The 56,489-nt window shown below is 63.5% G+C and carries 54 protein-coding genes and 1 tRNA gene (2 of these 55 only partly in view); 27 read left to right on the top strand and 28 right to left on the bottom strand.

Annotated elements, in window-relative coordinates:
* From FNZ07_RS19105 to FNZ07_RS19095, 3 genes are all read right to left on the bottom strand, one after another.
* Positions 1–985, bottom strand: the 5' portion of a protein-coding gene (locus tag FNZ07_RS19105; protein ID WP_091018576.1) for an ATP-binding cassette domain-containing protein. 950 nt of this gene lie to the left of the window's left edge; the window shows 985 of its 1,935 coding nt (coding positions 1–985); its start codon is at positions 983–985; its stop codon lies off the left edge, out of view.
* A gap of 219 nt (positions 986–1,204) precedes the next feature.
* Positions 1,205–1,606 (bottom strand): DUF4399 domain-containing protein, encoded by a 402-nt coding sequence (locus FNZ07_RS19100; RefSeq protein WP_091018578.1) that lies wholly within the window; start codon positions 1,604–1,606, stop codon positions 1,205–1,207.
* Between the two features lie 200 nt (positions 1,607–1,806).
* Positions 1,807–1,881, bottom strand: a tRNA-Arg gene (locus FNZ07_RS19095).
* Positions 1,882–2,104: 223 nt separating this feature from the next.
* Between FNZ07_RS19095 and FNZ07_RS19090 the strand changes: the two genes are divergently transcribed.
* Complete coding sequence (locus tag FNZ07_RS19090; protein WP_091018580.1) at positions 2,105–2,851, top strand: class I SAM-dependent methyltransferase; 747 nt, start codon at positions 2,105–2,107, stop codon at positions 2,849–2,851.
* A 32-nt stretch (positions 2,852–2,883) separates the two neighbouring features.
* Here the strand turns inward: FNZ07_RS19090 and FNZ07_RS19085 are convergent, their stop codons facing one another.
* From FNZ07_RS19085 to FNZ07_RS19075, 3 genes are all read right to left on the bottom strand, one after another.
* Positions 2,884–3,066: a rubredoxin gene (locus FNZ07_RS19085; protein ID WP_091018582.1), complete on the bottom strand. Its 183-nt coding sequence runs from the start codon at positions 3,064–3,066 to the stop codon at positions 2,884–2,886.
* A gap of 135 nt (positions 3,067–3,201) precedes the next feature.
* The gene (locus tag FNZ07_RS19080; protein ID WP_218161342.1) at positions 3,202–3,513 is read right to left on the bottom strand and encodes a transposase; all 312 of its coding nucleotides are present in this window, start codon (positions 3,511–3,513) and stop codon (positions 3,202–3,204) included.
* A 345-nt stretch (positions 3,514–3,858) separates the two neighbouring features.
* A complete protein-coding gene (locus tag FNZ07_RS19075; RefSeq protein WP_091018584.1) occupies positions 3,859–4,170 on the bottom strand; it encodes a DUF4148 domain-containing protein in 312 nt (103 codons plus the stop codon).
* Positions 4,171–4,429: 259 nt separating this feature from the next.
* Here FNZ07_RS19075 and FNZ07_RS33685 point away from each other — a divergent pair, with 259 nt between their 5' ends.
* The 6 genes from FNZ07_RS33685 to FNZ07_RS19045 all read left to right on the top strand — a co-directional run bounded on the left by FNZ07_RS33685 (position 4,430) and on the right by FNZ07_RS19045 (position 9,170).
* Complete coding sequence (locus FNZ07_RS33685; RefSeq protein ID WP_170275793.1) at positions 4,430–4,567, top strand: hypothetical protein; 138 nt, start codon at positions 4,430–4,432, stop codon at positions 4,565–4,567.
* Between the two features lie 101 nt (positions 4,568–4,668).
* Entirely contained in the window at positions 4,669–4,953 is a 285-nt protein-coding gene (locus FNZ07_RS19070) for a hypothetical protein (RefSeq protein ID WP_091018586.1), read from the top strand.
* 317 nt (positions 4,954–5,270) lie between these two features.
* Complete coding sequence (gene dcm / locus FNZ07_RS19065) at positions 5,271–6,548, top strand: DNA (cytosine-5-)-methyltransferase (RefSeq protein ID WP_091018588.1); 1,278 nt, start codon at positions 5,271–5,273, stop codon at positions 6,546–6,548.
* Positions 6,548–7,033: a very short patch repair endonuclease gene (locus FNZ07_RS19060; RefSeq protein WP_091018591.1), complete on the top strand. Its 486-nt coding sequence runs from the start codon at positions 6,548–6,550 to the stop codon at positions 7,031–7,033. The genes dcm and FNZ07_RS19060 overlap by 1 nt, the downstream gene beginning before the upstream one ends.
* A 146-nt stretch (positions 7,034–7,179) precedes the next feature.
* Entirely contained in the window at positions 7,180–7,683 is a 504-nt protein-coding gene (locus FNZ07_RS19050; RefSeq protein ID WP_091018594.1) for a YbhB/YbcL family Raf kinase inhibitor-like protein, read from the top strand.
* 116 nt (positions 7,684–7,799) lie between these two features.
* Complete coding sequence (locus FNZ07_RS19045; protein WP_091018596.1) at positions 7,800–9,170, top strand: MFS transporter; 1,371 nt, start codon at positions 7,800–7,802, stop codon at positions 9,168–9,170.
* An 85-nt stretch (positions 9,171–9,255) separates the two neighbouring features.
* Here FNZ07_RS19045 and otsA read toward each other — a convergent pair whose 3' ends face one another.
* The 6 genes from otsA to FNZ07_RS19015 all read right to left on the bottom strand — a co-directional run bounded on the left by otsA (position 9,256) and on the right by FNZ07_RS19015 (position 13,841).
* Positions 9,256–10,680: an alpha,alpha-trehalose-phosphate synthase (UDP-forming) gene (otsA, locus tag FNZ07_RS19040; RefSeq protein ID WP_091018599.1), complete on the bottom strand. Its 1,425-nt coding sequence runs from the start codon at positions 10,678–10,680 to the stop codon at positions 9,256–9,258.
* Positions 10,681–10,907: 227 nt separating this feature from the next.
* Positions 10,908–11,120 carry a hypothetical protein gene (locus tag FNZ07_RS19035; protein ID WP_091018601.1) on the bottom strand — a complete coding sequence of 71 codons (213 nt, stop codon included), beginning with the start codon at positions 11,118–11,120 and terminating at the stop codon, positions 10,908–10,910.
* A gap of 159 nt (positions 11,121–11,279) precedes the next feature.
* Positions 11,280–11,516 (bottom strand): hypothetical protein, encoded by a 237-nt coding sequence (locus FNZ07_RS19030; RefSeq protein ID WP_407670707.1) that lies wholly within the window; start codon positions 11,514–11,516, stop codon positions 11,280–11,282.
* Positions 11,517–11,571: 55 nt separating this feature from the next.
* Positions 11,572–12,978, bottom strand: coding sequence for a sigma-54-dependent transcriptional regulator (locus FNZ07_RS19025; protein WP_091018605.1), 1,407 nt, complete (start codon positions 12,976–12,978; stop codon positions 11,572–11,574).
* Positions 12,979–13,248: 270 nt separating this feature from the next.
* Positions 13,249–13,488: a hypothetical protein gene (locus FNZ07_RS19020; RefSeq protein WP_091018608.1), complete on the bottom strand. Its 240-nt coding sequence runs from the start codon at positions 13,486–13,488 to the stop codon at positions 13,249–13,251.
* Between the two features lie 35 nt (positions 13,489–13,523).
* Positions 13,524–13,841, bottom strand: coding sequence for a DUF883 family protein (locus FNZ07_RS19015; protein ID WP_091018610.1), 318 nt, complete (start codon positions 13,839–13,841; stop codon positions 13,524–13,526).
* Between the two features lie 245 nt (positions 13,842–14,086).
* Between FNZ07_RS19015 and FNZ07_RS19010 the strand changes: the two genes are divergently transcribed.
* The 3 genes from FNZ07_RS19010 to FNZ07_RS19000 all read left to right on the top strand — a co-directional run bounded on the left by FNZ07_RS19010 (position 14,087) and on the right by FNZ07_RS19000 (position 16,425).
* Positions 14,087–15,145, top strand: a complete 1,059-nt coding sequence (locus FNZ07_RS19010; protein ID WP_091018613.1) for a sigma-54 interaction domain-containing protein — start codon at positions 14,087–14,089, stop codon at positions 15,143–15,145.
* 180 nt (positions 15,146–15,325) lie between these two features.
* Positions 15,326–15,895, top strand: a complete 570-nt coding sequence (locus FNZ07_RS19005; RefSeq protein WP_407670708.1) for a hypothetical protein — start codon at positions 15,326–15,328, stop codon at positions 15,893–15,895.
* Positions 15,892–16,425 (top strand): hypothetical protein, encoded by a 534-nt coding sequence (locus tag FNZ07_RS19000; protein WP_091018617.1) that lies wholly within the window; start codon positions 15,892–15,894, stop codon positions 16,423–16,425. The genes FNZ07_RS19005 and FNZ07_RS19000 overlap by 4 nt, the downstream gene beginning before the upstream one ends.
* A gap of 70 nt (positions 16,426–16,495) precedes the next feature.
* On the opposite strand, the gene FNZ07_RS18995 is transcribed toward FNZ07_RS19000, so the two are convergent.
* Positions 16,496–17,839: an ABC transporter ATP-binding protein gene (locus FNZ07_RS18995; protein ID WP_091018619.1), complete on the bottom strand. Its 1,344-nt coding sequence runs from the start codon at positions 17,837–17,839 to the stop codon at positions 16,496–16,498.
* Positions 17,840–17,862: 23 nt separating this feature from the next.
* Positions 17,863–19,614 (bottom strand): ABC transporter permease, encoded by a 1,752-nt coding sequence (locus FNZ07_RS18990; protein WP_091018621.1) that lies wholly within the window; start codon positions 19,612–19,614, stop codon positions 17,863–17,865.
* A 553-nt stretch (positions 19,615–20,167) separates the two neighbouring features.
* On the opposite strand from FNZ07_RS18990, the gene FNZ07_RS18985 reads away from it, so the two are divergent.
* Positions 20,168–21,844, top strand: a complete 1,677-nt coding sequence (locus tag FNZ07_RS18985; RefSeq protein ID WP_091018623.1) for a GGDEF domain-containing protein — start codon at positions 20,168–20,170, stop codon at positions 21,842–21,844.
* 145 nt (positions 21,845–21,989) lie between these two features.
* Complete coding sequence (locus tag FNZ07_RS18980; RefSeq protein WP_091018721.1) at positions 21,990–22,256, top strand: double-stranded DNA-specific endonuclease; 267 nt, start codon at positions 21,990–21,992, stop codon at positions 22,254–22,256.
* A gap of 28 nt (positions 22,257–22,284) precedes the next feature.
* Here FNZ07_RS18980 and FNZ07_RS18975 read toward each other — a convergent pair whose 3' ends face one another.
* Positions 22,285–23,601 carry an ATP-binding protein gene (locus FNZ07_RS18975; RefSeq protein WP_091018626.1) on the bottom strand — a complete coding sequence of 439 codons (1,317 nt, stop codon included), beginning with the start codon at positions 23,599–23,601 and terminating at the stop codon, positions 22,285–22,287.
* Positions 23,585–24,310 carry a response regulator gene (locus FNZ07_RS18970; protein WP_091018628.1) on the bottom strand — a complete coding sequence of 242 codons (726 nt, stop codon included), beginning with the start codon at positions 24,308–24,310 and terminating at the stop codon, positions 23,585–23,587. The genes FNZ07_RS18975 and FNZ07_RS18970 overlap by 17 nt, the downstream gene beginning before the upstream one ends.
* A 223-nt stretch (positions 24,311–24,533) precedes the next feature.
* Between FNZ07_RS18970 and FNZ07_RS18965 the strand changes: the two genes are divergently transcribed.
* Positions 24,534–25,076, top strand: a complete 543-nt coding sequence (locus FNZ07_RS18965; RefSeq protein ID WP_407670709.1) for a periplasmic heavy metal sensor — start codon at positions 24,534–24,536, stop codon at positions 25,074–25,076.
* Positions 25,077–25,209: 133 nt separating this feature from the next.
* Here FNZ07_RS18965 and FNZ07_RS18960 read toward each other — a convergent pair whose 3' ends face one another.
* Positions 25,210–25,908, bottom strand: a complete 699-nt coding sequence (locus FNZ07_RS18960) for a pirin family protein (protein WP_091018631.1) — start codon at positions 25,906–25,908, stop codon at positions 25,210–25,212.
* Positions 25,909–26,483: 575 nt separating this feature from the next.
* On the opposite strand from FNZ07_RS18960, the gene FNZ07_RS18955 reads away from it, so the two are divergent.
* The 4 genes from FNZ07_RS18955 (at position 26,484) to FNZ07_RS18940 (ending at position 30,382) form a co-directional block, all read left to right on the top strand.
* Entirely contained in the window at positions 26,484–27,173 is a 690-nt protein-coding gene (locus FNZ07_RS18955) for an ABC transporter permease (protein ID WP_091018634.1), read from the top strand.
* Entirely contained in the window at positions 27,170–27,883 is a 714-nt protein-coding gene (locus tag FNZ07_RS18950; protein WP_091018637.1) for an ABC transporter permease, read from the top strand. The genes FNZ07_RS18955 and FNZ07_RS18950 overlap by 4 nt, the downstream gene beginning before the upstream one ends.
* A gap of 4 nt (positions 27,884–27,887) precedes the next feature.
* Positions 27,888–28,667 carry an ABC transporter ATP-binding protein gene (locus tag FNZ07_RS18945; protein ID WP_091018639.1) on the top strand — a complete coding sequence of 260 codons (780 nt, stop codon included), beginning with the start codon at positions 27,888–27,890 and terminating at the stop codon, positions 28,665–28,667.
* Between the two features lie 581 nt (positions 28,668–29,248).
* Entirely contained in the window at positions 29,249–30,382 is a 1,134-nt protein-coding gene (locus FNZ07_RS18940) for a porin (protein WP_091018641.1), read from the top strand.
* Between the two features lie 172 nt (positions 30,383–30,554).
* Here FNZ07_RS18940 and glnK read toward each other — a convergent pair whose 3' ends face one another.
* Both glnK and FNZ07_RS18930 read right to left on the bottom strand, forming a co-directional pair.
* Positions 30,555–30,893, bottom strand: a complete 339-nt coding sequence (gene glnK / locus FNZ07_RS18935; RefSeq protein WP_074265470.1) for a P-II family nitrogen regulator — start codon at positions 30,891–30,893, stop codon at positions 30,555–30,557.
* Positions 30,894–31,003: 110 nt separating this feature from the next.
* On the bottom strand, positions 31,004–32,692 hold the full coding sequence (locus FNZ07_RS18930; protein WP_091018643.1) for an NAD+ synthase: 1,689 nt from the start codon (positions 32,690–32,692) through the stop codon (positions 31,004–31,006).
* 146 nt (positions 32,693–32,838) lie between these two features.
* Here FNZ07_RS18930 and FNZ07_RS18925 point away from each other — a divergent pair, with 146 nt between their 5' ends.
* From FNZ07_RS18925 to FNZ07_RS18905, 5 genes are all read left to right on the top strand, one after another.
* A complete protein-coding gene (locus FNZ07_RS18925; RefSeq protein ID WP_091018645.1) occupies positions 32,839–34,020 on the top strand; it encodes a GNAT family N-acetyltransferase in 1,182 nt (393 codons plus the stop codon).
* Between the two features lie 201 nt (positions 34,021–34,221).
* Positions 34,222–35,247, top strand: coding sequence for an aldo/keto reductase (locus FNZ07_RS18920; RefSeq protein WP_091018647.1), 1,026 nt, complete (start codon positions 34,222–34,224; stop codon positions 35,245–35,247).
* A gap of 120 nt (positions 35,248–35,367) precedes the next feature.
* Positions 35,368–35,685, top strand: coding sequence for a GIY-YIG nuclease family protein (locus FNZ07_RS18915; protein WP_091018650.1), 318 nt, complete (start codon positions 35,368–35,370; stop codon positions 35,683–35,685).
* 125 nt (positions 35,686–35,810) lie between these two features.
* Entirely contained in the window at positions 35,811–36,422 is a 612-nt protein-coding gene (locus FNZ07_RS18910; protein ID WP_091018653.1) for a ParB-like protein, read from the top strand.
* 283 nt (positions 36,423–36,705) lie between these two features.
* A complete protein-coding gene (locus FNZ07_RS18905; protein ID WP_091018656.1) occupies positions 36,706–38,604 on the top strand; it encodes a potassium transporter Kup in 1,899 nt (632 codons plus the stop codon).
* Positions 38,605–38,644: 40 nt separating this feature from the next.
* Here the strand turns inward: FNZ07_RS18905 and FNZ07_RS18900 are convergent, their stop codons facing one another.
* The 4 genes from FNZ07_RS18900 to ppa all read right to left on the bottom strand — a co-directional run bounded on the left by FNZ07_RS18900 (position 38,645) and on the right by ppa (position 41,790).
* A complete protein-coding gene (locus FNZ07_RS18900) occupies positions 38,645–40,150 on the bottom strand; it encodes a carbohydrate porin (RefSeq protein WP_091018658.1) in 1,506 nt (501 codons plus the stop codon).
* 107 nt (positions 40,151–40,257) lie between these two features.
* The gene (locus tag FNZ07_RS18895; protein WP_091018660.1) at positions 40,258–40,461 is read right to left on the bottom strand and encodes a hypothetical protein; all 204 of its coding nucleotides are present in this window, start codon (positions 40,459–40,461) and stop codon (positions 40,258–40,260) included.
* A 354-nt stretch (positions 40,462–40,815) separates the two neighbouring features.
* Complete coding sequence (locus FNZ07_RS18890; protein ID WP_091018662.1) at positions 40,816–41,076, bottom strand: hypothetical protein; 261 nt, start codon at positions 41,074–41,076, stop codon at positions 40,816–40,818.
* Between the two features lie 186 nt (positions 41,077–41,262).
* Positions 41,263–41,790 carry an inorganic diphosphatase gene (ppa, locus tag FNZ07_RS18885; RefSeq protein WP_091018664.1) on the bottom strand — a complete coding sequence of 176 codons (528 nt, stop codon included), beginning with the start codon at positions 41,788–41,790 and terminating at the stop codon, positions 41,263–41,265.
* 173 nt (positions 41,791–41,963) lie between these two features.
* Here ppa and FNZ07_RS18880 point away from each other — a divergent pair, with 173 nt between their 5' ends.
* The 3 genes from FNZ07_RS18880 to FNZ07_RS18870 all read left to right on the top strand — a co-directional run bounded on the left by FNZ07_RS18880 (position 41,964) and on the right by FNZ07_RS18870 (position 45,696).
* On the top strand, positions 41,964–43,403 hold the full coding sequence (locus FNZ07_RS18880; protein ID WP_091018666.1) for an aldehyde dehydrogenase family protein: 1,440 nt from the start codon (positions 41,964–41,966) through the stop codon (positions 43,401–43,403).
* Positions 43,404–43,459: 56 nt separating this feature from the next.
* A complete protein-coding gene (locus tag FNZ07_RS18875; protein ID WP_091018669.1) occupies positions 43,460–44,218 on the top strand; it encodes an SDR family oxidoreductase in 759 nt (252 codons plus the stop codon).
* Positions 44,219–44,376: 158 nt separating this feature from the next.
* Positions 44,377–45,696: an MFS transporter gene (locus FNZ07_RS18870; protein WP_091018671.1), complete on the top strand. Its 1,320-nt coding sequence runs from the start codon at positions 44,377–44,379 to the stop codon at positions 45,694–45,696.
* A gap of 78 nt (positions 45,697–45,774) precedes the next feature.
* Here FNZ07_RS18870 and FNZ07_RS18865 read toward each other — a convergent pair whose 3' ends face one another.
* From FNZ07_RS18865 to hemC, 3 genes are read right to left on the bottom strand one after another with little or no spacing between them, the layout of a single operon-like run.
* Positions 45,775–46,965: a heme biosynthesis protein HemY gene (locus tag FNZ07_RS18865; RefSeq protein WP_091018673.1), complete on the bottom strand. Its 1,191-nt coding sequence runs from the start codon at positions 46,963–46,965 to the stop codon at positions 45,775–45,777.
* Positions 46,966–46,967: 2 nt separating this feature from the next.
* The gene (gene hemDX / locus FNZ07_RS18860) at positions 46,968–49,055 is read right to left on the bottom strand and encodes a fused uroporphyrinogen-III synthase HemD/membrane protein HemX (RefSeq protein WP_091018674.1); all 2,088 of its coding nucleotides are present in this window, start codon (positions 49,053–49,055) and stop codon (positions 46,968–46,970) included.
* Positions 49,055–50,038: a hydroxymethylbilane synthase gene (gene hemC, locus FNZ07_RS18855; protein WP_091018676.1), complete on the bottom strand. Its 984-nt coding sequence runs from the start codon at positions 50,036–50,038 to the stop codon at positions 49,055–49,057. Before hemC ends, hemDX begins: the two co-directional genes overlap by 1 nt.
* A gap of 417 nt (positions 50,039–50,455) precedes the next feature.
* Between hemC and ppc the strand changes: the two genes are divergently transcribed.
* Complete coding sequence (gene ppc, locus FNZ07_RS18850) at positions 50,456–53,608, top strand: phosphoenolpyruvate carboxylase (protein ID WP_091018678.1); 3,153 nt, start codon at positions 50,456–50,458, stop codon at positions 53,606–53,608.
* 63 nt (positions 53,609–53,671) lie between these two features.
* On the opposite strand, the gene mctP is transcribed toward ppc, so the two are convergent.
* Positions 53,672–55,150 carry a monocarboxylate uptake permease MctP gene (mctP, locus tag FNZ07_RS18845; RefSeq protein WP_144269480.1) on the bottom strand — a complete coding sequence of 493 codons (1,479 nt, stop codon included), beginning with the start codon at positions 55,148–55,150 and terminating at the stop codon, positions 53,672–53,674.
* Positions 55,147–55,344, bottom strand: coding sequence for a DUF3311 domain-containing protein (locus tag FNZ07_RS18840; protein WP_091010861.1), 198 nt, complete (start codon positions 55,342–55,344; stop codon positions 55,147–55,149). Before FNZ07_RS18840 ends, mctP begins: the two co-directional genes overlap by 4 nt.
* 248 nt (positions 55,345–55,592) lie before the next feature.
* Between FNZ07_RS18840 and FNZ07_RS18835 the strand changes: the two genes are divergently transcribed.
* Positions 55,593–56,489: the 5' portion of a cache domain-containing protein gene (locus FNZ07_RS18835; protein WP_091010860.1), read on the top strand. 501 nt of this gene lie beyond the right edge of the window; only the first 897 of its 1,398 coding nucleotides appear in the window; its start codon is at positions 55,593–55,595; the stop codon falls past the right edge of the window.

The raw sequence follows: 56,489 nt of genomic DNA, 5'->3' as shown, positions 1-56,489 counted from the left end.
CATCGGTCAGTTCCGCGACGATCTTGCCGGACTTCTCGCCTTGCCCGACATCGAGCTTGACGTTGCCCTGCACGTTGCGGCGATCCGCGCGTTCGTTGCGCATCTGCACGAGCCGTGCAATCCGGCCGACGCTGCGCGTACGGCGCGCTTCGACGCCCTTGCGGATCCACACTTCTTCCTGTGCGAGCAGCTTGTCGAACTTGTCGTTTTCGACGCGCTCCACTTCGAGCTGTTGTGCCTTGCGCGTCTGGTAGGCGGAGAAATTACCCGGATACGACAGCAGACGGCCGCGGTCCAGGTCGACGATGCGGGTCGCGACGCGATCGAGAAACGCGCGATCGTGGGTGATGAAGAACAGTCCTGCACGCTGCGAGACCAGCAGATCTTCGAGCCAGCGGATGCCCTCGAAGTCGAGATGGTTGGTCGGCTCGTCAAGCAGCAGCACGTCGGGCTGCACGACGAGTGCGCGCGCCAGCGCGACGCGCTTTTTCATGCCACCCGACAACGCGCTAACCCGCGCATCGCCGTCGAGACCGATCTGCTCAAGCGTAGTCTCGACGCGGTTGCGCCAGTTCCAGGCATCGATTGAATCGAGCGACGACTGCAGCGTGTTCATGCGTGCGAGCAGTGCGTCGTGTTCCGCGCCCTCCGGCACGTCGGCGAGCCGGTGCGCGACCTCGTCGTATTCGTCGAGCAACGCGCGCGCCTCGCTCAGCCCCGCGGCGACGGCGTCGAACACCGAGATGTCGGTGTCAAACTCGGGCTCCTGCGGCACATAGACGGTAGTCAGATGCTGCTGACGCGTGACGAGGCCGTCGTCGGGCTTGGTCAGATCTGCGACGATTTTCAGCAACGACGACTTGCCCGCGCCGTTACGGCCGATCAGACCGACGCGCTCCCCCGCTTCCAGCGAGAAATCCGCGTGATCGAGCAATGCGACGTGACCGAACGCGAGTTGCGCGCCGATAATGGTGTAAAGCGACATGGAGAATTAAGAAAACCTGCGATGAATCGGAACCGCTCATTGTACCGGTCGTGCGGGGCGGCGCTGTGTTGTCCGAAAGGCCGGGGTCGTTCGGGTGACTGTTGGGTGTCGGTGCGGGCTCTGGTTGGTGGAGCTCCGCGGGCGATGAGCTGGGTGTCGCGCGGATTATGTGCGATGCACCGCAACGCCCGGGTTGCGGTGCATCCGCGGAAAACGACGTTACTGCACGTGTACCTTGATGGTCTGGCTCCACTCGGGGCCGTACGAGCGGTGCGCGCCGTCGCCGAATTGCAGCGTCAAGGTATGGTCGCCGGGCGGCAGCGTGATATCGGTTTCCGTCTGGCCCTTACCGAAATGCAGCGACGTGGGTGTGGCAGGGATCACCTGATCTTTCGGCAACGGCTGACCGTCGATCAGCAGATGATGATGGCCGGTGCCTTCCGCAATGGTCCCGGCAGGCACGACTTTCATGCCATCGATACCGAACTGCACGTGTACCGGGTTGCTCACGGTAGCGCCGTCTTTCGGCGCGACAAAGAAGACGCCTTCGGCCCGCGCAACGCCCGACATAGCGAGCAAGCCGACGAGCGCAGCACTGGCCAACCATTTGTTGTTGAACATGTTCTTCTCCTGTGGGAAAGCGGCGTTACGCCTTGCATGTGCGCCATAGAGAAACATAGGCAGCACGCATTGGCGATCGTTGCGAGAGGCCGCGCCGCACAGGATACACCGGGGTTGTGGCGGGGGTTGGCGTACCGCGACGGTGGGTGAACACGGTGGTTGCCGCAGCGGCAATCAAGACGACTGGCTGGGTACCCGACTGGTCCCCCCGACAGGAATCGAACCTGTATCTAGCGCTTAGGAGGCACTTGTTCTATCCATTGAACTACGGGGAGAAAACCACAGCGAGCAAGAGCATCTCGCGACAAAATCAGATGCCCTGTGTCCCGGATAAACAGCTACGTTCCTAAGTACATCATCGTAGCGTGGGACAGCTTCGTGTCGGCGGGAAGAGCCCGCACCGAACGCGAATCGCGCCGCAGGGGCCAGAGTATAGCAAACGCGCCTGCACACGAAAATGGCACCCTGCACGCACACTTCATCGTTACCATCCACCGCATGACCGAAATCAATACGCTCTATACCGACCCACGGCTCGTCGCGCTTTACGACACGCTAAATCCGTTCGCCGCCGACACCGAGTTCTATCTGACACTCGCCGCATCGCTACAAGCCGGCTATATCGTCGACATCGGTTGCGGCACAGGCCTGCTCACCTGCGAACTCGCGCGGCGCGGCCATACGGTGACGGGTATCGATCCGGCGCGCGCCATGCTCGATGTCGCGCGTCGTCGCCCGGGCGGCGAGCGTGTGCGGTGGATCGAAGGCGACGCGCAACAGGCCAGCGACACACAAGCCGACCTCGCGTTAATGACAGGTCACGTCGCTCAGGTATTCGTCGACGATCGGGACTGGCAAGCGGCTCTTGCCGCAGCGCATCGCGCGTTACGGCCGGGCGGCCGGCTCGCATTCGAAAGCCGTCATCCGCAATCCGCACCGTGGGAGACATGGACACCGGAAGCGTCACTGCGTCGGATCAGCGTCGACGGCAATGGTACGGTCAATATCTGGCAGGAACTCATCGATGTAAGCGGCGAGCGCGTGCGTTTTGTCACGCACTACCAGTTCGAGACAACCGGCGACGAACTGATCTCGGCCAGCGAACTGCGCTTTCGCCCGCCATCCACGCTCGCGCAGACGCTTACGAATGCAGGCTTCTCGATCGAGCATTGGTACGGCGACTGGTCGGGCGCACCGGTCGACGAGCAGAGCCGCGAATTGATCGTAGTTGCAGTACGCGACTGAAGAAGCGCCGCGGCTGCGTCAAAACATAGAGCTTAAAACTCCACCGCGGCAAATTCAGCCTTACCCACGTCGCACAGCGGGCAGCGCCAGTCCTCGGGAATATCGGCAAAGCGAGTGCCCGCCGCAATGCCTTCCTCAGGCAACCCTTCTTCTTCGTTATAAATCCAGCCGCAAATCAGGCAGACCCAGCTTTTATATTCGATCACTTCACTCACAGCGCACTCTTTATCGGTTCAAGGCAATAATCCGACCGCGCCAACCCTTTTCAGGGGGCGCGGCGAGCCGCAATCTTACCGGAATTCGCTATTGAACCGCCGAGCCGGCGCGCAGCACGCGCGCCACGCCCAGTCTCACGCCGTCTGCTCTTCTTCTAGTTGCCGTTCCAGTTGCTGTTCCGTTTCGCTATAAAGGTCGAGCAGCAGCAGCGCCTCGGACATGATTCCCGCGCGCGTCCATTGCAGCCACTTGATGTAGCAGGTCTGCGACGGCGGGTAATCGGCGGGTAGATGCTGCCAGCGCTCGTGCTGGGTGACCACCCACAGGACAGCATTGAGCACTTCCCGCGGATCACGGCTCGCGCGCCCGAAACGACGGGCGTCGCTATACGGGAAGAGATGCCTGACTTGACTCCAGGCGTCGTCTGAAAGAGGAAGTGTTGGCATGAATGACTCCGAACTGAAATGCCTGACAGGAAGTATCCACGTCTTTCACAATATTCGAAATCAGAAAAAACACCATGTTCTTTCAACTAAACAAAGTAATTTTTACCAAATGTTTCTGTAAATTCGTCTGCGGATTGGGCCGGGAACGCCGCTGGAATAACCACGAAAAGCGCCCAGACCGTGAAGCCTGGGCGAAAGCCACCGGACATCGGCAGCGGAGGTTTGCTTGACCACTTGCAAAACAGGCCCGGGTCCCACATGAGACGCGAGCCTGTTGCGTGGTGGGATGCAACAGCCACCCCTATGGAATTTCTGCGCCGGCCTCAAGACCGGCGTCGTTTCGGCTTACTGACCGAAGTAAATGCTCTTCGCGCCGGCTGCCGTGGCCGGGCGGCCCGCATCCGACGAACCGCTCATCGACGGGCCGTAGGCGGTTTGCGCGGCGCCGTTCTCCGCAGCGACCTTTGCTTCCGCAGCCTGAATGTTGGCCGGATAGTCGTAGTCGTTAGCGGTCGCGGGGTTATAGCCCGCCTTTTCCAGCTGAACCAGCTCGGCGCGAACTTGGGCGCGGGTGAGCGGTTGGTTCGATTGAGCAAACGACACCACCGGAGCGGCGAGGATTGCGGCAAGAGCGACAGCTTTGATCAGGGATTTCATGATTACTACCTCCAGAGATTGTTGTTTGCGGTACCGCGTTTCGTTTCGTCGGCATCCGTTAAGAACAGTCTAGGAGGGATTGATCCTAGGGTTAATACCTAACATCACAAATCATTGTTGCTTAAGTTGTATCCAATACTCGCCGAAGGGTCCTTACCATTTCGCGAGACTTGTGGGCTTGCGCATTCAGTGGTTCGTCATGTGGCTCTGCTACGATGAATTTGCTTACCCACAATCACAAAGACCAAGGAGATTCCCCATGAAAAAGACCCTTCTGCTACTGGTTACCGCGTTTGCCGGCTTCGCCAGCGTGTCGCAGGCATTCGCCTACGATCATCATCGGCCGGTATGTCACAACGTGCGCGTTCACCATCACTGGGAAAAACACTGCCACTAGGCCGGCCCCGCGTCCGGTCGATGAACCGGTAACCCGCGGACACAATTCAGCTCGAACTTCGCGCCCCTCTTTTCTTTCTTAGCTGGAAGGAGGGGCGAATCATGTTCAGGCTCATGGCAGCGGCAGGACTAGTCGTAATGCTGGCGGGCTGCGTGGCGGCTCCGGGTTACGGGTACTACGATCCAGGTTACGCCTACGGGTCGGGCTACGGTCCCGACTACGCGCCGGCGTACGGTTACGGGACGGTCAATATCTGGGGCGGCGGCGGCCGCGGTGGTTATGATCGCCGCGGTGGTTGGGGCGACCACGGCCATCACGGCGGCTATTGGCAGCATGGCGGCGGACGTGGCAATGGCGGGCACGGCGGTGGCGGCCACGGGCACTAGGCCGCGGTGCGCAGTCACATCTACGCAAGCCCAGACCGACGCAAGCGACGCATCGCCCCGCTTCGTCTGAAGTTAATTTAACAATCGTTGACCGCGCCAGCGACGATCGTCGATGCTGTGCCGCGCAGCGCGAACACCTGGCGGCTGCCGTGAGACGCTTGCTCCACAGTCGCCAGGGCTGCCTGACAGGACATACTGCCAAATACACCGCAAGCACATCCAGCGCACCCCACGGATAACTACAACGAAAAATCAGCTCCGCATCTGGGTCACCCATAGGTCATAATGTCCGCAAAAATTCCCAGCAAGGACGATCCGTGACCCTGGCCGCCCCGCTCGATCTGTTGAAACAGGCGCGCACCCGCTTTACACAACGAGAAATCGCCGCCTACGTCGGCAAGGACATCAAGACGGTACGGCGCTGGGAAAAAGGCGAAACGCCTTGCCCCGCGATGCTGGAACCGGCGCTGCACACGTTGCTGCAAACCACCGCCCTCGCTCCGGTCGACGCCCCTGCGCGCTTTCGCTTCATCGATCTGTTCGCCGGCATCGGCGGCATCCGCATGGGCTTCGAAGCGCACGGCGGCGCCTGCGTATTCACGAGCGAGTGGAACGCGTTCTCGAAGAAAACCTACGTCGAAAACTTCGGCGCCGAGCGGGAGTTCATCGGCGACATCGTGTCCTTTCCCACCGATGCCATCCCCGAGCACGACATCCTGCTCGGCGGCTTTCCGTGTCAGCCATTCTCGATCGCCGGCGTCAGCAAGAAGAACGCCCTTGGGCGGCCGCATGGGTTCGAGTGCACGACTCAGGGCACGCTCTTTTTCGACGTCGCACGGATCATCGCGGCGCGCCGTCCGGCCGCGTTTCTGCTGGAGAACGTCAAGAACCTGCTGTCGCACGATAAAGGCCGCACGTTCGAGGTGATCCTGCAGACGCTGCGCGACGAACTCGGCTACGACGTGCATTACCGCGTGATCGACGGGCAGCATTTCACGCCGCAGCATCGCGAGCGGATTCTGCTGGTCGGGTTTCGCGAGAAGACCGCGTTCTCGTGGGACGACCTGCAACTGCCCACACACGAGCCGCGGCTCGCCTCGATCCTCCATCGCACCGACGGCAGCGAGCCGCTGCTGCCGTGGGATGGCGACCGTTTCTTCGATCATGCGAAGCGTCACGTGCAACCGAAGTACACGCTCACGCCGAAGCTATGGGCGTACCTGCAGCATTACGCGGAGAAGCATCGCGCGGCAGGCAACGGTTTTGGCTTCGGGCTGGCCTATCCGGACAGCGTGACGCGCACATTGTCGGCGCGCTATCACAAGGACGGCTCGGAGATTCTCGTGCATCAAGGCTCGCGCAAGCGTCCGCGGCGTCTCACGCCGCGCGAGTGCGCACGGCTGATGGGCTTTCCCGACACGTTCCGGATTCCAGTCAGCGACACGCAGGCGTACCGGCAGTTCGGCAATAGCGTTGTGATGCCCGTGATGCGCGAGGTCGCGCGCATCATGCTGCCGCATGTCGATACGCTGCTCGGCGCGAGCTCAGTGGCGCTGCCAACGTCGGCGACTCCGACGCTCGCACTCGTCGCGTAATGGTCGACGTCGTCGACCCGGCCACACGCAGCCGGATGATGTCCGGCATTCGCGGGCGCAACACGAAGCCGGAGGTTCTGATCCGCAGCCTGCTGCATCGGCGGGGCTTGCGCTTTCGCCTCGATGCACGCGATCTGCCGGGGCGTCCCGATATCGTGTTGCCGCGTTATCGCGCGGTGGTGTTCGTGCACGGTTGTTTCTGGCATGGCCACGACTGCCACCTCTTCAAATGGCCGCAGACACGCCCCGAATTCTGGCGCGACAAGATCGGCCGCAATCGCAGCAACGATGAAAAGGCACAGCGCCTGCTACTCGAACAAGGGTGGCGTGTCGCGACCGTGTGGGAGTGCGCGCTGCGCGGCGCGCACCGCGATCTCGACGGCGTACTGCAGCGTCTCATCGACTGGTTGCACAGCGAAGAAGCGCTCACCTTCGAAGAACGCGGCACCGCACCGCCGGCGCGAGCCCAGGCGCCGGCCGGATAGACGCGAACAAGGCACTCCGGCGCTCAGCGCACGTGCCGGGTTCGCATAACCGCTTCATGGTCCGGTGATACACTCGATCGGCTCATGGGACGAGCCTGCCGAGCGCGCCCGTCCATCTTCAGAACCCTCTTCGAAGGAGGCATCCGATGGCCGATTTCCGAGTCTGGTCCGACGACTTTCCCGTCAACGGTTTCATGCCGAAAGCCCACGAGTTCGACGACAGAGCGTTTGGCGTCGACGGCGAAAATGTGTCGCCCGCGCTGCAATGGGATGCACCGCCCGCCGATACGCAGAGCTTCGCGCTCACCGTCTACGATCCCGACGCGCCGACCGGCAGCGGCTTCTGGCACTGGGTCGTCGTCAATCTCCCCGCCGATACCCGTTCGCTGCCGCGCAACGCCGGCAAAGCCGACGGCAGCCTGTTGCCGGCGGGCGCGCTGCAGGTACGCAATGACTACGGCACGGTGGGTTTCGGCGGGGCTGCGCCGCCGCGCGGCGACAAACCGCACCGCTACATCTTCCGGGTGCACGCGCTGAAGGTCGCGCATCTGCCGATCACCGCAGAGACGACGAATGCGGTCGCGCGCTTCATGACACATCTGAACGAACTCGATTCGGCGACGCACACGGGCCTGTACGAACTGAAGTAACCGGCTCGCAGTAGCCGGCGCCGGTCGGCGGGCAGCATTCAGCCCGCCGACCGGCGCTTTTTGCTTGTTGTCGTCTGCCTTTTTCCCGTTTCCCCACCCGCGCCACACCCCCGCCGATGACCGCTGCCACAGAACAAGGACTCCCGCTGCCTGCCCGCTACTGGGCGATCATCGTGGTCGCGCTCGGCGTCACGCTTGCCGTACTCGACAGCGCCATCGCCAATGTCGCGCTGCCCACCATCGCGCGCCATCTGAATGCCAGCGCCGCGTCCTCGATCTGGGTCGTCAACGCCTACCAGCTCGCGGTGACGATCTCGCTGCTGCCGCTCGCGTCGCTCGGCGACCGCATCGGCTACCGGCGCGTCTATCTCGGCGGGATGATCCTGTTCACAGTCGCCTCGCTCGGCTGCTCGCTTGCCACTTCGCTACCGATGCTCGCGCTCGTGCGGGTATTCCAGGGCTTCGGCGCGGCCGGCATCATGAGCGTGAACACGGCGCTCGTGCGCATGATCTATCCGCCCAGCCAGCTCGGACGCGGTATCGCCATCAACGCCATGGTGGTCGCGATATCGTCCGCGGTGGGACCTACGGTTGCGTCGGCGGTGCTGTCGGTTGCATCGTGGCCGTGGCTGTTCGCGATCAACGTGCCGATCGGCATCGTCGCGCTCGCGATCGGCCTGAAGGCACTGCCCGCCAACACGCGGCACGACTCGCCCTACGACTATCCGAGTGCCGTGATGAACGCGCTCGTTTTCGGTCTGCTGATCTTCGCGCTCGACGGTTTCGGTCACGGCGAACGTTACGCGTACGTCGCGGCCGAACTGATCGGTGCGATCGCGATCGGCTACATCTTCGTGCGCCGGCAACTGACCCAACCCGCACCGCTGCTGCCCGTCGACCTGCTGCGCATCCCGATCTTCGCGCTCTCAGTGGGGACGTCGGTGTGTTCGTTCGCAGCGCAGATGCTGACGTTCGTGTCGTTCCCGTTCCTGTTGCAGAACACGCTCGGTTTCTCGCAAGTGCAGACCGGGCTGTTGATCACGCCATGGCCGCTTGCCATCGTCGTCGCGGCGCCGCTCTCGGGGGTGCTGTCGGACAAGCTGTCGGCGGGATGGCTGGGGGGAATCGGCCTGGCCACGATGGCCTGTGGACTGCTGTCGCTCGCGACGCTGGGCGCTCATCCGCAGCCGTTCGATATCGCCTGGCGAATGGCGCTGTGCGGCGCGGGCTTCGGCATTTTTCAGTCGCCGAACAATCGCACGATGCTGGCTGCCGCGCCGCGCGCGCGCAGCGGCGGCGCAAGCGGCATGCTCGGCACCGCCCGGCTCACTGGGCAGACACTTGGCGCGGCACTCGTTGCGTTGATCTTCGGGATAGCGCCGCAGCGCGGACCGACCATCGCGCTGTATGTCGCGGCGTGTTTCGCCGCGGCCGCGGCCATCGTCAGCGTGCTGCGGACCACGCAGCGCGGCACTGCGACCGCCTGAGCGTGTGCAACGCGGCGATTCGCCTGCGGCCGAACTGCACACCGCCGATGCGACGCGGCCCGCGCGAACACAACACTAAACGCAGTTACGACGCCGTCACATCCGCGAGCTTCACCGCCTTCTCCGCCACCGACGACGCCGTCGCGACATTGCGCAAATCGGCGAGGAACGTATCGCGCCAGACCGACAGATTGTTCTCGCGCATCGGCGCCATCATGTCGGCATGGCGTGCCTGGCGTTCGGCGAGCGGCATCGACAGCGCGCGCTCAAGCGCTTCGGCCATCTGCGACAGATCGAATGGGTTGACGACGAGCGCGCCCGGTAACTGCTCCGCGGCACCGGCGAACTGCGACAGCACGAGCACGCCTGGATCGGTCGGATCCTGCGACGCGACATACTCCTTCGCCACCAGATTCATGCCGTCGCGCAGCGGCGTCACATAGCCGACCTGCGCTTGCCGGAACAGCGCCATCAGCAGATTGCGTTCGTACTTGCGATTCAGATACTGGATCGGTGTCCAGTCGAGCTGCGCGAAGCGTCCGTTGATCCGGCCGGCTTCGCCTTCGAGCGTCTGACGGATGCGCTGATAAGTCTGCACGTCGGAGCGCGTCGGCGGCGCGATCTGCACCAGCGACACGCGACCATGCCAGCCCGGCCCGCTCAGCAGCAATCGCTCGAATGCCTGAAAGCGCTCCACCAGTCCCTTCGAATAATCGAGCCGGTCGACGCTCATGATCAGCTTGCGACCGCGCAGACCGTCGCGCAAACTCTTCACAGCCTTGCGATCGCTGAACTGCACGGACGCCTTCGCAATCGCATCGGGATAGATCCCGATCGGATACGCACCGACCTTCATGAAGCGGTTGTACGCGTGCAGCATGCCGTCGTCGCTCGCACTGCCGTGGCCGCCGCGCTCGATGTAGTCGACAAACGACTGCCGGTCCGCATCGGTCTGAAAACCGATCACGTCGTAGCTGCACATGCTCCTCACGAGTTCCTCGTGCGGCGGCACGGTACGTAGCACCTCTGGCACCGGAAACGGAATGTGCAGGAAAAAACCGATCGGATTCTTCACGCCGAGATCGCGCAAACAACGCGCGAACGGCAACAGGTGATAGTCGTGGACCCAGATGATGTCGTCGGGCTGCAGCATCGCTTTTAGCTGCTTCGCGAGCGTCTCGTTGACGCGCAGATAGCCGGTATATTCCTGTCGATCGTAGCGCGACAGATCGTTCCGGTAGTGGAAGGCGGGCCACAGCGTCGCGTTCGAAAAACCCCGGTAATACTGATCGTAGTCGCGCTTCGTGAGACCGACCGTTGCATAGGTGACGTTGCCCTGCTTCTCGATCACCGGATCGGACGGCTCCGCGACGGTCTCGCCGCTCCAGCCGAACCACACGCCGCCGGTCTCCTTGAGCGCGTCCAGAACACCGATGGCCAGGCCGCCGGCGGCAGGGCGACCTTCCTGGGTCGGCGCAACGCGATTCGATACCACGATCAATCTACTCATTCGGCTCCACCTCGTTTCGTAGTCATTGCATGCGGGATGTGCCTGATCGGCGTATGCAAGCGACGTGCCTCATCTCAAAAATAATCGGGGACTCCACGCGCGAATGCGACGTGCGTGATGGACGCGATGGACGAGCAGAAGCGAGCCACGCTCGCGCGTCGCACAGAATTTTTCTCACCGGGGTGATTGCGCGCGACCCAACCGATGGTCGCGCTGCGGCGTTGCGCTCAGGCGTCCTGCTCGGAACCGAGGTCGCGCTGATACTCAAGCCCTTCCGGCCGCACGCCGCCCTGATTGTGTTCGCCGTCCGGTGGCGCATCGGGCGCGATGCGGTTCTGTGCGGCGGGGTCCGGAGTCGGCGGCGGGCCGCCCGATCCGGAGCCGGGGCGCGAATCGCGCTTCGAGTGGCGCGCGGAGCGCCGCAATGCAGGGTGTCGCATGGTCGTGCCTCCTGGGGAAGGCCGCCACCGTAGCGGTGGCACTCACGTAGTCTAGGGCTCGTCGCGTCAAATTGCCGGTAAAAGATGCGCCCTTTTTGTAACGGCTACATCAACGCAGCGGCGCGGCGAAGTATCGCGCGTGAACACTGCGCAGATAGCCTATGCGTAGCCTGCCTGGGGCGTCTGGTTCGGCTGAGGAGGTGGATCGCCAATCGGCAGCGTACCGGGCTCGGGAAGCTCGGGCGCCGGGCCCGGCTCGGTGTCGGGATCGTAGGGCTCGTCGGGCATCGGGGGATCGGTCGGCTCGGGACGATGCGCGACGATCGGGGGAATTTCGCTGGGCGGCTCGTTGTGTGGCTCGTTGCTCGGCTCGTTGTGCGGCATAAAGGACTCCATTGTGTGATTCCTCGTGCCGCAGCAAGGGCTATGCCGTCAGCCGCCGCGGCTACGCTCAGGCGCTTGCGTCACCGAGCGCGCGCGACTCATCGGTCGAATCGGCGTCGTCGGCACGATTCGCGTCGTTGCCGTATTCGACGAGGCGGTTATACAGCGTCTTCAAGCTGATACCGAGGATCTCCGCCGCGCGCGTCTTGACGCCGCCGCACTGGTCGAGCGTCGCAAGAATCAGCTGACGGTCCGCTTCGGCCAGCGACGTGCCGAACGGAATCGTCACCGCGGTCCCGGTAGCGGGTTTCGACAGCGTGATCTGTAGCGGCACCGTCGCGGTGCTGTCCGAATCCGTGCCCGACATGATGTGCGCGCGCTGCACGTAGTTCTTGAGCTCACGCACATTGCCCGGCCACGGATACGACATCAGCATCTCCTTGACCGCGGGCGGGAAATGCTTGCGTGTGCTGTGCCGTTCGTTGAGATCCTCGAGGAATGCCTGGGCGAGCAGTTCGACGTCCTTGCCGCGCTCGCGCAGCGGCGGCAGGCTGATCGGAAAGACGTTCAGACGGTGATACAGGTCGAGACGTAGCTTGCCTTCGAGCACGGCCTGCTCCGGGTCGCGATTGGTCGCGGCGATCACGCGCACGTCGGTTTCGATTTCCTTCGTCGTACCGACGCGCATGAACATACCGGTTTCGAGCACGCGCAGCAGTTTCACCTGCAGCTCGACCGGCATCTCGGTGATTTCGTCGAGAAACAGCGTGCCGCCGTTCGCGCGTTCGAAGTAACCCTTGTGCTGACGATCCGCGCCGGTGAACGAACCGCGCTCGTGGCCGAACATCTCCGACTCGATCAGGTTCGGCGAAATCGCGCCGCAGTTCACGGCGAGAAACGCATGCTTGCGGCGCAGGCTCAGCTCATGCACGGTCTGCGCCGCCACTTCCTTGCCGGTGCCCGATTCGCCGACCAGCATTACGGACGCCGCCGTCGGCGCAACCCGACCGATCTGATCGTAGACCTCTTGCATCGCCGGCGAATTGCCCAGCATCAAGCCAAAGCGGCCCATCCGGCGCAACTCGCCGCGCAGCGTACCGATCTCGGCCTTGAGATCGCCGGGGCGCGGCAGACGCGACAGGATCGCCTTCACGCGCTGCATGTTGATCGGCTTGACGAGATAGTCGGCCGCGCCCATTTTCAGCGCACTCACGGCGGACTCGACCGTCGCGTGGCCAGTGATCACAATCACCTCGACACCCGAGCGCGGATCGAGATCTTCGAACAGATCCACCCCGCTGCCATCCGGCAGCTTGAGATCGGTGAACACCACATCCGGCATCTGCCGCACGAGCTGGATGCGCGCTTCGCGCAAGTCGCCCGCCGTGGCGGTGGTCAAGCCGTCTTCTCCGATGATGGCGGCCAGCGCCTCGCGGGTGGCCGGATCGTCATCGACAATCAGTACGTGTGGCATCGCGCCTCAATAGCGTGGATGGGATGGGAATGCCGACATGCAGCGGGGAACGGGATAAACGCACCGCAACATAAGTGGACGCTCACCCTGCGAGCCGCTCCACTGGCGGCTCCCGATACAGCGACTTAGCACAACCGCGCAACAATTACTGCTTTTACGCAGTAAAAATTACTTGATTGTTGTGAATTTGATCATTATACGGCCGATATTACAATTAGGCGAACGGCCGTCGAAGCGGCAACGGATGGGCCACCGCACCCCAGGGACGCGTTACCCGCGCGGGAATGGCCACGCATCCCCGTTGGCGGCCGGATGATGCGCGCCATTCGTTCCTTTAGTCACTTGCGCCGCTTGAGCCGCGGGCGCGGTTGCTCCGCCCTCGCCTTCCCAGCGGCTGACTTCACGCGCTGTCGTGGTCTGGGCAGCCCGGCTCTTCTGCGCGCAACGCAGCGCCAGAATCCCGCCGATTGCTACCAGTACGCCGAATATTCCGATCCGATGTCGTGCCATCGCGAGTCTCCGTAGATAAGCGGTACGTTGCCCTGTCAACGCGCAGCCAGCGCACCGAGCACGAAGCCGATGCCAGCCGCAATACCGACGGCCTGCCACGGGTTGTGACGCACATAGCGCTCGGTATTGACAGCCGCCGCGCGATAACGTCGATGTGCCGCCGACTGCGCATCGGACAGCGTCTCCTGCAGCGCATCGACGTGCGTGCGAAGACGCTCGCGCAATGCATCGACGCCCTCGCCCGGCACCGCGCCCGCGAGCCGCAGCATTTCTTCCGAGTCCGCCAATAGCACGCGCAGATCCTCGACGACCTTCTGCCGGCCGAGGGCCAGTTGTTCCGTGGTTTCTGTCATCTAACGCTCCAGGATCGTGGATTCGCGGCGGCGCACGAGCTTTATCGCTTCGATGGCCGCCATTCGCGTCGATACCGCGCAAGTCGCGTACCCGCCCCGGCCGTGAACACTGAATCGAACACCGGCGAACGAGTCGAAGCACACTCGTGCGTATTGCTGCGCCCTACCCCTGGATGGTTAAATCATTTTTTGTGAGATAGTGAACTCATCGAACACCGAACCCCTTTGCACAGGACTACCCGTTTATGGCGTCAATCGATCTGGACTCGCCCACTGCCGGCGGCACCACAGCGGCACAGGCGAAGCCTCGCAACGCACAGCACGTTGCGGGGCTCAGGTCGTATGGTCTGTTGTACGGTTCGTCACCGGCGATGCTCGATCTCTACGAGCAGATCGAGCGCGTCGCATCGACCGATGCAACCGCGCTGATCATCGGCGAATCGGGGACCGGCAAGGAACTGGTCGCACGGACGATTCACGATCAAAGCACGCGCAAGGAGGCGCCGTTTATCGCGGTGAACTGCGGCGCGATTCCCGACGAATTGATCGAAGCCGAGTTGTTCGGCCACGAGAAAGGCAGTTTCACCGGTGCCGTCCAGGGGCGGATCGGATACTTCGAACACGCGAACAACGGCACGCTGTTTCTCGACGAGGTCACCGAGATGTCGCCGGTGCGCCAGGTCAAGCTGCTGCGCGCGCTGGAGACGGGCACGTTCTTTCGGGTCGGCGGCACTGAACTGATTCACTCGAATGTCCGCGTGATCGCCGCGACCAATCGCGATCCAGCCGTTGCCGTCAAGGAAAACGGCCTGCGCGAAGATTTGATGTACCGGCTCGCGGTGTTTCCGTTGCGCGCGCCGCCGCTGCGCGAGCGCGAAGGCGATCGCGAACTGCTCGCGCAATACTTCCTCGCGGCGCTGAACGAACAGGAAGGCGCGAGCAAAACCTTCAGCAAACGCGCGCTGGACACGCTGCGCACATGGTCGTGGCCCGGCAACGTGCGCGAACTGAAGAACGCGATCTACCGTGCATTCATCCTCGCGGAAACGGTCGTCGAACTGCCGCATCCGCATCTCGCCGCGCGCATAAAAAAGCCGCTCACCCAGGGCGACTCGATGAGCGTGTGGATCGGCACGCCGCTCGCGGACGCGCAGAAGCAGATCATCCTCGGTACGTTGAAGTACTGCGGCGGCGACAAGCGGCGCGCGGCCAAAGCGCTCGGCGTGAGCCTGAAGACGCTCTACAACCGCCTGAGTACATACGGCGACGAAGCGGCTGACGAACCGACCAGCGACGAAGCGTAGCGCGCTCGCCGAACCTCAACGTTTAAACGAAAGAACCCGCGCACTGCACGCACTTTTGCAATTGTTTGCACTTTTCCTATGCCAATTGCAAAAAGCATCCTGCACAATGCCACTGCATAAAAGAAGCCACGCTGCGCAATATCGTCACGCGCGGCGCATGCAGGAGCACAGACAGGGAACATGCCAAACAGAATGCACAGGGCCGCCCGCGCCTTACCTCCAGGTTTCACCTCGCTCACCGCGCTGACCCTCGCTTTGGCAGCGCTCTCCGCCAGTCTCGGCGGATGCAGTTCACTCTATTCCGAAGGTGCAGTCGCCGGTGCCGGCATCGGCGGCGCAGCTCTCGCCAGCAAGGTCACGCGCAATGCCGCGGTGGCCACCGGCATTGGCCTCGGCGCCGTCGCCGCCGCGCGAGCCGGCGTCCAGTACACAGAACGCGTCGTGCACCGCGATACCCAGGATGGCATCGCGAAGATCGCCGGCCCGCTCGACGTCGGCGCAATTGCACCGTGGGCCGTCACCCACTCAGTCCCGCTCGAAGACGACGAACACGGCCGCGTTACCGTGAGCCGAACCATCAGCAGCGGCGAGCTCGATTGCAAGGAAATCGTCTTCTCGGTCGATCAGACCGCCACGCAGAATGTCCCCGCTTCGAGTGCGTTCTACGTCGCATCGATCTGTCGCGACGGCGCCGCGTGGAAATGGGCCTCAGCCGAACCGGCTACCGAGCGCTGGGGCGCACTGCAATGAGTGGCGCCCATCGTGGCATGTGGGTCATCAAAGCGCGTCTGGCACTGGCCGGCGCGCTGTGCATCGGCGCCGGCATGCTGCTGAACGGTTGTTCGTCGGTGGGCGCGGCGAGCGGCGCGGCGGCCGGTGTCGCGACCGGTCTCGTAACCGTCAACCCGGCGGTCGGCATCGGCGTCGGTATCGCCGTGCAGGCCGCTACCGACGAAGCTGTCAACGGCTTCATGCGCGACATGCATAGCGATCAGCAGAACCTGATCGCCGCAACGGCAGGCGCGATACCGGTCGGCGATGCGCGGCTGTGGAGCGTCAAGCACACCCTGCCGATCGAGAACGGTCACGGCGAAGTGCGCGTGACGCGCGCGTTCGCCTCAGCGCTCGCGATCTGCAAGGAGTTCGTGTTTTCGGTGGTGGATGGCGACGGGCCGCAGGCGCCGGCGCGCTGGTATATCGGCAGCGCGTGCCGCCAGGACAAGGGATGGAAATGGGCGTCGGCGGAACCGGCCGTCGATCGCTGGGGCAACCTGCAGTAATTCTCGCAGCGGCATGGCACGCGTCGTCTGACGCCGTGCCATACCGCCACACCACACACACTGCTGCCGTTCAGGACTCCACGTCCTCGAGACTGAAAATTTCCGTCTGGTCGTTATACGAGAAGATCTCGCCGTAACGGCCCCAGTCGATCACGGAATCGAGCGTCTCTTCCGCGGCGCTGTCCGACAGAAAATCCTCCAGCTCCTGCTCGAAACGCACGCGCGGCGCGCGATGGCCAGGGCGTTCGTTGAGCACCTTCTTGATCCGCGCCGCCAGCGGCACATGGCGCAGCAGATGGTCGGCAAACATCATCTTGCGTTCCTGCGTGCCGAACTCGGAGAACACGCGCGCCGGCGGCGTGAGGAACACGTCGCCTTCGCGCACGTCGGCAAAACCGAGGTACTGCAATACTTCGGCGATCGGGAACAGATCGTCGACCTCGAGATGCAGCGAACGGGCGATTTCCGGCATGTCCGCGCGGCCGTGATACGGCGGCGCCGCGAGTGTTTCGATCAGACCCGCCATCAGGTTGGTCGACACCTGCGGCAGCCAGCTGCCCAGCTCCAGGCCCTTCTTCGTCGCTTCGTCGGTCTGGCGCGCGGTCATCTTCGCGTAGATATCGTCGACGAGCCGGCGGAACGCCGGATCGAGCCGGTTGCGCGGATGCTTGAACGGCACCTTGATCTCCGCGATCACGCGGCCCGGATTCGACGACAGCACGAGAATCCGGTCGCACATGAACACCGCTTCTTCGATGTTGTGCGTGACGATCAGCACCGACTTGATCGGCATACGTCCTTGCGTCCACAGATCGAGCAGATCGGTACGCAGGGTTTCGGCGGTCAGCACGTCGAGTGCGGAGAACGGTTCGTCCATCAGCAGCAAGGTCGGATCGACGACGAGCGCGCGCGCGAACCCGACGCGCTGCCGCATACCGCCGGACAGCTCGCGCGGATACGCGTTCTCGAAACCGTCGAGACCGATCAGATCGATCGCGGCAAGCGCCCGTTCGCGTCGCTCGCGTGCTCCGACGCCCTGCGCCTCGAGACCCGCTTCCACGTTCTGCAGCACGGTCAGCCACGGGAACAATGCGAAGGTCTGGAAGACCATCGCGACGCCCTTGGCGGGGCCGTCCAGCGGCTGGCCCATGTAGGTCACGTCGCCGCCGGTCGGCTCGATCAGTCCGGCGATGATGCGCAGCAAAGTCGACTTGCCCGAGCCCGAACGACCTAGCAAGCCGACGATCTCGCCTTCGCGCAGCGCCACGTTCACACCGTCGAGGACCAGCAGTTCGCCCTGCGACTTGTTGAAGCCGCGGCACACTTCCTTGACGTTCAGGATTTCGTCGCCGAGGCGCGGCGGCCTCGGCATATCGGTGGACCCGGCGGTTACGGCAGCTTTAGGATTTTGCATCGCGTTTGGCCTTAATGAAGCGGTCAGTCGAGCCGAAGCTTGGATTCAGCATAGGCGTACATCGGACGCCACAGCAGGCGGTTGAACAAGGTCACGAACAGCGACATCACGGCGATGCCGAGGATGATCTTCGGGAAATCGCCAGCGGCCGTGGTTTGCGCGATATACGAGCCGAGGCCGTGTGCCGAGAGCCGGGTATCGCCCCACTGCACGTATTCGGCCACGATGCTGGCGTTCCACGCGCCGCCCGACGCCGTGATCGCACCGGTCACGTAGTACGGGAAGATGCCCGGCAACATCACCTGGCGCCACCATTGCCAGCCGCGAATGCGGAAGTTGGACGCCACCTCGCGATAGTCGTTCGGATAGGAACTCGCGCCTGCAATCACGTTGAAAAGGATATACCACTGGGTGCCGAGCACGATCAGCGGCGACAGCCAGATGTCCGGGTTCAGGTGAAAACGCACGATCACGATCACGAATACCGGGAACAGCAGGTTTGCCGGGAACGCGGCCAGAAACTGCGCCAGCGGCTGGATCTTCTCGGCGAGCGCCGGACGCAGCCCGATCAGCACGCCGAGCGGTACCCAGATCACCGACGACAGCGCGATCAGCAGCGCCACCCGCAGCAACGTGATGAGCCCGAGCACGATTACGTGTCCGACTTCACCGAGCGACACGCCGGTGCTCACATATTCGATCACGCGATACACGACGTACACCGTCAGCAGGATCACGAAGATCGCCCACACGATGTCGCCGACGCGCGACGATTTCTGCCGCTGCGGAATCGCGAAGCGCGCGCGGTCGAACGACGGCAGACGCAGCGGCACACGTGCCGCGTTCGCGAACAACCAGCCGAGCGGCACGAGCAGACGGTGAATCAGCCGCGTGCGGCGGATCAGGTCGAGCAGCCACGACTCCGGCGCATCGCCCGAACTCGTGTTTTCCATGCGGAACTTGTCGGCCCATGCGACGAGCGGGCGGAACAGCAGTTGATCGTAAGCAAGAATCACGATGGTCATCGCCAGGATGACCCAGCCGATCGCATGCAGGTTCTTCTCGGAGATCGCCTGCGCGAGAAACGCGCCGATGCCCGGCAGCGTGATCGTGTTGTTGCCGACCGTGATCGCTTCCGATGCAACGACGAAGAACCAGCCGCCCGACATCGACATCATCATGTTCCAGATGAGACCGGGCATCGAGAACGGGACTTCGAGCTTCCAGAAACGCTGCCACGACGTCAGATGGAAACCGCGCGACACTTCGTCGAGATCGCGCGGCACGGTGCGCAGCGACTGATAGAAGCTGAACGTCATGTTCCAGGCCTGGCTCGTGAAGATCGCGAAGATCGCCGCGAGTTCGGCGCCGAGCACACGGCCCGGGAACAGCGCCAGAAAGAAGGTCACCGTAAACGAAATGTAGCCGAGTACCGGCACCGACTGCAGGATGTCGAGAATCGGCACCAGCACGAGACCGGCGCGCCGGCTCTTCGCCGCAAGCGTGCCGTAAACCAGTGTGAAGGTCAGCGAAGCAACCATCGCGGCGAGCATGCGCAGCGTCGTGCGCATCGCGTACTCGGGCAGATTGGTCGGATCGAGCGAGATGACCTGGGTTTTCAGCGTCGATATCGGCGCCATCGATTCATGAAAGCCGATCGCCGCCATCGCGATCAGGCAGATGATCAGCGGGAACGCGACGAAGTCCCAGCGGTTGGGCAAGACTCGCCATGCGGACGCATTGGCGGTGCGACTCAGATTGAAACTGAAGTCCATCAGATGCCCTCCCGGTAGCGGCGAGCCGGGCTCGGGGCCGCCGTGCAGACTATGGAAAGCCGCGTCCAGCGCGGGTGGCAGGGGAAGGATAGGTCCGGAAAGCGGAAATCAGACATGACTGGACGCTTGTGCGCGGTAATTCGTTGGCGTTAAGACGCAGTGGCCGGGCGTGGCAACCGGCGCGGCGAACTGCACCGGCACCTGCCGCACGAAGAACGCATCCGTTACAACAGATGTGTTCTGAAAGAAACCGGCGAGCTTTCCTTGTTTTGGACGGCACGACACTACTACAACCTGTGTTTCAGGCACAACCTTTCGCGGCAAACGGACGGTTGAATCTTCCGCCGCTTCGCTCGTCTATCGTCCGAACGTCGCATACGAGCCACACCCCCGCAGCCCCACAGGTTCGGGCGACCCCTCGCTCAACCGTGATGAACCTGCCGGCGTACGTGCGCGCGGGCACACATCTGCGCGTACCTCCGGCGGTTAAAATCGAACCGCCGCGCCAAACGACCTCGCGGCATCCAGACAAAATCGACGGACCAGAGGGTCGATGAACAGGACAAACTTGCGTGCGGCAGCCGGACCCGTCAGCCTTCTGCTGATCGCGTTCGTCTGCTGGTTCGCGGCCGGCCTGGCCGCGGACCGGATGGTACAGCAAGAACTGAATGCCGCGGTACGCACGCAGCGGCAGATGTCCGCATCGGTGGTCGACAACATGGCCCAGGTCATCGCCAGCGACCTCGCGATGTTTCGCGCCGTCCCGGCGACGATGGCCGAACTCGACACGATCCAGCACGCGCTCGCGCAGTCGCGGAATTATGCCGCGAACGGCGCCGGCGCGGAATCGCCGCAACGCGACACGCTGCTCAAACAACCCGCGCTGGCCGCCATCAGCCGGTTCCTGAAGGACGCTCAGGGCTACTCCGGACTCGACATCATCTGGCTCGTCAATGCCAACGGCCTGTGCGTCGCATCGAGTAACGCGAACGCACCGCGCTCGCTGGTCGGTATTGACATGCGCTCGCACGCCTGGCTGACGAACGCGTTACTGGGCGCCTTCGAGGAGATTTACGGGGTGAGTCCGCGGCACCGCGAGCCCGGCATCTTCATCGCCGTGCCGGTTTACAACGACGGCGCACTGGTCGGCGCAGTCGTCGCGCGGGTGGGCATCGCGAGATTGCGGCACTGGGTCGCGCACCCGGGCACCTTCGTCACGGACGGCAACGGCGTGATCATCATGGCTCACGACAACGCGCTCGAAAACCACGCACTGCCAGGTTCGCGTGCAACGCAGATGAGTGCCGCCGAACGCAGCGAGCTGTATCGACGGGATCATTTTGCGGACCTGAGTATTCGGCCCGTCAGCCAGTTGCGCGACGATGCACCGTGGGTACCAAACGCGCTCGCCGGACAGTTCTTCCAGACACCCGTGCACCAGTCGCCCGCGCTATACGAGGTACGCGACGGCCTGAACTCGAAGCTCGCCTCGCATATCGTCGATCCGGTCGCCGCGTGGCCGGAGCTCCTGTACACGCACCGGCGCGACCGTCTGCTGGTGTTCGTCACGCTCGCCGGCGGCGCCGCACTGCTTTGCGTTCTCACGCTGTCATACCTGCGCGAGCGCCGCCACCACAGCGCGACGCGCCATCTCGCCGAGCAATTGCAATCGGCCAATACGCTGCTCTCCGCCGAGGCGCGCCATGACGCACTGACCGGCGCGCTGTCGCGCCGCTACTTCCTCGACTTGCTGCGCCACGAGATCGAACGCGCGCGACACGCCGGCGAGCCGCTATGCATGGCCATCGCCGATCTCGATCATTTCAAGCAGATCAACGACCGCTTCGGCCACGCCGCCGGCGACCGGGCGCTCGAGCACTTCGTCGGCACCTGCCGGATCGAGTTGCGCGACGGCGATGCGATCGGCCGGCTGGGCGGTGAGGAATTCGGCATCCTGCTGCCCGCCACCGCGCTCGCGGCGGGCTTCGAAACCGTCGAGCGGCTGCGTATCCGGTTCAGGAACGCGCCGAGCGCGACGCTACCTGCACCGGTCAAACTGAGCGTGAGCATCGGTATCACCGAACTCGGCCCCGACGATCCCGCAGAGCGCCTGATGAGCCGCGCGGACCATGCGCTTTACGCGGCGAAGTCGGGTGGCCGCGACCGCAGCGAAGCGGTGCGTGCCGGCGATACGGCACCGCCCGCGCGCGCCGCCGTGACCGCCTGGTGACCTGACGCAGGCGGCCAGGCGGGTGCGACCTCTCGCAGAGGATCGACTCGTTGCGACTTCAACGGTTGCGGACCAGGCAGGTATGATCACCCTTCGCGACTTTCGTCAGAAGGTTGATTCGTTACTGCTCTACCGGGAGGTTTGCATGAAGGGAAATCTGGTCATCGTCTGCCGCGATCAGGACGCCGATGCGTTCGACCATCTGCTGGCCGAATACGGCGCATTCCAGACCCGCCTGTCGTCGACCGCGTGGTATCTGAAGCTGGATGTGGCGCCGGAACTGATCCAGGAGGAAATTCTCGCGCGCCTCGGCAAATACACGACGCATTACATCTTCGAAGCGGAAACGGTGACGTGGAACACGGTAGACAGCGAAGCCGCTGCCGCGCTCAACACGCTCTTCACTGAGTAGACCGAATGGACGAAAACAGGCGCCGCGCCTACCAGGCGCTCTGCGCGACTGCGGCCACCTTGGGCATGACTTCGTCCGGGAACGTCATCAGCACGCGCAGGCCGCTGCCGTCGTGATTGCCGATTTCCCATTCGCCGCCCGCCCGGCGCACCAGCCTTTCGACGATCGCGAGACCGAGCCCGCTATGGCCGTTGCCGCCTCGCGCCGGATCGAGCCGCACGAACGGCCGGCTCGCGTTGAGCAGGTCCTGGGCGGCGATGCCCTTGCCGTTGTCGCTGACCGATAGCGCGAAGCCACCTGCGACGCGTGCGGTCGCCACGACGATCGGCGGCGCGCCGTACGCATGTGCGTTGTCGAGCAGGTTCGACAGAATCCGGTCGAGCGTCGCGGCCGGCAGCCGGAAGCCTTCGCCCGCCGCCAGATCGCTCTGCACCGCCGGCGCGCCGGCCGCCACGGCGCGATAGCTACGCACGATCCGGTCGCATTGCGCATCGACCTCGACCGCTTCGCTGCGATCCGCGCCGTCATGCGCGAACACGAGAAACTGCTCGACGATATGGGTCATCGAATCGACGTCGCGCACGACGCCGTCGCGCGCCTTCGCTTCGTCCATCATCTCGGCGCGCAACCGCAGCCGCGCGAGCGGCGTCTTCAGGTCATGCGCCACGCCCGCGAGCATGACCGCTCGGTCGTTCTCGGTGCGCGCGACTTCCTGAACCATCTGGTTGAAACCATGCGTGAGTTGCCGCAGTTCGCGCGGGCCGCGCTCCGGTAGCGGCGGCACCGGCAGACCGCGGCCGAAGCGCGCGACGGCCTGCGCCAGCGAGCGCAACGGCTGCTGCAACTGCCAGGCGGCCAGCAAGGCCGCCATCACGCCGGCGGAAAAGATGATCGTGAGCCACAACACCATCCGGTCGAACGAGCGCGGCGGTCGCAACGGCTGGACCGGTACGACTATCCAGTTGGGATCGGTGGCTGCGCGCACCCACAGCGTGGGTGGCTTGCCCGGCGTGCCGATGCGCACCTGGGTCGTGTTCGGCACCCGGTCGCGCACATCGTCGACGAAACGGCGCAGCGACGCCGGCAGATTCGGGTTATCCGGTGGCACAGCGTCGCTGCTGGGATCGACCAGCCGCACCCGCGACGGCAACGGCTGATCGGGATCGTGCACGACGTGCTGGCGCACGGCGTCGACGAGGAACACCGCTTCTTCTACTGCGTAGCGATTCTGAAACTGGTTGCGCTCGAGGCGAAACAGCACATAGCCCGCGAAATGCGATATCAGCAGCACGCCGACGACCAGGAACGTCAGTCGTCCGAACAGCGTATCAATGGGACGGCGCATGTTGCTCGCCGTCAGGCACGAATACGTAGCCGCGCCCGCGGACCGTCTGAATGAAGCGCGGAACCGACGGGTCGGTTTCGAGGATGCGCCGCAGACGCCACACCTGCACGTCGATGCCCCGATCGGTGCCGTCGTATTCCGGGCCGTGCAGCAGTTCGAGCAGGCGCTCGCGCGTGAGCGTGCGCATGGGGTGGTTGACGAAGATCTTCAGTAGCGCGAATTCACTGCCCGAGAGCGTGAGTGGCCGGCCTTCCTGATGCAGCGTGCGCGACTGGAAATCGAGCGTGAAGCGGCCGAACGAAAACGGTTCGCGCTGCTCCGGCGCCGCCGCCGACGGCAGCGTACGGCGCCGCCGCAGCACCGCCTGCACGCGAGCCAGCAGTTCGCGCGGGTTGAACGGCTTGCCGAGGTAGTCGTCCGCGCCGAGTTCGAGACCGACGATGCGGTCCACATCGTCCGCACGGGCGGTCAGCATGATCACGGGGATATCGTCGCCGGCCGCGCGCAGCTTGCGCAGCGCGGTCAGCCCGTCGACGCCTGGCATCATCAGGTCGAGCACGATCAGATCGGGACGCTCGCGTTCGAGCCGGCGTTCGAGCGAGCCGGCATCGTGCAGCACCGAAACCTCGATCCCCTGGCGGGCAAGGTAGTCGCGCAGCAGGTCGCGCAGTTCGACGTCGTCGTCGACGACAAGGATTTGAGTAGTCATGGGGCGAAGTTTAACGCGCCAGACCAGCCGTTTCGGCCCCCGCCGGTCGTCAAAGGGTTACCGGGTGTTACCGCGAAAGGCGCGCGTAATGTCGCGTAACACCCGCGGTATGCGGCGTAACACGACGCATCGAGCGCCCCTCTACGCTGTGCATTACCGGATGCGGCGACGCTGTTTCCGTGTCTGCCGCATCGCCGGCTAGTTCATCATAAGGAGCACCTCGATGTCCAACAGAATGTCCGTCAAACCCACGCGCTTCCTCGCCGTTGCTGCCGCCTCGCTCGCGCTTGGCGTCGGCATTGCCTACGCCGCAGGACAATCCGACGCCCCCGGGGGCGGCCCGGGCTGGCACCACGGTCAGTTCGAGAAGCAGCTGAACCAGTTGCACAGCCAGCTGAACCTGAATGCCGACCAGGAAAAGCAATGGCAGGCCGCGCTCGACACGATGAAGCAGAATCGCAGCGCAGCACGTGCGAATCATCAGCAGATGAAGCAGCAGTTCGAGGCGCTGCAACAGCAGCCCATTCTTGACCTGAACGCGCTGCATGACGCACACCAGCGTGTCGAACAGCAGAACGCGCAACTGCGCGAACAGACCACGACGGCCTGGCTGAACTTCTACAACGGCCTGAACGATCAGCAGAAGACCATCGTCAGCACAGCGCTGAAACAGCACTTCGCGAAGATGGCGGCCCGCCGCGAAAAGATGCACGAACGCTGGGAACAGCATGGCGGCGCGTCGGGGGCGATAGGCCTCAAACCGTAAGTGCGGTCGCTGTGCATAAAGAAAACGCCACGCGGTGATGCATCGCGTGGCGTTTCTGCTTCTGCTTTTGTTGGCGCTTCGGTTTCTATCTGCAACGACTACAGCAACCGCGGCAGACTGGTTGCCACTCCCGTCAGGCGAGATCGAACAGCAGCACTTCAGCCGCTTCGCCGTTCGTGAGCGTGACGCTGTCCACACCCTCGATCATCGCTGCGTCGCCGGCCTGTAGCGCGCTGCCGTTCACGCTCACCGCACCCCGCGCGACATGCACGTATGCGCGCCGCCCCGCCGGCAGGGCGAACTGCCATTCTTCCGCGCCGTCGAACAGCCCCGCGTGGATCGATGCATCCGCATGGATCGTCACCGACCCATCGCGCCCATCCGGCGAAGCGACGACACGCAGACGGCCGCGCTTCTCGGCATCCTCGAAGCGCTTTTCCTCGTAGCCCGGCTGGTCGCCGACCCGCTTCGGCATGACCCAGATCTGCAGCAGATGCAGCGGCGCTTCCTTCGACGCATTGAACTCGCTGTGTTTGACACCGGTGCCGGCGCTCATGCGCTGGACATCGCCGTGACGAATGGTCGAGCCGTTGCCCATGCTGTCGCGATGCGACAGCGCACCGTCCAGCACGTACGTCACGATTTCCATGTCGCGATGGCCATGCGCGCCGAAACCCTGGCCGCCCGCAATGCGGTCCTCGTTGATCACGCGTAGCGGCCCGTAGTGCGTATGCGCTTCGTCGTAGTAATCGGCAAACGAAAAGCTGTGGTACGAGTCGAGCCAGCCGTGGTTTGCATGGCCTCGCTCGGCGGAGCGGCAAATCTCGATCATGGCGATCTCCCGTCATTAGTGTGCGATGGGAACAATGTATGGCCGACATGCCCCTCACACAACCCGCGTCGCTGCACCGGATCGTTCCGTAAATCCACCCAATCTGCGTCGTGGCGCGGCCGCGGACGCGGCGTCGTGCAGCAAGCGACAGCGATTTTTCCTGCTACCCGTGCTGGTGTACCCGACTGGCGCACCCTGTCCGTTCGGGTAAAATACCGCGCTTTTCCGGTGGTCCGCATCGAGACACCTCCCCGCACAGCCCTGTCCACCGGGCGGCGCGAGGAAACGCAGCGTTTGAAAGATCGAAACGAGATCGAAGCGGCGGCGCATTTTTGGCCGCCTAGACTACAGGCGCTAACGGGCAAACGCGGGTCAAACGCGGATCACACGCAGTCAAAAGCAATCGTAGTCAGTCGGAAAACGCGCTGTCGGGCCGGCAACGGCAAGACAGTCATGATTTGCACAGCGGCACGCCGTAGCGCGCGCATCGCAGGAGTTCATCGGGACTCCGCGGTACGCGCCCACTGGTAGCCGCGTCTTTCGCGGGGCGCAACGGCGCACCGTCAGGGACCTTTATGTTTCTTCAAGGCTATGGCCCGCTGATCCTCTCCGGCACGTGGCAAACCGTCAAGCTGGCGGTCTTGTCGCTTGCCTTCGCCTTCCTGCTCGGCCTGCTCGGCGCAGCGGCGAAGCTGTCGAAGAACCGGCTGACCTACGGCGTCGGCACGCTGTATACGACGCTGATCCGCGGCGTGCCCGATCTCGTGCTGATGCTGCTGCTGTTCTACAGCATCCAGATCTGGCTCAACAACCTGACCGACCTGCTCGGCTGGGATCAGATCGATATCGATCCGTTCGTCGCGGGCGTCGCGGTGCTCGGCTTCATCTACGGCGCGTACTTCACCGAAACCTTCCGCGGCGCGTTTCTCGCGGTTCCGCGCGGCCAGCTGGAGGCCGGCTCAGCCTACGGGATGAGCGGCTGGCAGGTGTTCTCGCGGATCATGTTCCCGCAGATGATGCGCTTCGCGCTGCCCGGCATCGGCAACAACTGGCAGGTGATGGTGAAGGCGACCGCGCTGGTGTCGATCATCGGTCTCGCCGACGTCGTGAAGGCCTCGCAGGATGCCGGCAAGGGCACGCTGCGGTTCTTCTTCTTCACCCTGCTCGCGGGTGCGATCTATCTGGGCATTACGACGGTGTCGAACTTCGTGCTGATGTACCTCGAAAAGCGCTACTCCTCCGGCGTACGCAAGGCGGACCTATGATCGAGCTGTTTCAGGAGTACTGGCGCAACTATCTGTACACCGACGGCTATCGGTTTACCGGCGTCGCCATCACGCTGTGGCTGCTTGCCGTGTCGATCGGACTGGGTTTCTGCCTGTCGATTCCGCTCTCGGTTGCACGCGTGTCGAAGAAGAAGTGGCTGTCGCGGCTGGTGTGGCTCTATACCTATGTGTTCCGCGGTACGCCGCTGTATGTACAGCTACTGCTCTGCTATACCGGCCTCTACAGCCTCGAAGTGATCCGCAATCACGAACTGACCAACGCGTTCTTTCGCGACGGCATGCACTGCACGCTGCTCGCCTTCACGCTGAATACCTGCGCCTACACCACCGAAATCTTCGCCGGTGCGATCCGGGCCACGCCGTACGGCGAGATCGAGGCGGCTCGCGCCTACGGCATGTCGTCGTTCACGCTGTACCGGCGCGTGATCCTGCCGTCCGCGCTGCGCCGCGCGCTGCCCTACTACAGCAACGAAGTGATCCTGATGCTGCACGCAACGACCGTGGCATTCACCGCGACCGTGCCGGACATCCTCAAGATCGCGCGCGACGTGAACTCCGCCACGTATCAATCGTTCGGTGCCTTCGGCATTGCCGCATTGCTGTACCTCGCTATTTCGTTCACGCTCGTCGGCCTGTTCCGGCGCGCTGAACACCGCTGGCTCGCCTATCTGCGGCCGCAAGGGAAATGAGTCAATGAGTACCCCGACGCAAAAGCTTTTCATCGATAACCTGCACAAGCAGTACGGCGACAACGAAGTGCTCAAGGGCGTGTCGCTGCGGGCGAACCGCGGCGATGTGATCAGCGTGATCGGCTCGTCAGGCTCGGGCAAGAGCACGATGCTTCGCTGCATCAATTTTCTCGAACAACCGAACGCGGGCCGCATCTTCGTCGACAACGAGGAAGTGCGCACCGCGAAAGACAAGCACGGCGCGCTGCGCGTGGCCGATCACAAGCAGTTGCAGCGCGTGCGCACCAAGCTTGCGATGGTGTTCCAGCACTTCAACCTGTGGGCGCACATGAACGTGCTGGAAAACGTCATCGAGGCGCCGCGGCACGTGCTCGGCCTGTCGCGCAAGGAAGCGGAAGACCGTGCGCGCACCTACCTGGAAAAGGTGGGTCTCGCGCCGCGTGTGGAGAAGCAGTATCCGTCGCATCTGTCGGGCGGCCAGCAGCAGCGCGTGGCGATCGCACGGGCGCTCGCGATGCATCCGGACGTGATGCTGTTCGACGAGCCGACCTCCGCGCTCGATCCCGAACTGGTCGGCGAAGTGCTGAAGGTGATGCAGACGCTCGCCGAGGAAGGCCGCACGATGATCGTCGTCACGCACGAAATGGCGTTCGCGCGCAACGTGTCGAACCATGTGATGTTCCTGCACCAGGGGCGGGTCGAGGAAGAAGGCGCGCCGGACGAGGTATTTGGCCGGACGAAAAGCGAGCGCCTTCGACAGTTTCTCGCCGGCAGTCTTAAATAACCCCGGCAATTGCGCGTCCCAGACCGCGAATGTAGTTAAAGTAGTTTTACAAGGCGCTTACAGCGCCTTTCTTATTGGTGGGCCGGTTACACATTTCGAGCCTCCGAATCCCGCAATGTGCGCAAAATTCCGCACTAAACGCATTACTCCCGACGATTTTCAGCGTCAATAGTGGCAATCCTTAGGATTGCTTGCGCCGATCCGTGTTTCCCTTACTGGACAAGGGTTTTCAGGATAAACAGGGGGTCTGTTTAGTGCCGCTGCGCATGACAGTATTGCAATTTGGCGACAATTGTTCGGAGGGGTTCTAATTTCTTCGCCCACGCCAGGCTATTTTTGCTAAATTAGTAACCAAAGTAGCAAAACAAAGTTCATTAAAAGTAGTTTCACTTCAAACCACACAGGAGATACCGGTCGCGAGGGATCGGAAAGACGAATAGACAGCCCGCGCGGCTGCTCGTCCCCCATCGCGTCCGACCCGTCCGCGAATCTCCCCAAAACAAGATTTCTGTTCGGCGTTCGCGCGTCCGGACACTCTTGCAGTAACTGGGTTTACTTTTTGACAGGGTATGGAGGAGAAGATGAAGAAAGTATTGCTCGCGGCTTCGCTGCTGACGATCGGCGTAGCGGCACAGGCACAGAGTAGCGTGACGTTGTATGGACGCCTCGACGCTGGTCTCGAATACATCAGCGGCCTTCCGAACAGTAGCTACACCGGATCCACCAGCCGTTTCAGAGCCGAGAGCGGCGACTGGGGTACGAGCCTGTGGGGGATGAAGGGCGTTGAAGACATCGGTGGCGGCAACAAGGTGCTGTTCCAGTTGGAAGGCAGCTTCAACACGATGAACGGTCAAGGCCCGGGCAACAACGGTATCTTCAATCGTTGGGCAACGGTTGGTGTAGCGAACGACCAGTTCGGTACCCTGCTCCTCGGTCGTGAACTCTTCATCGCCAACGGCGTGTGGGACTTCGATCCGTTTGGCCAGTCGAACTGGTCGTCGGCATCGCTGGTACGCGGCCGTAACTGGACGCAATCGAGCAATAACGTGTCGTACCAGTCGCCGAAGTTCGGTGGCTTTGACGTGTACGGCCAGTACTCGCTGTCGAACTCGACGAGCTGGAACGGTGGCAATGGCGCTGCCCAAGGTCGTCAGGACGGTCTGCAGATTACCTACACGAACTCGCTGTTCCAGATTCGTGGCCTGTACGACGAAATCCGCAACGCAACGACCGGTAGCCTCGGCGACCCGACGGCAGGCAGCCCGGCCGGCCCGTTCGCCTTCGGCCGTGAATACTTCGCCGGCGTGAACGTGTTCCTCGGTCAGTTCAAGGTGCAGGGCGTCTACCAGGTGGTCCGCACGTCTGGTGAAACGAACGTACCGTTCGGCACGCCGACGACGACCAACCAGGCATGGGGCGGCGTAACGTGGCAAGCCACGCCGGCCGCTGCACTGATCGCAGCCGTGTATCACGTGAACGCCAACAATGGTGCTGGCAACGCGACGATCTACACGGTTGGCGGTTCGTACAACCTGTCCAAGCGCACGCTGCTGGACATCCAGGTCGCGTCGGTGCGTAACAGCAAGAACGCTAACTTCGGTCTTGATGCCAACAACCCGGGCAATGGTGGCAACACCGCGGCCGGTTACAACGAAAACCCGCTGCCGGGCAAGAGCCAGACCGGCGTGTACGCAGGTATCCAGCACTCGTTCTAATCGGACGCTGCTGACAGAACAGATGTAGAAACGTTTTCACGCTGCTGCGAGAGGCGCGTATCGGTGCGATGTCCGTCAAGGGGATCGCACCGTTTTTTATTTCTGGGCCACGCACATCGCACGCACCGGTGCGGTGCAATGCCGGACCATCACCGTCTGCGAAACACCGTGTTCAAACGGCTGCTTCGTTTTCTTCGCCGGTGCGGATGCGGATCACGCGTTCGACTTCGGCCACGAAGATCTTGCCGTCGCCGATCTTGCCGGTACGCGCCGCGCCGATGATCGCGTCGATCACCTGATCGCACTGGTCGTTCGCCACCACGACCTCGATCTTCACTTTCGGCAGGAAGTCGACCACGTATTCCGCGCCGCGATACAGCTCGGTGTGGCCCTTCTGACGACCGAAGCCTTTGACCTCGGTAACCGTCAGCCCCGTCAGACCGACTTCCGCAAGCGCCTCACGCACTTCGTCGAGCTTGAATGGTTTGATGACTGCAGTGATGCGTTTCATGGCGTGCCTCTTTCGGTGTCGAAAAACAGAACTAGGGATGCTGCCGATTCTACGCCGCACCGGGCGCGTTGCCTGCGCACCGGAAACGCGCTGCGGCGTTGGCTACGGCGTTACTCGGTAGGCTCCGTATAGCGCGATGTGATCGGATAGCGCCAGTCGCGCCCAAACGCGCGATGCGTCACGCGAATACCGATCGGCGCCTGGCGACGCTTGTATTCGTTGATCTTGATCAGACGCGTGACGCGCTTCACGTCGTCGACGGCAAAACCGGCCGCGACGATTTCCGCCAGCGACCGGTCCTCTTCCATATACATACGCATGATCGCATCGAGCACTTCGTACGGCGGCAAGCTGTCCTGGTCGGTCTGGTTGTCGCGCAGCTCCGCCGACGGCGCGCGTGTCAGGATGCGCTCGGGAATCACGTCGCGCGTCGCGAACGAGGTCGCCGCATTGCGATAGCGGCACAGCCGGTACACCAGTGTCTTCGCGATGTCCTTGAGCACCGCGAAGCCGCCAGCCATGTCGCCGTACAGCGTGCAATAACCGACTGCCATCTCGCTCTTGTTGCCGGTGGTCAGCACGATCGAGCCGAACTTGTTCGACAGCGCCATCAGCAGCGTGCCGCGGATGCGCGCCTGAATGTTTTCTTCAGTGGCATCTTCGACGCGCCCAGCGAACTCGCCGGCAAGCGACGTGCGAAACGCGTCGAACATCGGCGCAATCGCGATCTCGTCGTAGCGCACACCGACACGGCGTGCCATTTCGGCGGCATCGGTCGTGGAAATATCCGCTGTGTAGCGCGACGGCATCATCACGGCGCGCACTCGGTCGGGACCGAGCGCATCGCAGGCCACCGCCAGCACCAGCGCGGAATCGACACCGCCCGACAGGCCGATCAACGCGCCCGGAAAGCCGTTCTTGTTGATGTAGTCGCGCACGCCCAGGACGAGCGCCGCATACACCTGCGCTTCGAGCGACTGCTCGGGCGCGACCGCGGCACGCACAGGCGTCGCGCCGTCGAACTCGACGATCGCATGACCTTCCTCGAACTGCGCCATCTTCGCCACCAGTTCGCCCTGCGCATCGAGCACGAACGATCCGCCGTCGAATACCAGTTCGTCCTGTGCGCCGACCATGTTCACGTAGATCATCGGCAGGCCGGTCTCGCGAATCCGCGCACGCAGGATGTCAATGCGCACCGCCTCCTTGTTCAGGTGATACGGCGAGCCGTTTGGAATCAGCAGCACCTGGGCGCCGGCCGCTTTCGCAAGCTGCGCCGCCGAGGCATGCCACACGTCCTCGCAGATCACGATGCCGTACTTCACGCCGTCGAGTTCGAACACGAACGGCTTTGGGCTCGATGCGAAGTAACGTTTCTCGTCGAAGACCTCGGTATTCGGCAGATCCTGCTTCAGATAGGTGCCGGCCACCTTGCCGTCGACGATCAGCGAAGCGGCGTTGAAGGTGTCGACCGGCGGCAGTCCGCGCTCGATCGGCGCGTTTGCATTACCATGGCCGAGCCCCGTGTCGCGATGCGGATGCCCGACCACCACATGCAGGCCCTTGAACGGCTCCAGCTGTGCGGCGAGATCGGCGAGCGCCGCGGCACTCGCCGCGTAAAACGCGGGACGCAGCAACAGGTCTTCGGGCGGATAGCCGGAGAGCGCGAGCTCCGGGGCAATTAGCAGCTTCGCACCATCGTTGTGCGCTGCGCGTGCCGCGGCGACGATCTTCGCGACATTGCCGGCGAAATCGCCGACGGTGACATTGAGTTGGGCAAGAGCGATTCGGGTCTTCATGGCGGGATAGTGGCAAGCCGTGCGGCTTGCCGGCTGCAACGGCTTCAGTGGCTCGGCAAGATGGACAGAAACGGATCAAACACCAGAACAACGAACGGCGCGCCGCCAACTGCGATGCGCCGGGCAGACCGGAACAATCACACAGATTGAATCAGGAACGTTTTGATTATCGCACGGGCATTCTGGCATCGCCGTCGGAGATCGACGCAGCCGAGTGGAACGCCCTCCTCGCCCGGCAGGCTCAACCTACGCCGTTTTTGCGCCACGAATTCCTGAGCGCGCTGCACGCGACGCAATGCGCGGTGGCCGAGACCGGCTGGGCGCCGCAGTTCGTCACGCTGACCGACCCGCGCACCGGCAAGCTTGCGGCGGCCGCACCGGTCTACGCGAAAAGGCATTCGTACGGCGAGTATGTGTTCGACTGGGCGTGGGCCGATGCGTACAAACGCAACGGCATCGAGTACTACCCGAAGCTGCTGTGCGGCGTGCCGTTCACGCCGGTTCAGGGCACGCGTCTACTCGCCACCGACGAACACGCGCGCCGTCACCTCGCCGCGACACTGCTTGCGTTCGCGGAACAGGCGGACGTGTCGTCGCTGCATGTGCTGTTCCCGACCGCCGACGAAGCTAACGTGCTCGCCGAGCTCGGCATGATGCGCCGCGAAGGCGTGCAGTTTCACTGGCTCAATGACGGTTATCGCGACTTCGACGAGTTCCTCTCGACGCTCGAACAGAAGAAGCGCAAGAACATTCGCGCCGAGCGACGCAAGGTGCACGAAGCGGGCGTCGCGATGCGGCGCGTGCGCGGCGAAGACATCACCGACGAGGACTGGCGTTTTTTTAGCAAGTGCTATCGGCAGACGTACAGCGAGCACTTTTCGAGCCCGTATCTGAATCTGAACTTCTTCCGCACGATCGGTGCGACGATGCCCGAGAACCTGATGCTCGTGCTCGCCGAATTCGAAGGCAAACCGATCGCGAGCTCGCTGGTCGTCTATCAGCGCGATGACGTGACCAACAGCGCGACCGGCGGCACGTTGTATGGCCGCTACTGGGGCGCGCTCGAACACGTGCCGTGTCTGCACTTCGAAACCGCGTACTACCAGCCGCTCGAATTCTGCATCGAGGAAAAACTTTCAACGTTCGAAGGCGGTGCGCAAGGCGAGCACAAGATGGCGCGCGGATTTCTGCCCACCGTCACGCATTCCGCGCACTGGCTCGCGCATCCGGCGTTCGCGGATGCGGTGGCGCGGTTTCTCGACAGCGAGACGACGAATATTCACGCATACGTCGACGAGCTGCGCGAACACAATCCGTTTAGAAGCTGACGTCACGAGCCCGAGCAACGCATTGCCACGCTCACAGCAACGTCCACGGATGAGCGATATCATAAAAAGCGACGGCGACGGCCGCTCATGCGAGCCACATACAGCCGAGGCGCCGCGCGATAGCCTGCAGCGGCGCCGCTCCCCGGTTCGACACCCCGCCCGCAACACGGGCAACCTCATCTTTTGTTCGAAGGAGTCAACATGGAATATCGCCTGCTTGGACAAAGCGGCTTCAAGGTCCCGGTACTGAGTCTCGGCACCGGCACCTTCGGCGGTGGCAACGATTTTTTCAAGGCGTGGGGCTCAACCGATGCCGACGGCGCGCGCAAGCTCGTCGATATCGCGCTCGACGCGGGCGTGTCGATGTTCGACAGCGCCGACATCTACTCGGACGGTCTCGCCGAAACCATTCTGGGCAAGGCGATCGCCGGACGCCGTTCGCAGGTCATCATCTCGACCAAAGGCACGTTCCGGCTCGGCGACGGCCCGAACGACGTCGGCTCGACCCGCCACCATCTCACCGAGTCGATCAACAACAGCCTGAAGCGGCTCGGCACCGACTACATCGATGTGTATCAGTTGCACGGCTTCGATGCGCTGACGAGCGTCGAAGAAACGCTGCGTACGCTCGACGACTTCGTGCGCGCGGGCAAGATACGCGTAGTCGGTTGCTCGAATTTTTCCGGCTGGCATTTGATGAAATCGCTCTCCGCCTCGGACCGCGAAGGGCTCGTGCGTCACTCGGCGAACCAGGCGTACTACTCGCTGATCGGCCGCGACTTCGAACATGAGTTGATGCCGCTCGGCCTCGATCAAGGCGTGTCGACGATCGTCTGGAGCCCGCTCGGCTGGGGACGGCTGACCGGCAAGATCCGGCGCGGCAGCCCGCTGCCGGCGACAAGCCGTCTGCACAAAACGGCAGACTCCGGACCGCCGGTTTCCGACGAATACGTGTACCAGGTTGTCGATGCACTCGACGCCGTTGCGAAAGAAACCGGCAAGAGCATCCCGCAGATCGCACTGAACTGGCTGCTGCAACGACCGACTGTGGCGAACGTGATCGTCGGTGCGCGCGATGAAGCGCAGTTCCGCGAAAACCTCGGCAGCCTCGGCTGGTCGCTCACGGCTGAACAGATCGCGCAACTCGACAAGGCAAGCAACCTGGCGCTGCCGTATCCGTACTGGCATCAACGCGGCTTCGAAGAACGCAACCCGTCGCCGGTGTAACGTGAAGTGAAGTGACGTGATGCAGCGGCCCGGCATGACGCGATCGTTATCGATAGCGCAACATGCCGGGCCGCTTTTTTGTGCGACACTCCTGCGCAACGCAACCGATCCCTTCGCTCCATGCCGTGGTTCCTGTACCTGATCGAATGCGCGGACGGCAGCATCTATACCGGCATCGCCACCGATGTCGACGCGCGTTTCGACAAACACGTCAACGGTACCGGCGCACGCTATACGCGCTCGCGCAAACCGCTGCGCGTACTCGCCTCGTTCGCCCTCGCCGACCGCTCGAGCGCATTGCGCGCCGAGTACCGGGTCAAGCAACTCACCGCCACGGAAAAACGTGCGCTCGCTGCGGGCACACGTACGCTCGAATCGGTACTACCCACCCCTGCACCGGAAGAAACCGACGCAACGTCGGCAAGCGACAAGGTTTGAAAGGTTCGCGCACTAAACGCTTTTCCCTTCGATGGATCGACATCCGTCGGCTACACTAAAAACACCTCGGGCACCGGCGGTGCGGCCCGGGCACAACGACAACGTAGCGAGGGAGGCACTGACCCATGGCAAAAAAACTCACTATTCACATCGACCAGTTGCGGCCGTTGCAGGCAACAGTCGGCATGCTCGAAGTCAACGCAAAGCACAAACGCCTCGCCGCGATGGATGCAAGGAAACTGCAGGCATTCATGCGCAGCGCACCGATTCCGACTGTGATCGGCAAGCGCGACCTGCACTACGTGATCGATCATCATCACCTGGCGCGTGCGCTATGGGATGCGGGCATCACGGAGGTGTACGCGGCAGTCGTGAAGGACCTGTCGTCGCTGTCCACCGACCGCTTCTGGGACACGCTCATCGAACGAAGCTGGGTACACCCTTACGACGAGCGCGGCATCCTGCGCGCGCTGTCGGCGATTCCCGACAAGGTGGTGGATCTCACCGACGACCCGTATCGCAGCCTCGCGGCCTTCGTGCGCGACGCCGGCGGTTACATCAAGACGCCGGCGCCTTTTGCGGAGTTCCAGTGGGCAGCGTTCTACCGGACGCGCATTCCGATGTGGACGAACGAATTCCAGTTCAACGCAGCCGTCGAGCAAGGCGTCCATCTCGCATGGAGCCCCGACGCGCGCACACTGCCGGGATTCAAGTTGCGCGGCAACAAGACGACGTGATGGGTCGCGGAACCGGTTGCTACGGTTCTGAAAGGAAGCGCGGGTAGCATGTGGCCGACGCGGTATTCTTCGCGCGGCGAAGCGGCACCATAAGCTGCGCACGCCTGCGCATTCACGACAGGTTCAGATTCGCATGGAAACATACATCCTGCTGGGTGGCGGTTTGGCACTGGCCTTGCTCATCGCCCTGTGGGGCATCTGGCATCTGAAATAGCAACGGCTTTCGAGCCTCGACAGGCCGCTTCATGTGGCGCCCCCGTCTACCTCCGACCTCCGACGCCCTATGTCCTCTTCCTCGATCCGTGCCGCAACGCCCGCCACCCAAGCCGCACCCGGTCTCGTACTGGGTGCGATCGGTGTGGTCTTCGGCGACATCGGCACGAGCCCGCTCTACACGTTGCGCGAATGCCTGAAGGCAGCGGGCGGCATTAGCCAGACCAATGTGTTCGGCATCGTGTCGCTGATTCTCTGGTCGATCATCATTGTCGTCACGCTGAAATATGTCAGCTTCGTGATGCGCGCGGACAACGAGGGCGAAGGCGGCATCCTTGCGCTCACCGCGCTCGCATCCGGTGTCGCGCCGCAACGGCTACGCCATCTGCTGCTGACCCTGGGTGTATTCGGTGCGGCCATGTTCTACGGCGACTCGATGATCACGCCGGCAATTTCGGTGATCTCCGCCGTCGAAGGCGTGACGCTCGTCGATCCCAATCTCACCGCGTGGATCGTACCGATCTCACTGGTCATCCTGACCGGGCTGTTCAAGATCCAGAAACGCGGTACAGGTGCGGTCGGCAAGGTGTTCGGGCCGGTGATGGTGGTGTGGTTTCTGACGCTGGCCGCGCTCGGTATCCTGCATATCGTCACGCACGTGAGCATCGTGCGCGCGGTGTCGCCGCTCTATGCGTTGACCTTTGTCTCGCATGCGCCGGGCACCGCGTTCGTCGTGCTCGGCTCGGTGTTTCTCGCGCTGACCGGCGGCGAGGCGCTGTATGCCGATATGGGCCACTTCGGTAAACGCCCGATCCGCGCCGCGTGGCTCTTTCTCGTCCTGCCGAGCCTGATCCTCAACTACTTCGGCCAGGCCGCGCTCGTGCTCGAGAGACCGGCGGCGGTCGCGCAGCCGTTCTTTCAATCGGCGCCGGGCTGGGCGCTGATTCCGCTCGTACTGCTGGCAACGGCCGCCACCATCATCGCGTCGCAAGCGGTGATTTCGGGCGCGTTCTCGATGACCAAGCAGGCGGTCCAGCTCGGCTTCCTGCCGCGTATCCCGGTCGTCCATACGTCGACGCACGAGATCGGCCAGGTGTATGTACCGTTCATCAATATCACGCTGTATGCGGCGGTCGTGTTTCTCGTCGTGTTCTTCAAGTCCTCCGACAATCTGGCCGCGGCCTACGGAATTGCCGTCGCCTCGACCATGCTGCTCACCACCCTGCTGATGTACTTCATCACGCATAACCTGTGGCACTGGAAGCCGCTCGCATCCATCGCGGTCGTCGGTCCGCTCGCGCTCGTCGATGCGGTGTTCGTCTCGAGCAATATCGGCAAGGTGCTCGATGGCGGGTGGTTCCCGCTGCTCGCGGGCGGTCTGCTGTTTACCGTCATGACCACCTGGTACAAGGGTCGCGAAACGCTCGTCGAGAAAATGAAGAGCGATAATCTGCCGCTCCCCGGGCTGATTCGCTCGCTATGCGACAGCAGCCACGCGCCGCCGCGCGTCAACGGTACTGCCGTGTTTCCGGGAGGCGTCGCGGGTATGGCGCCGACTGCGTTCCTGCACAACCTGAAGCACAACGGCGTGATGCATCAGACCAACATCTTTCTGGCCGGCACGACCGACAACGTGCCGCATGTTCCGAACGACCGCAAAGTCGTCGTGGAAGACCTTGGGCACGGTTGCTATTCGCTCGTGGTGCGCCACGGCTTCATGGAAATTCCCAACGTCCCCGCGATACTCGAACTCGCGAAAACGCAGATGCCGAACTGGCGGTACGAGCCCGCCGATACGTCGTTCTTCCTCGCGCGCGACACGATTCTCGCGACCGGAGCAAGCAAGGCGATGCCGCTCTGGCGCGAGAAGCTGTTCGCGTTTCTCGGTCGCAATGCGGCACAGGCAGCCGAGTACTACAGCTTGCCGGCCAATCGCGTGGTCGAACTGGGTGGTCAGATCAACATCTGAGCGGGCTGGTGCGCGCGAATGCTTCACGCGCACCTTCGGCTCAGAAAACGATGTTGGTCCGCAAGCCCACCACAGCTTCGTTGCCGACGCGTTGCGCCGGATTGTCCGGATTCGGAATACCGCCGGCTGGCCGGAATGCGTACTGAAAATCGGCCTGTAGCTGCCACCACGGCGTGACCTGATACAGGTACGTCGCCTCGATCACCGTTTCGGCACTACGCGACGGATAACCCGGTGTAGCAAGTGCGGCGGTATCGCTTGCGAGATCGCGTGCATGCGAGCCGATCTGCGCATAACCGATGGCGAGTCCAGCGACGTCGTTGTCGCGTCCATTGAACGGTGCCTTCAGCGTCACGCCCGCATTCACGCCGAAGTCGACGGGATTGCGATCCCCCGGCGCGCCCATGATGCGCGCGAACACACCAACCGATCGCGGGCTGTCAGCCGACGGACGCCACACCATCTGATCGGCGACTGCGTAGAAGCTGTAGTCGCCGCGATGACTACGCGCGATCCCCGTGCTGTCGGGACTCGCAAGCGATAGACCGGTGTTGTCGAAGCGCTGGTCTGCAAAGCGCTGCGTGTTGTACCAGATGCCCAATTTGTAGGTACCCGGCAATCCTGTCGGCTGCGGGTCCGATGCATTCGCGGGCGCCGCGTTAAGCGCGTACTGGATCTCGCCGATGAAAAGTGCTCCGTTGTGCAGATTGAAGTTGGTGCCGTGGCTGTTCTGTTGCTGCGGATCGCCCACATCGCTGCCCGCGGGATTGCCGTCGAAGACACCAGCCAGCACGGTCCACGAATCGGACGGCTTCACGCGCACACGCGCACCGAGCGCAGAAAGCGGATAAGCGGGCCCGCCTGCGGGCAGATCGACCGACGGCAGCACGGGCCAGCCGAAGGTCGCATTCATGAAAGTGTTCGCGTACTGGCTCACCATGAATTCCTGGTCGAGACTCTGCTGACCAACCTTGACGTCGATCTTGCCCGCGAGCAGCGACTGCTGATACCACAGCTCCCACAGACGCGTCGTATCGTTGGCTTCGATGCCGCTCGCGCTCTGTAGCGTCAGCAGATTGCGCTGGGTCAGGTTGGTGCCGTGTATCTGCAGGCCGGATACGTTGAAGGTCCCGCCTGGCAATCCAAGCGCTTTCGCGGTGTCGACGACGACGCTGAACTGCGTCAGTCCGTCATAAGCACCACCGCGCCTGACGCCACCGGACAAGTTGTTCAGATACTCGCTGGTTTCCTGCAGGTTGAACGTCACGCCGTAGTTGCCGAGCCGCGGTCGTAGTCCACCCATGTCGCCGAACAGGTTCGAGCGGTCCCAGAATCCGGTCGGGGCTGGAGTCGATGCGGCTGCGGATGTGTCTGTGCTGGCAGCAGTGGCAGCAGGCTGCATGGACGACGAATTGTCGGCCTGCCCAGGCACAGCAGACGATGCGGTCTGCGCGAATGCCGACGGCGCGATACCGATCGACAGCAGGACAGTCAGGCCAGCGGGAACACCGGACTGCAGCAGTGTGGTCTTGAGTTTTTTCTTCATGAGAAGTCGCGACAAGGTTGTGTGACACGAAGAGCGTTTCGTCGACGGATGCGACGTGCGAGATGCAGCAGCTACAACGGAGCAGCAAGGCGGTAGCGCCGCCCTGCTCAGGAGAACCACCAGCTCAGCCGCATTGCGCGACTGAGTTCACTGCCGACCTGGGAAGCCGACAGCATTGCGACCAGAGCGATCGCCACGAGCGTGGCGGCGAGAATGATGCAAGCCGCCGGTGTGAAGGAAGGACGAACCGGCGCGACGCGACACACCCGACGCACCATGCAAAACGGCACAACAAACGCTTTGACGAACATAAGCTCACTCCCGTCCAGCCCGATAAAACGGGCGACGTGTGAAGACGTGACGGCACCTCGCAAGAGACCTTGCGACAGGCAGTCGAACAGAGAGAGCGTGCTACGGACAGACCGGCGTAAGCCAGTCAGTGATGAAGCGCGCTAACCCGACCAGGGGCGAGTTAGCGGCGAAGGAGTGTACCTGCGGTCGCTAGCTCGCGGATGTTGCGCCGGCACAGGCCGGCATCGGACTTCCACTACTGGAACACTCGTCCACGAGGGACTCCTTAGAATGAGACGGGCGGATTGTATTCGGCGGATGCACGAAACCGCAAGTAAAAAAGTGATCAAGATGTCGCACTGCGAAACTTCGCGTCAATCTCCGTCGCCGCCCTCGACTTCCTTGCGGTCCCGGCGTTCTTCGTTGCCCCGGCGAGCACGCAAACGCTGACGCGACAAAACGGTGATGACCTCACGAGTCGATGCGCCGGGTGGGATCTCGTTACGGATGATGTTCGGCACCATCGGCAGGCCCGCCTGCTGCCTGCGCACGGCCTTGGCGATCGCCCGCCGGCACTCCTGCCCGTGGCAATCCCATTCGTCACGAATCTTTTCGCAGTAACGGCACCTGTTCATGGCGATTAGTCTAACTGCAATCGCGGCGGGTCTGCTTTGGGCAGGCCGCGTAGTGAATCGACCCCGCAAATACAAAGAGGCAAGCCGGACGGCCTGCCTCCTTCCCGATTGCCTGCTTGCCGGTCGCCGCCGTCGCCCGCTCAAACCGGGCAACAGCGGCTTCCTGCAACCTGCATTCGCCCTACGTTACTTCTTGTAGTTCGCGACGCCTTCGGTGATTTCCTTGTGCGCGGCATCGATGTCCGCCCAGCCCTCGACCTTCACCCACTTGCCCTTCTCGAGCGCCTTGTACTGCTCGAAGAAATGCTTGATCTGGTCTTTCAGGTACTGCGGTACGTCGTCGAGCGACTTCAGGCTGGCCGTCATCGGGCAGACCTTGTCGTGCGGCACGGCAACCAGCTTCGCATCGACGCCGGATTCGTCGGTCATCTGCAGCATACCGAGCGCGCGGGCGCGCACCACGGAGCCCGCCAGCAGCGGGAACGGCGTGATCACCAGCACGTCGACGGGGTCGCCGTCGCCGGACAGCGTTTGCGGAATGAAGCCGTAGTTCGCCGGGTAGCGCATGCCGGTGCTGATGAAGCGGTCGACCACCAGCAGGCCCAGGTCCTTGTCGGCCTCGTACTTCACCGGGTCGCTTTGCGCCGGAATCTCGATGATGACGTTGAAATCTTGCGGCAGGTCTTTGCCTGCGGGGACGTGACTAAAGCTCATGAGCGCTCTCAGATCAGGGTGGAATTCGGAGGAAGGCACGCGACGCGGCGAACAGGGGTGCTGCTGCGCGGCCGGGAACAATGGAATGCGCCATTATAGCCAATCGGCCGATGGCATCCGCCGGACGAACGGCGCGATAATGGCCGTGGCCCGCCTTTCAGCAAGGAGCACGCATGGAAGAAGCAAAGCACTTCATCGGCAACGAATGGGTGTCGCCCGCGGGCGGCGAGACGCTGCCGGTGCTCGATCCATCGGATGGCCAGACGTTTGCGCGTCTCGCGCGCGGCAATACGGCCGACATCGACGCCGCGGTGCAGGCCGCCCGGCGCGCATTCGAAGGCCCCTGGGGAGCGGCCAGCGCCGCCGAGCGCGGGCGCGTGCTGCAGCGGCTGTCGCTGCTCGTCGCCGCCCGCCACGAGGAACTCGCGCAACTCGAAGCACGCGACACCGGCAAGCCGCTACGGCAAGCCCGCGCCGACGCCGCTGCGCTGGCGCGCTACTTCGAGTTCTACGCCGGCGCCGCCGACAAACTGCACGGCGAAACCCTCCCCTATCAGGCCGGTTACACGGTGCTGACGCTGCGCGAGCCGCACGGCGTCACCGGTCATATCGTGCCGTGGAACTACCCGATGCAGATCTTCGGCCGCAGCGCCGGCGCGGCGCTCGCCGCGGGCAACGCATGCGTCGTGAAGCCCGCCGAAGACGCCTGCCTGTCCGTGCTGCGCGTCGCGGAACTCGCCGCTGAAGCCGGTTTACCGGCCGGCGCGCTGAACATCGTCACCGGCTTCGGTCACGAAGCGGGTGCGGCCCTCGCGCGCCATCCCGGCATCGATCACATCTCGTTCACCGGCTCGCCCGAAACCGGCAAACTCGTCACGCAGATGGCTGCCGAAAACCACGTGCCCGTGACGCTCGAACTCGGCGGCAAGTCGCCGCAGATCGTCTTCGCCGACGCCGACCTCGACGCCGCGCTGCCCGCGCTCGTCTCCGCGATCGTGCAGAACGCGGGACAAACCTGCTCGGCGGGCAGCCGCGTGCTGATCGAACGCAGCATCTACGAACCACTGCTCGACCGGCTCGCCACGGCGTTCCAGGCGCTGCGCGTCGGACCGTCGCAGGCGGATCTCGATTGCGGACCGTTGATCAACGCAAAACAGCAGCAACGTGTCTGGGACTTCCTGTCCGATGCGCAACACGACGGCATCGCGATGGCGGCTCATGGTGAGGTGGTAGCCGAGGCGCCGGAAAGCGGCTTCTACCAGGCGCCGACGCTGCTGCGCGATGTCCCGCCCACGCACCGTCTCGCTCGCGAGGAAGTGTTCGGCCCGGTGCTCGCGGCCCTTCCCTTCACCGACGAAGCCGAAGCGCTCGCGCTCGCCAACGGCACGCTGTACGGGCTCGTTGCCGGCATCTGGACGCGCGACGGCGCGCGGCAGTTTCGTGTGGCGCGGCGCGTGCGTTCCGGCCAGGTGTTCATCAACAACTATGGCGCGGGCGGCGGCGTCGAGTTGCCGTTTGGTGGCGTGGGCCACTCCGGTCACGGGCGCGAGAAAGGCTTCGAAGCGCTATACGGCTTCACGACTTTGAAGACGATCGCAATCCGCCACGGCTAGCGCGGCTGGCCACAGTACAGCGACGCAGCGACATCATCACAAAACAGGAGACACCCATGCGGTTGACAGGTAAAACGGCGCTCGTCACAGGTGGCGGTTCTGGCTTCGGCGAGGGCATCGCCAAAACCTATGCGCGCGAAGGCGCGAACGTCGTCGTCAACGATCTGAACGGTGCGGCGGCAGAGCGCGTAGCAAGCGAAATCGCGCTCGCCGGCGGCAAGGCCATCGCGGTGACCGGCGACGTCACGCGCGCCGCCGACTGGCAACACCTGCGCGACGCCGCACTCGAAGACTTCGGCAGCGTACAGATCGTCGTCAACAACGCGGGCACCACGCACCGTAACAAGCCGGTGCTCGACATCAGCGAAAGCGAATTCGATCGCGTCCTGGCCGTGAACCTGAAAAGCATCTACTGGAGCGTGCAGACGTTCGTGCCGTACTTTCGCGAACAGGGCGGCGGCGTGTTCGTGAACATTGCCTCCACCGCCGGCGTGCGGCCGCGGCCCGGGCTCGTCTGGTACAACGGCAGCAAGGGCGCGGTCATCATCGCGAGCAAGACGCTCGCCGTCGAACTCGGCCCCGACCGGATTCGCGTGAACTGCGTGAACCCGGTGATCGGCGAGACCGCGCTTACGTCCGAATTCATGGGTGTCGAAGACACGCCGGAGAACCGCAAGCGTTTTCTCGCCGGCATTCCGCTGGGCCGCTTCTCGACGCCGCAGGACATCGCGAACGCCTGCCTGTATCTGGCGTCCGACGAAGCGGAATTCATCACCGGCGTGTGCCTCGAAGTGGATGGTGGACGCTGCGTCTGACGCGGCTGCGCGATGTACGAGCGGACCATCTCATGCGTCGCGTCGCAGCTGTGCTCGGTGTTTCCCCTCGGTCAAATAACGCGCCGGCACGCGCCAGGCGCGACTAGAATCGCGAACGGCACCAAGGCTTTCAATATGTAAAAAATAAGGAGACAACGATGTCCAGACCAGCGAGTCCGCTTCCCCATCCCGGCGCAGGGGCGCCGCCTTCCAGCTTCGAAGAGGCAACCTACCGGAAGGTCTCGAAGCGGCTCGTGCCGCTGCTGATGCTGTGCTACGTCGTCGCCTATCTCGACCGCGTGAACGTCGGCTTCGCCAAGCTACAGATGACCACCGACCTCAATCTCTCCGATGCGGTCTACGGTCTCGGCGCGGGCATCTTCTTCCTCGGCTATTTCGTCTTCGAGATTCCCAGCAATGTGATCCTGCATCGTGTCGGCGCGCGCGTGTGGATCGCGCGGATCATGGCGTCGTGGGGCGTGGTCTCGATGCTGACGATGTTCGTCACCACGCCGACGATGTTCTACGTGATGCGTTTCCTGCTCGGTCTTGCCGAAGCGGGCTTCTTCCCTGGCATCATCCTGTATCTGACCTACTGGTATCCGGCGAACCGGCGCGGGCGCATGACCACGTGGTTCATGACGGCGATCGCGCTGTCGGGGGTGATCGGCGGGCCACTGTCGGGCTACATCCTGAAGACCTTTAACGGCATGAACGGCTGGCACGGCTGGCAGTGGCTGTTTCTGCTCGAAGGCATCCCGTCGATCCTGGTCGGCGTGCTCGTGTTCTTCGTACTCGACGACCGGATCGCCAAAGCGACCTGGCTCACCGACGACGAGCGCGCGCTGCTCGAGCGCAACATCGCCGCCGAAGATGCCGAAAAGCACGATATGCCCATCGGCGCCGTGCTATCCAGCGCACGCGTCTGGCTCATGAGCCTGATCTATTTTTCGTTCGTGATGGGGCTATACGGCGTGAGCTTCTGGCTACCGACCATCATCAAGGCCACCGGCGTGAGCGACTCGCTTCTGATCGGTCTGCTGTCGGCGATTCCATTCGCGGCCGCGGTGATCGCGATGGTGCTCGTCGCGCGCAGCGCCGACCGTTCCCGCGAGCGACGCTGGCACGTCGCGCTGCCGGCACTGGCGGGGGCGATCGGGCTGGTGCTGTCGGTGGCCTGGGCGCACAACACCGTACTCGCAATGACTGCGCTCACGCTCGCGACGATGGGCATTCTCACCACACTGCCGCTGTTCTGGAGTCTGCCTACGTCGTTCCTCGCCGGCACCGGTGCGGCGGCAGGCATCGCGATGATCAACTCGCTCGGCAATCTGGCCGGCTTCCTGAGCCCGTATGCAGTGGGCTGGCTCAAGCAGGCGACGGCCGCCAACGATTCGGGCATGTATATGCTCGCTGCTTTCATGATTCTGGGCGGTCTGCTGGCGGTGAGTGTGCCGGCGCGGCTCGTGAACAAATAAAAAGTAACAAGCGCAAGAAAAAAGCCCTTGCAGCAACTGCAAGGGCTTTCGACACAACAACCGGCTAGCGCCAAAAAATCACACCACGTTCATCGCCAGCGCACTCTCGCGATAGTGCTGGCTCGCCTTGTCCGCATCGCCAAGCTGCTCATGCAGACGGGCCAGCGCACGATGCGTGCGGATCTTCAACGGTTCGTTGTCCGCGATCTTCAACGCGGCCTCGAGGAACAACTGCGCCTTGCCCCACAACTGCTGATGCAGACACAGGCGACCGAGCGCGAACAGCAGATCGGCATCGTCGGGGCGATCGTTCTTCCACCCTTCGGCTTTCTGGATCAGCGGCAACGCATCGCCACCCGCGGTCTCTGGATAGCGGCGCAGCAGACGCGCATCCCAGTTCTGCGCAAGCGCCTCTTCGACGATCTTGCGCGCATCCTGCGGACGGTTCAGCGCGATCAGCAGCTCAGCCGCGAGATCGGCGAGACGCGGCGAGTGCCGCTCCACCGGCGTCAGCGAATGCCACAGTTCGAGCAGCGCATCGGCGTTGTGACGACGATCGCGCAACAGGTTTTCCGCCGCGAGTTGCCGCAGACGCACGGCCACCGCCGGATGAATCGCCTCGCGCTTTTCGAGCGTCTTGACGAGCTTCAGCACTTCGCTCCAGTTCTTCAACTGCTGCTGTGCACGCAGTGCGATCTGCTGCGCGTGAATGCGCCGGCCGCCCTGCGATTGCATCTCAGTGAGCGCCACAAGCGCACCATCGGCATCGCGCGCATCGGCACGCATGTCGGCGGTCGCCATCAGACGTGCGTCCTGCCAGTCGGCTCCTTCGATCTGCGCGAGCCACTCGTCACGGCGCGCGTACTCGTGCATGCGGTGCGCGGCGTTGGCGGCGATCAGGCCGGCCGCGCCCTTGTTGTCGCCGTTCGCCAGCGAGTCGCGAGCGGACTTCTCAGCCCGCGAGAAGCGGCCCGCATACAGATTGCCGATCGCGTCGCGCAGCGCCGCATGCGCCTTCGCAACGCGCGATCTCGCCCGGTACGCCGCCACGCGCTGCGGCATGCGCCAGATGTTGCGCACGATACGCAGCAGCGCATACACGAGAATGAACAGCACGATCAGACCGACGATAAACAGGTTCAGCGAAATATCGACCCGATACGGCGGATAGACGAGCAGCACCTGCCCTGCGTCGAAGCGTCCGGTGATCGCGAGCACGACCGCGATCGCGAACAGGAAGGCCAGCCAGATGAGTCCCCGGAGCGCCATGATTAACCCCGGCTATGGTATTGGTGAACGGCCTGCAAGCTCGTGCTCAGATCCGGCAACTGAACAGCCGCCGAACCATCGTCGACCTCCTTCACGAGACCGCGCACTGTCTGCGTTGCCTTCGACGACGGATCGAAGTAACGCGCGAGCGCCGCATCGGCGGCATGCAGATCGGACTTGAGCGTCGTCTGGTTACGCGAGAGCAGCGCAAGCCGCGCCGACAGCAAGCGCAGCTTCAGGTTCTCACGCAGGAAGTAGCCCTGGTCGGGCGCGACGAGCATCGAGTCCGCATGATCGAGCCGGCGCACCTGCACGAGGCTCGTCAACTGTTCGCCGACGCCCGCCGAAAACTCCTTCCACCACACTTTCCAGCGCGGCTCGCCGGTGGCGGCCGCGACCTTCGCGGTGTCCCCAGGTACCGGCGCATGCGGCGTGGCGTGCACAATCGGCGCTTCGCCCGAGAGCGGCAGCGTATCGACCTGATCGATAGCGTTATCGAGCTTGATCGCGAGCCCGGTCAGATCAGTGGACGGTGCGGACTTCAGCTTGTCGATGTCCTGCGCGATCGCCTTGCGAACCAGCAGTACCTGCGCACCATCGGAGGCCGCGAGCCGCGTGTCCGCACTTTGCAACGCGAACAGCGCGAGCTGCGTGTTGCCGGTCAGTTGCAACTGCTCGCTTGCGCTCGAGAGCATCTGCCCGACTTCGGCGAGCGTCCAGTCGTCGCGGTTGCGCGCGAGATCCGCATATTGTTGCTGCAGCGCCTGCTGCGAAGTCTGCGCATCGGCGAGCTTGCCTTCGAGCTGCGAGATCTGCGAGTCCATCTGATGCACGGTCGCGACCGCCTGCTCGGTCTTCACGCGCAGCTCGCTGGTTTGCGTGTCGTTGGCCTGCTGGCGCTGCGTCAGTTGCTGGTCGAGCCGGATCACCTTGCGGTTCAGCGCAAACGCCCCGACGCCCGCCGCACACGCGATCACCACGACGACAAACCACAGCAGCGGCCCGCTGATGCTGCGCCGCTGCGACTGCGCTTCATAGGGCGTAAAAGGGGGATTCGGCGGCAACGGGGGGGTTGCGGCCGGCTGGGGAGAGGCGTTCGTGGAAGCGTTCGAATCAGTCATGCGTGAATGAGCCCATGAGTGAGCCTGTGATTGAGCCGGAGTAGTCGAAGTAGCCGCTACCGGTTGAACGACGGAAGCTGCGGAGGCAAGCAGGGTGCGCGCAATGCGGTCGGTACCCGCGCCGGACACCGTAATGCTATCAAAACCAAGTCCCCGCGCGGTTTCCGCGATGCGTGGGTGGGGTGCGACGAGCGCAGCGTGCTTCAGTTGAACGAGTTCGTCGGCGGTCAGATGCTCCTGCGCCAGTTCGATCAGGTTGCGCACGCCCTCCGAACTCGTGACGAGCCACGTATGCGGGTCACCCGCGAGCAGCGCATGCACGCGCGCCCACGCGCCGATGGGCGGCTCCGGCACGAGGCGCCGGTACGCGGCGACCGTGTCGACGGTCGCGCCCGCTTCGCGCAGCCGGTCGGCAAGCCATTCGCGGCCGCCGTCGCCACGCACGATCAGCACGCGCCGACCTTCGAACGCACGCTCGCCAAGCGCCACTTCGAGCGAGGCGTACAGCGCTTCGGAGTCGAAGCGCGCGTTGTCTTCATCGGTGGAAGCAGCCGGGCAGATCACGGTGCAGGACGGTGCTGCGACGCCGTGGCGCGCCAGCGCCGCCACACTGCCCGGCCCGACTACGCCGACCGGCAATGCATGCGGCCAGATCGCGTTGTAGCGGGCGAACGCGTGATCGACGGCGTTCGGCGAGACGAAGACGACCAGCACGTATTGTTCGAGCGATGCGAGCGCGGCGCGCAGCGGCGCATCGTCGACCACGTCGGCGATCTCGATCAGCGGGAAGTCGAAGGTCGCGATGCCAGCCGCAGCGAGTTGCGACGCGAGCGGGTTCGCCGCTGTATCACCCTCGCCGGTCGATACGTTGGGTCGTGTCAGGACAACGGTGAACGGCGACGCAGCCTTCTTAGCCGCCGCGTCGGGCGCGGCGCCTGTGGTTGGGTCGGAAGCACGGTCGGCGGTCATCAGGTATCGGCCGGCTTGCCGCTCGCGATGCTCAGCGCACGGACGATATCGAGCGCACCCTGGGTCACGAGCTGGCCCGCGACCTCGTTGCCCAGCTCAAGCGCCGCGGCAACCGTCGCCGCCGGCGACGACGCATGCGCGTGCAGCACGCGCTGCCCATCGGGCGTCGCCACGATGCCGCGCAGATGCAGCGCACCGTCGTGCCACATTGCGTACGCGGCGAGCGGTACCTCGCAACTCCCGCCAAGCGCGCGCGACACCATCCGTTCGGCCTCGACGGCGAGCGACGTATGCTCGTGATGCAGCGGCGCGAGCCATGCCGCCAGATCGGCGCGGTCGGCGCGAATCTCGATGCCGAGCGCGCCTTGTCCGGCCGCGGGCAGGCAGTCCTCTGGATCGAGCCATGCGGTGATGCGCTGCTCGAGGCCGAGCCGCTTCAGCCCGGCGGCGGCAAGAATGATCGCTGCGTAATCGCCGCGATCCAGTTTGCCGAGCCGCGTGTCGAGATTGCCGCGCAGCGGCTTCACGACAAGCTGCGGGTAGCGCGTGCGCACCATCGCCTCTCGGCGCAGGCTCGACGTGCCGACCACACTACCGGCCGGCAGCGCAGCAAGCGAATCGTAGCCGTTCGACACGAACGCATCGCGCGGATCCTCGCGCTCCATCACCGTCGACAGCGCAAAGCCCGGCGGCAGTTCCATCGGTACATCCTTGAGCGAATGCACCGCGAGATCGGCGCGGCCGTCGGCCAGCGCGTTCTCGAGTTCCTTGACGAACAGCCCCTTACCACCAACCTTCGACAACGTGCGATCGAGAATCTGATCGCCGCGTGTCGTGATTCCGAGGATTTTTACGTCGCAAGATGGATATAATTTGTGCAGCGCACACTGCACGTGTTCGGCTTGCCACATCGCGAGGCGGCTCTCGCGTGAGGCAATGACCAGCGTATGGGGGGGCGGCGCGGAAGGCGTCTCGGAATTCATTCCTGGGTAGTCGAATGACAGGATGTAATGACCAACAATGTTAGCACGCGCTCCGGCCACGTCCGCCCGCTCCGGCGGCCGTGCCGGCGGGTGTCGGTGGCAGGAGGCAGACGCAGACGCTCCTGGGCATTGGAGCGCGGTATCTCCAGCCTGTGCAGTTCACTATTCGCGCACGGTCGTTCGTACACAGCCCGATAGCGCGCGGCATGATGCAATGCGGCGGATCGCAAGTGTCATGTATGTCGTTCCCACGCAAATCGCGTGCGTTTTGAGGTAGTCCCTGCAGTTTTCGCGCCGTATGCTGTAGCCCGACAGGCCTCGGCACCGAAGCGCATGCGCAGTCCGGCACGCAGTTCGAGCAGTCAAGTAACAGCAGTCCATCTTCTTTAGACCCTGGCTTCCCCGAGGAAACCCATCGTGACGTCTTCCGGATCGGCGCGCCCTGCCCGCCGCAATACTGCATCGCTCAACGCTTCCGCGGCTGCTCCGGCCGCCGCTCCTGCCCGCGCGCCGAAGGGCGCAAAAGCGGCTGCGCCCGCCAAAACCAGCAAGAACGCCAGCCTGCACAAAGGCGGCAAGAGCGGCAAGGCCAGCAAAAACGCGGCAGCTACCCGCCCGGTCAAGACCGGCAAGCGCTCGAAAGCGGCGGCGACTCAAGCCGCTCAGGCCATCGCGGTCGAAGCGGCACTGAACGGCGCGGCGGGGATCGCGCAAACCGCGCCGGCAAGCGATGCAAAGCCCGCCGCCAAAACCAGCGGCCGCACGCGCGAAGACAAGGACCAGCCGCTCTTCCAGGACATCCGCTATCTGGGACGCCTGCTCGGTGACGTCGTGCGCGAGCAGGAAGGCAGCGAAGTGTTCGACGTCGTCGAAACGATCCGGCAGACCGCGGTGCGCTTTCGCCGCGAGGACGACAGTGCCGCCGCCCAGGCGCTCGACAAGAAGTTGCGCTCGCTGAGCCCCGAGCAGACGGTGAGCGTCGTGCGCGCGTTCAGCTATTTCTCGCATCTGGCGAACATCGCCGAAGACCGCCATCGCAACCGCCGCCACCGCATCCACGCGCTGGCCGGGTCGCAATCGCAGGCGGGCACCATCGCGTACGCGCTCGAGCGGCTGGCGGAAGCCGGCGCGGCGGCCACCCCGGTGCTGCAGCAGTTCTTCAACGACGCGCTGATCGTGCCGGTGCTAACGGCCCACCCGACCGAAGTGCAACGCAAGAGCATTCTCGATGCGCAGCACGACATCGCGCGGCTGCTCGCCGAGCGCGATCAGCCGCTCACGGTGCGCGAACGCGCGCACAACGAGTCGCTGCTGCGCGCCCGCGTCACGTCGCTGTGGCAAACGCGGATGCTGCGCGATGCGCGTCTGACCGTCGCCGACGAAATCGAAAACGCGCTGTCGTACTACCGCGCGACGTTCCTCGAAGAAATCCCCGCGCTGTATGCGGACATCGAAGCCGCGCTCGCCGAACACGGCCTGCCCGCGCGCCTGCCGCCGTTCTTCCAGATGGGCAGCTGGATCGGCGGCGATCGCGACGGCAATCCGAATGTCACCGCCGCGACGCTCGAAGAAGCGATCACGCGCCAGGCCGCGGTGATCTTCGAACACTATCTGGAACAGGTGCACAAACTCGGCGCCGAGCTGTCAATCTCCCATCTGCTGACCGGCGCCAGCGACGATCTGAAGAAACTGGCGGCGATCTCGCCGGACCAGTCGCCGCATCGCGTCGACGAGCCGTATCGTCGTGCGTTGATCGGCATGTACACGCGGCTCGCGGCAAGCGCGCGCGTGCGGCTCGGCGAAGGTGCGGTACCGGTGCGCAGCGCCGGCCGCGGAACGCAACCGGTACGCGCGCAACCGTACGAGGATGCGTCGGAATTCGCGCGCGACCTGCAGGTGCTGGTCGATTCGCTGGCCGAGCATCACGGCGCCTCGCTTGCTACACCGCGCCTGTCGCCGCTCGCGCGTGCCGCCGAAGTGTTCGGCTTCCATCTGGCGAGCATCGATCTGCGGCAAAGCTCGGATGTGCATGAAGCGGTCGTCGCCGAGCTGCTCAAGCGCGCGGGCGTCGAGGCCGACTATGCAGCCCTGACCGAAGCCGACAAGCTGCGCGTGCTGCTCGCCGAACTTGCACAACCGCGGCCGCTGCGCTCAGCCTATATCGAGTACTCTGAGCTCGCGAAGAGCGAACTGGGCGTACTCGAAGCCGCGCGCGTCACACGCGAGAAGTTCGGTCCGCGCGCCGTGCGCAACTACATCATCTCGCACACGGAAACGGTCAGCGATCTGGTCGAAGTGATGTTGTTGCAGAAGGAAACCGGCCTGCTGCAAGGGCGTCTCGGCGATGCGCACGAACCGGCGCGGGCCGGCCTGATGGTGATCCCGCTGTTCGAGACGATCCCCGATCTGCGCAACGCACCGCACATCATGCGCGACCTGATCGCGCTGCCCGGCGTCGACGCGTTGATCGAACATCAGGGTGGCGAGCAGGAAGTCATGCTCGGCTACTCGGACAGCAACAAGGATGGCGGCTTCCTCACGTCGAACTGGGAGCTGTATCGCGCGGAACTGGCACTCGTGTCGCTGTTCAACCAACGCGGCGTTACGCTGCGGCTCTTTCACGGCCGCGGCGGCACGGTTGGGCGCGGCGGCGGTCCGACGTACCAGGCCATCCTGTCGCAGCCGCCCGGTACCGTCGATGGTCAGATCCGTCTGACCGAGCAAGGCGAAGTGATCGCGAGCAAGTTCGGCAACCCCGAAATCGGCCGGCGCAATCTGGAAACGGTGGTGGCCGCGACGCTCGAAGCATCGCTGCTGCCGCACGGCAACGCGCCTGCGCAGTTGCCCGCGTTCGAAGAAACGATGCAAAGCCTGTCCGATGCGGCGATGGCTGCTTACCGCGCGCTCGTCTATGAAACGCCCGGCTTCACCGACTACTTCTTCTCGTCGACGCCGATCGCGGAAATTGCCGAGCTGAACATCGGCAGCCGGCCCGCGTCGCGCAAGCTGCAAGATCCAAAGCAACGCAAGATCGAAGATCTGCGCGCAATTCCGTGGGGGTTTTCGTGGGGCCAATGCCGGTTGCTGTTGACCGGCTGGTACGGCTTCGGCAGCGCGGTCGCCGCGCATCTCGACAGCGCGCCTAGCGATGCCGAGCGCAGCCGCCGTCTCGCCGTGCTGAAGAAAATGCACAAGACCTGGCCGTTCTTCGCGAACCTGCTGTCGAACATGGACATGGTGCTCGCCAAGACTGACCTCGCGGTCGCGTCACGCTACGCGCATCTCGTCACCGACAAGAAGCTGCGCAAGCATGTGTTCGAGCGAATCGTCGCGGAGTGGGAGCGGACATCGAAGGTGTTGTCCGAGATCACCGGCAAGAGCGAACGTCTTGCGGACAACCCGCTGCTCGCCCGTTCGATCAAGAACCGGTTCCCGTATCTCGACCCGTTGAATCACTTGCAGGTCGAACTGCTCAAGCGGCATCGTGCGGGCGATACGAACGCGCGGCTGCGGCGCGGGATCCATTTGACGATCAACGGGATTGCGGCGGGGTTGCGCAATACGGGTTAGCAGAAACACCGTCGCCGGGTCGGCTCGCGATACTCGCGAGCCGACCCGGTCGACACAGCATGCTTAAACAACGGCTGCGCGCTTCGGCGTCACCATCGACACCACAAACGTCACGACGATATTCAGCACCAGCGCGATCAAGCCGATATACAGCGGATACGTGGCCTCGCCCACATGCAGCGCGAACACCGGCTTGAGCCCCTGCGCGATCGCGAGTCCCGTGCCAGTCACGATCCCCGCCAGCCAGCCGAGGAACAGCCCCGGCGTATTCAGCCGCCGCGTGTACAGCGAGAACACGATCGCCGGGAAGATCTGCAGGATCCACACGCCGCCGAGCAGTTGCAGGTCGATCGCATACTGCGTCGGCAGCACGACGATAAACACCAGCGCACCGAACTTCACCGCAAGCGAAACGATCTTCGCTGTCGACGCTTCCGCCTGCGACGTCATGTCCGGCGACACGAGCGGGCGCCACAGGTTACGCGTGAACAGATTGGCTGCACCGATCGACATGATGGCTGCCGGCACCAGCGCGCTGATCGCAATCGCCGCCGCCGCGAAGCCGACGAACCATGACGGAAACAGCGTAGTGAACAGCGCGGGCACGACATCCGAGGCCGACTTCACGTGCACGCCAGCCGCGATCGCCATATAGCCGAGCAGCGCAATGAGACCAAGCAGCAGCGTATAGGCCGGCAGGAAGATCGCGTTCTTGCGCACCGTCGCCGCGGACGACGACGACAGCACCGCGGTCATCGTGTGCGGATACATGAACGCGGCAAGCGCCGAACCGAGTGCCAGCGATGCATAGGCCGTGAACTGCGTCGGCTTGAGCAGGATGCCGGTTGCGCCGCCCTTTGCCTGGAAGTACTGGTCGGCGGCATCGAACACATGACCATAGCCACCGAGCTTCACCGGAATCAGCCAGATCGCCGCGATCACGACGATATAGATCATGATGTCCTTGACGAACGCGATCATGGCCGGCGCGCGCAGGCCACTCGTGTACGTGTAAAGCGCGAGGATCACGAAGGCGACGATCAGCGGCAGTTCACCCGTGACACCAAGTCCCTTGATCACGACCTGCATGCCCACCAGTTGCAACGCGATGTACGGCATCGTCGCGATGATGCCGGTCAGTGCAACGGCGGCGGGGAACCACTTGCCGCCGTATTCGCCCTGCACGTAGTCGGCCGCGGTGATGTGATCCTTCGCCTTCGAGATCTTCCACAGTCGCGGCATCACGGCAAACACGAACGGGTACACGATGATCGTGTACGGCAGCGCGAAGAAACCATAAGCCCCCACCGAATACACGAGTGCCGGCACGGCAATCACGGTGTACGCCGTATAGAAATCGCCACCGACGAGAAACCACGAGATGACGGTGCCGAACTGTCGTCCGCCGAGCCCCCATTCGTGCAATTGCGTCAGGTCGCCGCGTTTCCAGCGCGCGGCGAAGAAGCCGACCACGGTAACCAGCACGAAGAACGCGACGAAAACGCTCATCGCTACCGGATTGATGGGATTCACATCGCTCATTTGATCCTCCGGTAGACGACGTAGATCAGGAGCGACGTCAGCGGCACCCAGAGGAACTGATACCAGTAGAAGAACGGAAAGCCCGCAAATGAAGGACGCGCGTCGTTATAGAACGGCAGCCACAGCAGCGCGATGTACGGCACGAGCAAGATGAGCCATAGCCATGAACGGCCAGACTGATCGGTAGACTCCATGATTGTCTCCTCTGGTTTATTGAATCGGGGTACCTGGGCCGTACACTGCGGCGTCCGCCAGGCCATGCGATGATTTGCGCGGATCGTCGAGCTGTTTCTCTGCGACGACACGCAAGCCGGGACACACAGTGGGAAGCATGCGGTGCCCGGCGGCGTAGTATTCGCTGTTGCCGCCGTCGCGACAAGCGCACGAATACGTAACCCGACTACGTAGTACTACGCAGACAATCTGTTACCCCTTTTCAGCGATGAACCTCAAAGCGAAGATGTTTCTGCTCGCCATCGTGCCGTTCCTGGCGGCGATCGCCGGTATCGAATTCGGCGTGCGCGAGCAGGCGCGGGTGCTTGCCGACACACAGCACGCAACGACGCAGGCTGCGTACCTGTCGAGCAAGCAGATCGAACTGAAGCACTACGTCGAGCTCGCAACCAGCGCGATCGCCCCGCTCTACGACACCGATCACAACAATGCGCGCGACGACGCGATGCTGCGCCTGCGGGCGCTCGACGTGCTGAAAAAGATGGACTTCGGCCCGGACGGCTATTTCTTCGTCTACGACATGCATGGGCGATCGCTGATGCATCCACGTCAATCGGACCTGGTGGGTCAGGACCTGTGGACCATGCGCGATCCGCAAGGCGCGCTGCCGATCCAGCAGCTAGTTGCAGCGGCAGCGCGCGGCGGCGGCTATGTGCGTTACGTGTGGAATCGTCCGTCGACGGGCCGGCTCGAGCCGAAGCTCGGCTATGTCGTGCCGCTCGAGCGCTGGGGATGGATGATCGGCACCGGCATCTATCTGGATGACGTCAACACGACACTCGCGCAGATCGATCAGCGTGCATCGGCGAACATCGATCACACGATGATGTGGATCGGTGCGATTGCGCTTGCGGGTCTCGGCGTGATCGCAGCCTGCGCTCTGGTGCTGAACGTCAGCGAATACCGTAGCGCAGACGCGAAACTGAAACGGCTTGCGCAGCAGGTGGTCGAGTCGCAGGAGACCGAACGCGCGCGGCTCTCGCGTGAGCTGCACGATGGCATCAGCCAGATGATGGTGTCCGTAAAATTGCTGCTCGAATCGGCGATGGCGCATCTCGAACGCAGCGACGTCCGCATACCGGCGGCGCAAGCGGCACTCTCGACA

The organism is Paraburkholderia megapolitana, assembly GCF_007556815.1.
GTDB classification, from domain to species: domain Bacteria; phylum Pseudomonadota; class Gammaproteobacteria; order Burkholderiales; family Burkholderiaceae; genus Paraburkholderia; species Paraburkholderia megapolitana.
This window is presented reverse-complemented; position numbering and strand designations above follow the sequence as displayed.

Excerpts from the sequence above, each read along its gene's own strand:
- FNZ07_RS19100 (WP_091018578.1), bottom strand. The coding sequence starts at position 1,606 with ATGTTCAACAACAAATGGTTGGCCAGTGCTGCGCTCGTCGGCTTGCTC.
- FNZ07_RS19090 (WP_091018580.1), top strand. The coding sequence starts at position 2,105 with ATGACCGAAATCAATACGCTCTATACCGACCCACGGCTCGTCGCGCTT.
- FNZ07_RS19080 (WP_218161342.1), bottom strand. The coding sequence starts at position 3,513 with ATGCCAACACTTCCTCTTTCAGACGACGCCTGGAGTCAAGTCAGGCAT.
- FNZ07_RS19075 (WP_091018584.1), bottom strand. The coding sequence starts at position 4,170 with ATGAAATCCCTGATCAAAGCTGTCGCTCTTGCCGCAATCCTCGCCGCT.
- FNZ07_RS33685 (WP_170275793.1), top strand. The coding sequence starts at position 4,430 with ATGAAAAAGACCCTTCTGCTACTGGTTACCGCGTTTGCCGGCTTCGCC.
- FNZ07_RS19070 (WP_091018586.1), top strand. The coding sequence starts at position 4,669 with ATGTTCAGGCTCATGGCAGCGGCAGGACTAGTCGTAATGCTGGCGGGC.
- FNZ07_RS19060 (WP_091018591.1), top strand. The coding sequence starts at position 6,548 with ATGGTCGACGTCGTCGACCCGGCCACACGCAGCCGGATGATGTCCGGC.
- FNZ07_RS19050 (WP_091018594.1), top strand. The coding sequence starts at position 7,180 with ATGGCCGATTTCCGAGTCTGGTCCGACGACTTTCCCGTCAACGGTTTC.
- FNZ07_RS19045 (WP_091018596.1), top strand. The coding sequence starts at position 7,800 with ATGACCGCTGCCACAGAACAAGGACTCCCGCTGCCTGCCCGCTACTGG.
- otsA (WP_091018599.1), bottom strand. The coding sequence starts at position 10,680 with ATGAGTAGATTGATCGTGGTATCGAATCGCGTTGCGCCGACCCAGGAA.
- FNZ07_RS19035 (WP_091018601.1), bottom strand. The coding sequence starts at position 11,120 with ATGCGACACCCTGCATTGCGGCGCTCCGCGCGCCACTCGAAGCGCGAT.
- FNZ07_RS19030 (WP_407670707.1), bottom strand. The coding sequence starts at position 11,516 with ATGGAGTCCTTTATGCCGCACAACGAGCCGAGCAACGAGCCACACAAC.
- FNZ07_RS19025 (WP_091018605.1), bottom strand. The coding sequence starts at position 12,978 with ATGCCACACGTACTGATTGTCGATGACGATCCGGCCACCCGCGAGGCG.
- FNZ07_RS19020 (WP_091018608.1), bottom strand. The coding sequence starts at position 13,488 with ATGGCACGACATCGGATCGGAATATTCGGCGTACTGGTAGCAATCGGC.
- FNZ07_RS19015 (WP_091018610.1), bottom strand. The coding sequence starts at position 13,841 with ATGACAGAAACCACGGAACAACTGGCCCTCGGCCGGCAGAAGGTCGTC.
- FNZ07_RS19010 (WP_091018613.1), top strand. The coding sequence starts at position 14,087 with ATGGCGTCAATCGATCTGGACTCGCCCACTGCCGGCGGCACCACAGCG.
- FNZ07_RS19005 (WP_407670708.1), top strand. The coding sequence starts at position 15,326 with ATGCCAAACAGAATGCACAGGGCCGCCCGCGCCTTACCTCCAGGTTTC.
- FNZ07_RS19000 (WP_091018617.1), top strand. The coding sequence starts at position 15,892 with ATGAGTGGCGCCCATCGTGGCATGTGGGTCATCAAAGCGCGTCTGGCA.
- FNZ07_RS18995 (WP_091018619.1), bottom strand. The coding sequence starts at position 17,839 with ATGCAAAATCCTAAAGCTGCCGTAACCGCCGGGTCCACCGATATGCCG.
- FNZ07_RS18990 (WP_091018621.1), bottom strand. The coding sequence starts at position 19,614 with ATGGACTTCAGTTTCAATCTGAGTCGCACCGCCAATGCGTCCGCATGG.
- FNZ07_RS18985 (WP_091018623.1), top strand. The coding sequence starts at position 20,168 with ATGAACAGGACAAACTTGCGTGCGGCAGCCGGACCCGTCAGCCTTCTG.
- FNZ07_RS18980 (WP_091018721.1), top strand. The coding sequence starts at position 21,990 with ATGAAGGGAAATCTGGTCATCGTCTGCCGCGATCAGGACGCCGATGCG.
- FNZ07_RS18975 (WP_091018626.1), bottom strand. The coding sequence starts at position 23,601 with ATGCGCCGTCCCATTGATACGCTGTTCGGACGACTGACGTTCCTGGTC.
- FNZ07_RS18970 (WP_091018628.1), bottom strand. The coding sequence starts at position 24,310 with ATGACTACTCAAATCCTTGTCGTCGACGACGACGTCGAACTGCGCGAC.
- FNZ07_RS18965 (WP_407670709.1), top strand. The coding sequence starts at position 24,534 with ATGTCCAACAGAATGTCCGTCAAACCCACGCGCTTCCTCGCCGTTGCT.
- FNZ07_RS18960 (WP_091018631.1), bottom strand. The coding sequence starts at position 25,908 with ATGATCGAGATTTGCCGCTCCGCCGAGCGAGGCCATGCAAACCACGGC.
- FNZ07_RS18955 (WP_091018634.1), top strand. The coding sequence starts at position 26,484 with ATGTTTCTTCAAGGCTATGGCCCGCTGATCCTCTCCGGCACGTGGCAA.
- FNZ07_RS18950 (WP_091018637.1), top strand. The coding sequence starts at position 27,170 with ATGATCGAGCTGTTTCAGGAGTACTGGCGCAACTATCTGTACACCGAC.
- FNZ07_RS18945 (WP_091018639.1), top strand. The coding sequence starts at position 27,888 with ATGAGTACCCCGACGCAAAAGCTTTTCATCGATAACCTGCACAAGCAG.
- FNZ07_RS18940 (WP_091018641.1), top strand. The coding sequence starts at position 29,249 with ATGAAGAAAGTATTGCTCGCGGCTTCGCTGCTGACGATCGGCGTAGCG.
- glnK (WP_074265470.1), bottom strand. The coding sequence starts at position 30,893 with ATGAAACGCATCACTGCAGTCATCAAACCATTCAAGCTCGACGAAGTG.
- FNZ07_RS18930 (WP_091018643.1), bottom strand. The coding sequence starts at position 32,692 with ATGAAGACCCGAATCGCTCTTGCCCAACTCAATGTCACCGTCGGCGAT.
- FNZ07_RS18920 (WP_091018647.1), top strand. The coding sequence starts at position 34,222 with ATGGAATATCGCCTGCTTGGACAAAGCGGCTTCAAGGTCCCGGTACTG.
- FNZ07_RS18915 (WP_091018650.1), top strand. The coding sequence starts at position 35,368 with ATGCCGTGGTTCCTGTACCTGATCGAATGCGCGGACGGCAGCATCTAT.
- FNZ07_RS18910 (WP_091018653.1), top strand. The coding sequence starts at position 35,811 with ATGGCAAAAAAACTCACTATTCACATCGACCAGTTGCGGCCGTTGCAG.
- FNZ07_RS18905 (WP_091018656.1), top strand. The coding sequence starts at position 36,706 with ATGTCCTCTTCCTCGATCCGTGCCGCAACGCCCGCCACCCAAGCCGCA.
- FNZ07_RS18900 (WP_091018658.1), bottom strand. The coding sequence starts at position 40,150 with ATGAAGAAAAAACTCAAGACCACACTGCTGCAGTCCGGTGTTCCCGCT.
- FNZ07_RS18895 (WP_091018660.1), bottom strand. The coding sequence starts at position 40,461 with ATGTTCGTCAAAGCGTTTGTTGTGCCGTTTTGCATGGTGCGTCGGGTG.
- FNZ07_RS18890 (WP_091018662.1), bottom strand. The coding sequence starts at position 41,076 with ATGAACAGGTGCCGTTACTGCGAAAAGATTCGTGACGAATGGGATTGC.
- ppa (WP_091018664.1), bottom strand. The coding sequence starts at position 41,790 with ATGAGCTTTAGTCACGTCCCCGCAGGCAAAGACCTGCCGCAAGATTTC.
- FNZ07_RS18880 (WP_091018666.1), top strand. The coding sequence starts at position 41,964 with ATGGAAGAAGCAAAGCACTTCATCGGCAACGAATGGGTGTCGCCCGCG.
- FNZ07_RS18875 (WP_091018669.1), top strand. The coding sequence starts at position 43,460 with ATGCGGTTGACAGGTAAAACGGCGCTCGTCACAGGTGGCGGTTCTGGC.
- FNZ07_RS18870 (WP_091018671.1), top strand. The coding sequence starts at position 44,377 with ATGTCCAGACCAGCGAGTCCGCTTCCCCATCCCGGCGCAGGGGCGCCG.
- FNZ07_RS18865 (WP_091018673.1), bottom strand. The coding sequence starts at position 46,965 with ATGGCGCTCCGGGGACTCATCTGGCTGGCCTTCCTGTTCGCGATCGCG.
- hemDX (WP_091018674.1), bottom strand. The coding sequence starts at position 49,055 with ATGACCGCCGACCGTGCTTCCGACCCAACCACAGGCGCCGCGCCCGAC.
- hemC (WP_091018676.1), bottom strand. The coding sequence starts at position 50,038 with ATGAATTCCGAGACGCCTTCCGCGCCGCCCCCCCATACGCTGGTCATT.
- mctP (WP_144269480.1), bottom strand. The coding sequence starts at position 55,150 with ATGAGCGATGTGAATCCCATCAATCCGGTAGCGATGAGCGTTTTCGTC.
- FNZ07_RS18840 (WP_091010861.1), bottom strand. The coding sequence starts at position 55,344 with ATGGAGTCTACCGATCAGTCTGGCCGTTCATGGCTATGGCTCATCTTG.